The organism is Deltaproteobacteria bacterium (genome assembly GCA_016178705.1).
Taxonomy (GTDB): domain Bacteria; phylum Desulfobacterota; class Binatia; order HRBIN30; family JACQVA1; genus JACOST01.
Window position 1 is genome coordinate 575,668 of record JACOST010000028.1, and the last position, 57,279, is coordinate 632,946.

At 64.3% G+C, this 57,279-nt stretch carries 54 protein-coding genes and 1 tRNA gene (2 of these 55 cut by a window edge); 30 read left to right on the plus strand and 25 right to left on the minus strand.

Translation table 11 applies throughout. From position 1 onward, the window contains the following. Together HYR72_19615 and HYR72_19620 are read right to left on the minus strand one after the other, a co-directional pair. On the minus strand, positions 1–817 hold the 5' portion of the coding sequence (locus tag HYR72_19615; GenBank protein MBI1817185.1) for a glycosyltransferase family 2 protein. 77 nt of this gene lie to the left of the window's left edge; 817 of the gene's 894 nt are visible here — the first part of the coding sequence; the start codon lies at positions 815–817; the stop codon falls past the left edge of the window. 9 nt (positions 818–826) lie between these two features. Next, the gene (locus tag HYR72_19620) at positions 827–1,420 is read right to left on the minus strand and encodes a class I SAM-dependent methyltransferase (protein ID MBI1817186.1); all 594 of its coding nucleotides are present in this window, start codon (positions 1,418–1,420) and stop codon (positions 827–829) included. Between the two features lie 54 nt (positions 1,421–1,474). Here HYR72_19620 and HYR72_19625 point away from each other — a divergent pair, with 54 nt between their 5' ends. Beyond that, positions 1,475–2,509, plus strand: coding sequence for a glycosyltransferase family 9 protein (locus HYR72_19625; protein MBI1817187.1), 1,035 nt, complete (start codon positions 1,475–1,477; stop codon positions 2,507–2,509). Here the strand turns inward: HYR72_19625 and HYR72_19630 are convergent. Next, positions 2,488–3,372: a glycosyltransferase family 2 protein gene (locus HYR72_19630; protein ID MBI1817188.1), complete on the minus strand. Its 885-nt coding sequence runs from the start codon at positions 3,370–3,372 to the stop codon at positions 2,488–2,490. The genes HYR72_19625 and HYR72_19630 overlap by 22 nt on opposite strands. 39 nt (positions 3,373–3,411) lie before the next feature. Here HYR72_19630 and HYR72_19635 point away from each other — a divergent pair, with 39 nt between their 5' ends. From HYR72_19635 to HYR72_19645, 3 genes are read left to right on the plus strand one after another with little or no spacing between them, the layout of a single operon-like run. Further along, positions 3,412–4,593, plus strand: a complete 1,182-nt coding sequence (locus HYR72_19635) for a glycosyltransferase family 4 protein (GenBank protein ID MBI1817189.1) — start codon at positions 3,412–3,414, stop codon at positions 4,591–4,593. Further along, a complete protein-coding gene (gene rfaE1, locus HYR72_19640) occupies positions 4,590–5,576 on the plus strand; it encodes a D-glycero-beta-D-manno-heptose-7-phosphate kinase (protein MBI1817190.1) in 987 nt (328 codons plus the stop codon). The genes HYR72_19635 and rfaE1 overlap by 4 nt, the downstream gene beginning before the upstream one ends. Positions 5,577–5,578: 2 nt before the next feature. Next, entirely contained in the window at positions 5,579–6,454 is an 876-nt protein-coding gene (locus tag HYR72_19645) for a YicC family protein (protein ID MBI1817191.1), read from the plus strand. 16 nt (positions 6,455–6,470) lie between these two features. Here the strand turns inward: HYR72_19645 and HYR72_19650 are convergent, their stop codons facing one another. Beyond that, on the minus strand, positions 6,471–6,818 hold the full coding sequence (locus tag HYR72_19650; protein ID MBI1817192.1) for a zinc ribbon domain-containing protein: 348 nt from the start codon (positions 6,816–6,818) through the stop codon (positions 6,471–6,473). A 154-nt stretch (positions 6,819–6,972) separates the two neighbouring features. On the opposite strand from HYR72_19650, the gene HYR72_19655 reads away from it, so the two are divergent. The 4 genes from HYR72_19655 to HYR72_19670 are packed head-to-tail and all read left to right on the plus strand — an operon-like array spanning position 6,973 to position 11,925. Beyond that, the gene (locus HYR72_19655; GenBank protein MBI1817193.1) at positions 6,973–7,593 is read left to right on the plus strand and encodes a twin-arginine translocation signal domain-containing protein; all 621 of its coding nucleotides are present in this window, start codon (positions 6,973–6,975) and stop codon (positions 7,591–7,593) included. Further along, on the plus strand, positions 7,590–9,119 hold the full coding sequence (locus HYR72_19660) for a GMC family oxidoreductase (protein MBI1817194.1): 1,530 nt from the start codon (positions 7,590–7,592) through the stop codon (positions 9,117–9,119). Before HYR72_19655 ends, HYR72_19660 begins: the two co-directional genes overlap by 4 nt. 56 nt (positions 9,120–9,175) lie before the next feature. Next, positions 9,176–10,558, plus strand: coding sequence for an insulinase family protein (locus HYR72_19665; GenBank protein ID MBI1817195.1), 1,383 nt, complete (start codon positions 9,176–9,178; stop codon positions 10,556–10,558). After that, positions 10,558–11,925: an insulinase family protein gene (locus HYR72_19670; GenBank protein ID MBI1817196.1), complete on the plus strand. Its 1,368-nt coding sequence runs from the start codon at positions 10,558–10,560 to the stop codon at positions 11,923–11,925. Before HYR72_19665 ends, HYR72_19670 begins: the two co-directional genes overlap by 1 nt. Positions 11,926–11,935: 10 nt before the next feature. Here the strand turns inward: HYR72_19670 and HYR72_19675 are convergent, their stop codons facing one another. Beyond that, complete coding sequence (locus HYR72_19675) at positions 11,936–13,087, minus strand: acyl-CoA dehydrogenase family protein (protein ID MBI1817197.1); 1,152 nt, start codon at positions 13,085–13,087, stop codon at positions 11,936–11,938. A 66-nt stretch (positions 13,088–13,153) separates the two neighbouring features. On the opposite strand from HYR72_19675, the gene HYR72_19680 reads away from it, so the two are divergent. From HYR72_19680 to HYR72_19695, 4 genes are all read left to right on the plus strand, one after another. After that, positions 13,154–15,457, plus strand: a complete 2,304-nt coding sequence (locus tag HYR72_19680; protein MBI1817198.1) for a hypothetical protein — start codon at positions 13,154–13,156, stop codon at positions 15,455–15,457. A gap of 8 nt (positions 15,458–15,465) precedes the next feature. Beyond that, positions 15,466–16,428: an alpha-L-glutamate ligase-like protein gene (locus HYR72_19685; protein MBI1817199.1), complete on the plus strand. Its 963-nt coding sequence runs from the start codon at positions 15,466–15,468 to the stop codon at positions 16,426–16,428. Beyond that, positions 16,425–17,006 (plus strand): L,D-transpeptidase, encoded by a 582-nt coding sequence (locus HYR72_19690; GenBank protein ID MBI1817200.1) that lies wholly within the window; start codon positions 16,425–16,427, stop codon positions 17,004–17,006. Before HYR72_19685 ends, HYR72_19690 begins: the two co-directional genes overlap by 4 nt. 79 nt (positions 17,007–17,085) lie before the next feature. After that, positions 17,086–17,622, plus strand: a complete 537-nt coding sequence (locus tag HYR72_19695) for a pyridoxamine 5'-phosphate oxidase family protein (GenBank protein ID MBI1817201.1) — start codon at positions 17,086–17,088, stop codon at positions 17,620–17,622. Between the two features lie 98 nt (positions 17,623–17,720). On the opposite strand, the gene HYR72_19700 is transcribed toward HYR72_19695, so the two are convergent. The 3 genes from HYR72_19700 to HYR72_19710 are packed head-to-tail and all read right to left on the minus strand — an operon-like array spanning position 17,721 to position 21,110. Beyond that, on the minus strand, positions 17,721–18,485 hold the full coding sequence (locus HYR72_19700) for a HEAT repeat domain-containing protein (protein MBI1817202.1): 765 nt from the start codon (positions 18,483–18,485) through the stop codon (positions 17,721–17,723). Then, positions 18,482–19,552: a lipoate--protein ligase family protein gene (locus tag HYR72_19705; GenBank protein ID MBI1817203.1), complete on the minus strand. Its 1,071-nt coding sequence runs from the start codon at positions 19,550–19,552 to the stop codon at positions 18,482–18,484. Before HYR72_19705 ends, HYR72_19700 begins: the two co-directional genes overlap by 4 nt. Positions 19,553–19,610: 58 nt before the next feature. Next, on the minus strand, positions 19,611–21,110 hold the full coding sequence (locus HYR72_19710) for a carboxypeptidase M32 (GenBank protein ID MBI1817204.1): 1,500 nt from the start codon (positions 21,108–21,110) through the stop codon (positions 19,611–19,613). 108 nt (positions 21,111–21,218) lie between these two features. Between HYR72_19710 and HYR72_19715 the strand changes: the two genes are divergently transcribed. Then, entirely contained in the window at positions 21,219–21,941 is a 723-nt protein-coding gene (locus HYR72_19715; protein MBI1817205.1) for a glycosyltransferase family 2 protein, read from the plus strand. A gap of 54 nt (positions 21,942–21,995) precedes the next feature. Here HYR72_19715 and HYR72_19720 read toward each other — a convergent pair whose 3' ends face one another. Further along, entirely contained in the window at positions 21,996–23,660 is a 1,665-nt protein-coding gene (locus tag HYR72_19720) for a hypothetical protein (GenBank protein ID MBI1817206.1), read from the minus strand. 157 nt (positions 23,661–23,817) lie between these two features. Between HYR72_19720 and HYR72_19725 the strand changes: the two genes are divergently transcribed. Together HYR72_19725 and HYR72_19730 are read left to right on the plus strand one after the other, a co-directional pair. Next, positions 23,818–24,438 carry a phosphoribosylglycinamide formyltransferase gene (locus tag HYR72_19725; GenBank protein MBI1817207.1) on the plus strand — a complete coding sequence of 207 codons (621 nt, stop codon included), beginning with the start codon at positions 23,818–23,820 and terminating at the stop codon, positions 24,436–24,438. An 11-nt stretch (positions 24,439–24,449) separates the two neighbouring features. Continuing rightward, positions 24,450–25,238 carry a hypothetical protein gene (locus HYR72_19730; protein MBI1817208.1) on the plus strand — a complete coding sequence of 263 codons (789 nt, stop codon included), beginning with the start codon at positions 24,450–24,452 and terminating at the stop codon, positions 25,236–25,238. 21 nt (positions 25,239–25,259) lie between these two features. On the opposite strand, the gene HYR72_19735 is transcribed toward HYR72_19730, so the two are convergent. Next, positions 25,260–25,937 carry a translation initiation factor IF-3 gene (locus tag HYR72_19735; GenBank protein MBI1817209.1) on the minus strand — a complete coding sequence of 226 codons (678 nt, stop codon included), beginning with the start codon at positions 25,935–25,937 and terminating at the stop codon, positions 25,260–25,262. Between the two features lie 323 nt (positions 25,938–26,260). Here HYR72_19735 and HYR72_19740 point away from each other — a divergent pair, with 323 nt between their 5' ends. Next, positions 26,261–26,665, plus strand: coding sequence for a hypothetical protein (locus HYR72_19740; protein ID MBI1817210.1), 405 nt, complete (start codon positions 26,261–26,263; stop codon positions 26,663–26,665). Between the two features lie 44 nt (positions 26,666–26,709). Continuing rightward, positions 26,710–26,803 (plus strand) — tRNA-Pro (locus HYR72_19745). Between the two features lie 193 nt (positions 26,804–26,996). On the opposite strand, the gene HYR72_19750 is transcribed toward HYR72_19745, so the two are convergent. Then, positions 26,997–27,182, minus strand: coding sequence for a hypothetical protein (locus HYR72_19750; GenBank protein ID MBI1817211.1), 186 nt, complete (start codon positions 27,180–27,182; stop codon positions 26,997–26,999). Positions 27,183–27,406: 224 nt separating this feature from the next. Between HYR72_19750 and HYR72_19755 the strand changes: the two genes are divergently transcribed. After that, a complete protein-coding gene (locus HYR72_19755; GenBank protein MBI1817212.1) occupies positions 27,407–28,333 on the plus strand; it encodes a transposase in 927 nt (308 codons plus the stop codon). Here the strand turns inward: HYR72_19755 and HYR72_19760 are convergent. Next, a complete protein-coding gene (locus tag HYR72_19760) occupies positions 28,330–29,049 on the minus strand; it encodes a hypothetical protein (protein ID MBI1817213.1) in 720 nt (239 codons plus the stop codon). The genes HYR72_19755 and HYR72_19760 overlap by 4 nt on opposite strands. A 227-nt stretch (positions 29,050–29,276) precedes the next feature. Here HYR72_19760 and HYR72_19765 point away from each other — a divergent pair, with 227 nt between their 5' ends. Next, on the plus strand, positions 29,277–29,822 hold the full coding sequence (locus HYR72_19765; GenBank protein MBI1817214.1) for a hypothetical protein: 546 nt from the start codon (positions 29,277–29,279) through the stop codon (positions 29,820–29,822). A gap of 19 nt (positions 29,823–29,841) precedes the next feature. On the opposite strand, the gene HYR72_19770 is transcribed toward HYR72_19765, so the two are convergent. The 4 genes from HYR72_19770 to HYR72_19785 are packed head-to-tail and all read right to left on the minus strand — an operon-like array spanning position 29,842 to position 32,879. Then, on the minus strand, positions 29,842–30,306 hold the full coding sequence (locus tag HYR72_19770) for an SRPBCC family protein (protein MBI1817215.1): 465 nt from the start codon (positions 30,304–30,306) through the stop codon (positions 29,842–29,844). A 7-nt stretch (positions 30,307–30,313) separates the two neighbouring features. After that, positions 30,314–30,781, minus strand: a complete 468-nt coding sequence (locus HYR72_19775) for a VOC family protein (GenBank protein ID MBI1817216.1) — start codon at positions 30,779–30,781, stop codon at positions 30,314–30,316. Continuing rightward, entirely contained in the window at positions 30,778–32,019 is a 1,242-nt protein-coding gene (rnd, locus tag HYR72_19780; protein ID MBI1817217.1) for a ribonuclease D, read from the minus strand. The genes HYR72_19775 and rnd overlap by 4 nt, the downstream gene beginning before the upstream one ends. An 11-nt stretch (positions 32,020–32,030) precedes the next feature. Continuing rightward, positions 32,031–32,879, minus strand: a complete 849-nt coding sequence (locus tag HYR72_19785; protein ID MBI1817218.1) for a VOC family protein — start codon at positions 32,877–32,879, stop codon at positions 32,031–32,033. A 112-nt stretch (positions 32,880–32,991) separates the two neighbouring features. On the opposite strand from HYR72_19785, the gene HYR72_19790 reads away from it, so the two are divergent. Then, on the plus strand, positions 32,992–34,068 hold the full coding sequence (locus tag HYR72_19790; protein ID MBI1817219.1) for an SIS domain-containing protein: 1,077 nt from the start codon (positions 32,992–32,994) through the stop codon (positions 34,066–34,068). A gap of 41 nt (positions 34,069–34,109) precedes the next feature. On the opposite strand, the gene HYR72_19795 is transcribed toward HYR72_19790, so the two are convergent. Next, complete coding sequence (locus tag HYR72_19795; GenBank protein ID MBI1817220.1) at positions 34,110–35,147, minus strand: methyltransferase; 1,038 nt, start codon at positions 35,145–35,147, stop codon at positions 34,110–34,112. A 287-nt stretch (positions 35,148–35,434) separates the two neighbouring features. On the opposite strand from HYR72_19795, the gene HYR72_19800 reads away from it, so the two are divergent. Further along, positions 35,435–37,303 carry a HAMP domain-containing histidine kinase gene (locus tag HYR72_19800; GenBank protein ID MBI1817221.1) on the plus strand — a complete coding sequence of 623 codons (1,869 nt, stop codon included), beginning with the start codon at positions 35,435–35,437 and terminating at the stop codon, positions 37,301–37,303. 23 nt (positions 37,304–37,326) lie between these two features. Here HYR72_19800 and HYR72_19805 read toward each other — a convergent pair whose 3' ends face one another. From HYR72_19805 to HYR72_19835, 7 genes are all read right to left on the minus strand, one after another. Continuing rightward, positions 37,327–37,758 (minus strand): response regulator, encoded by a 432-nt coding sequence (locus HYR72_19805; protein ID MBI1817222.1) that lies wholly within the window; start codon positions 37,756–37,758, stop codon positions 37,327–37,329. A 277-nt stretch (positions 37,759–38,035) separates the two neighbouring features. Beyond that, the gene (locus tag HYR72_19810; GenBank protein ID MBI1817223.1) at positions 38,036–39,238 is read right to left on the minus strand and encodes a CoA transferase; all 1,203 of its coding nucleotides are present in this window, start codon (positions 39,236–39,238) and stop codon (positions 38,036–38,038) included. A 66-nt stretch (positions 39,239–39,304) separates the two neighbouring features. After that, positions 39,305–40,321 carry an LLM class F420-dependent oxidoreductase gene (locus HYR72_19815; protein MBI1817224.1) on the minus strand — a complete coding sequence of 339 codons (1,017 nt, stop codon included), beginning with the start codon at positions 40,319–40,321 and terminating at the stop codon, positions 39,305–39,307. A 97-nt stretch (positions 40,322–40,418) separates the two neighbouring features. Then, on the minus strand, positions 40,419–40,700 hold the full coding sequence (locus HYR72_19820) for a hypothetical protein (protein MBI1817225.1): 282 nt from the start codon (positions 40,698–40,700) through the stop codon (positions 40,419–40,421). Continuing rightward, positions 40,681–41,244, minus strand: a complete 564-nt coding sequence (locus HYR72_19825; GenBank protein MBI1817226.1) for a hypothetical protein — start codon at positions 41,242–41,244, stop codon at positions 40,681–40,683. The genes HYR72_19820 and HYR72_19825 overlap by 20 nt, the downstream gene beginning before the upstream one ends. Before the next feature lie 72 nt (positions 41,245–41,316). Next, positions 41,317–42,708 carry an MBL fold metallo-hydrolase gene (locus HYR72_19830; protein ID MBI1817227.1) on the minus strand — a complete coding sequence of 464 codons (1,392 nt, stop codon included), beginning with the start codon at positions 42,706–42,708 and terminating at the stop codon, positions 41,317–41,319. Between the two features lie 20 nt (positions 42,709–42,728). Beyond that, positions 42,729–44,984, minus strand: coding sequence for a GAF domain-containing protein (locus tag HYR72_19835; protein ID MBI1817228.1), 2,256 nt, complete (start codon positions 44,982–44,984; stop codon positions 42,729–42,731). 270 nt (positions 44,985–45,254) lie between these two features. Here HYR72_19835 and HYR72_19840 point away from each other — a divergent pair, with 270 nt between their 5' ends. After that, positions 45,255–46,430, plus strand: a complete 1,176-nt coding sequence (locus HYR72_19840) for an LLM class flavin-dependent oxidoreductase (protein ID MBI1817229.1) — start codon at positions 45,255–45,257, stop codon at positions 46,428–46,430. An 11-nt stretch (positions 46,431–46,441) separates the two neighbouring features. Here the strand turns inward: HYR72_19840 and HYR72_19845 are convergent, their stop codons facing one another. After that, entirely contained in the window at positions 46,442–48,676 is a 2,235-nt protein-coding gene (locus tag HYR72_19845; protein MBI1817230.1) for a beta-propeller fold lactonase family protein, read from the minus strand. 226 nt (positions 48,677–48,902) lie between these two features. Between HYR72_19845 and HYR72_19850 the strand changes: the two genes are divergently transcribed. The 8 genes from HYR72_19850 to secA form a co-directional block, all read left to right on the plus strand. Next, complete coding sequence (locus HYR72_19850) at positions 48,903–49,262, plus strand: FUN14 domain-containing protein (GenBank protein ID MBI1817231.1); 360 nt, start codon at positions 48,903–48,905, stop codon at positions 49,260–49,262. A gap of 32 nt (positions 49,263–49,294) precedes the next feature. Beyond that, the gene (gene tesB, locus HYR72_19855) at positions 49,295–50,143 is read left to right on the plus strand and encodes an acyl-CoA thioesterase II (GenBank protein ID MBI1817232.1); all 849 of its coding nucleotides are present in this window, start codon (positions 49,295–49,297) and stop codon (positions 50,141–50,143) included. Positions 50,144–50,234: 91 nt separating this feature from the next. Further along, positions 50,235–53,414: a DUF4038 domain-containing protein gene (locus HYR72_19860; GenBank protein MBI1817233.1), complete on the plus strand. Its 3,180-nt coding sequence runs from the start codon at positions 50,235–50,237 to the stop codon at positions 53,412–53,414. A gap of 136 nt (positions 53,415–53,550) precedes the next feature. After that, on the plus strand, positions 53,551–53,736 hold the full coding sequence (locus HYR72_19865; protein MBI1817234.1) for a hypothetical protein: 186 nt from the start codon (positions 53,551–53,553) through the stop codon (positions 53,734–53,736). Positions 53,737–53,894: 158 nt separating this feature from the next. After that, positions 53,895–54,170, plus strand: coding sequence for a helix-turn-helix transcriptional regulator (locus HYR72_19870; protein ID MBI1817235.1), 276 nt, complete (start codon positions 53,895–53,897; stop codon positions 54,168–54,170). A gap of 70 nt (positions 54,171–54,240) precedes the next feature. Then, on the plus strand, positions 54,241–54,447 hold the full coding sequence (locus HYR72_19875) for a hypothetical protein (GenBank protein ID MBI1817236.1): 207 nt from the start codon (positions 54,241–54,243) through the stop codon (positions 54,445–54,447). 176 nt (positions 54,448–54,623) lie between these two features. Further along, on the plus strand, positions 54,624–55,046 hold the full coding sequence (locus HYR72_19880; GenBank protein ID MBI1817237.1) for a ferredoxin:thioredoxin reductase: 423 nt from the start codon (positions 54,624–54,626) through the stop codon (positions 55,044–55,046). 103 nt (positions 55,047–55,149) lie between these two features. Continuing rightward, positions 55,150–57,279, plus strand: the 5' portion of a protein-coding gene (gene secA, locus HYR72_19885; GenBank protein MBI1817238.1) for a preprotein translocase subunit SecA. Its footprint extends 1,479 nt past the window's final position; the window shows 2,130 of its 3,609 coding nt (coding positions 1–2,130); it begins with the start codon at positions 55,150–55,152; its stop codon lies beyond the right edge, outside the window.

Genomic DNA, 57,279 nt, shown 5'->3' on the forward strand with positions numbered 1-57,279 from the left:
AGACCACCAGCACATCGTACGGATCGCGACCGCGGAAGGCGGGTGCACGCATCCTGTGCCACAGCTTCTCAAGTTCCTTCCGAACGCGGCGCAGACGCAGGCGCCACCCCCACTTCGACTCGAGCAGCGTCTTGTTCGGGTTCTTCACGCGCTTCCATGCTGTGCCGGCTAGTGCGCGTTGGGTCACTTGGCTGAAGTGATGGATCAACGCTGCGCCGGTGATTGCCGTGCGCAAACGCGCGCGGCGTAGCCGGATGTCAAAGTCGTCGTCCTCGAAACCACCGCCGACGAAGCGTTCGTCGAACAGCCCGACTTGGTCGTAGACCGCGCGCGGCACGAGGAAACATTCGCCGCGCCAACCCGGCCGCCAACGATCCCCGAATCGGTGACGGTATTGGGCTGCCATCGTGGCGAGTTCGTAGTCGGCCGAGCCGTTGATGACAGCCGGACTGACCACTGCGGCACCGGTGCGCTGTTGGAACTCCGCGAGCGCGCCCAGCCAACCCGCAGAGACAACGATATCGTTGTTCATGATGAGGATCAGCGGCGCCCGCGCAGCGCGGATGCCCTGGTTCCACGCGCGTGCACAGCCGAGGTTCTGTTCGTTGCGAATGACGCGGCAGCCGGCTGCGGCGCAGACCTCAGCGCTGCCATCGCGGCTACCGTTGTCGACAATGATGACTTCGTGCGGCAGGTCGGTGCACGCCCGGATGCTGGAGAGACACTCACGGGTGTAGTCGAGCTGATTGAGGACCGCGATCACGATGCTGACGCCGCCTGCGAGCGCCGGGTCGCGCTCGACATCCGTGGACTCCATGGCTCGTGGTCAGCGGTCCGTCGCGCCCGGAGGGTCCTTGACGACTTCGAGCACCGCGCGCATCTCTTTTGCCCGGATGATGAAAGCGAGATACTCTTCCCAGAACTTGCGGACGAAGCGGAACCCGCGGTGGCGATTCTCGAGGTTCAGCAGGATTTGCAAGCCGAGGCGGCGCCACACCCTTGGCATCGACACGGTCAGCGACACGCACCGATAGCGTGCATGGGTGTAATGAGCGGAGAAGTGTCCTTCGGTAAAGTACATGAACGTGCGCGTGCTCAAGTGCCAGCGGTGGGTCGGATCAGTCCATGAGGCAATCCAGGAGAAGTGTGGCGTTGCGATGCAGACCAAAGCGCCCGGGCGTGCCACGCGATGGATCTCACCCATGAAGTCCGGTAGCGACTGGACGTGCTCGATGATGTGGGAGGCGTTCACCTCGTCGAAGGTATCATCGCGAAATGGCAGCGGCGGCCGATCCGCGTCGGCGACGACGTCCACGCCGGCAACCGGGAAGAGGTCGACGCCGATTGCGCCAGCGCGCTTGCTCCGGCCACAGCCCACATCCAACGTATGCCGCCTGGGTCGCATGGTGTCATGGGTCACGGGCGTTCATAGCGTGGGGTTCGGCAGCGCCGCAAGCTTGATGCGAACAACAACATGAAGGTCTCCGCCGACCGCATCTTGTTTGTGCTCCACGGCGCCATCGGTGACGTGGTGCGCGCACTGCCGTTGCTGAATCGCGTGCGCGCCGCCTATCCGCAGGCATCCATCGCCTGGGCGGTCGAGCCGATCGCCGCGCCCTTGCTCGAAGGCCACCCGGCGATCGACCAGCGCATTGTCTTCGACCGGGCACGCGGGGCGCGCGCGTTTGCACCCTTTCTGCGTCAGGTGCGCGCATTCGGTGCCGATCTGACGCTCGATCTCCAGCGCCATCTCAAGAGCGGCGTGGTCAGCTTCGCGTCGCGTGCGCCGGTGCGGCTCGGCTTTGATCGCTCCAACAGCAACGAAGCGAACTGGTTGTTCAATACGCATCACCTGCCGCCGATGGAGCACTTCAGCTTGAAGTGGCGCCAGTATCTCGCGTTCGCCGATGTGTTGGAGTTGTCCGCGACCGCGATCACGTTCGGCCTTGCTCCGACGGACGAAGAGCGCGCCCATGTCGACGAGCTACTCGACGGCGCGTCGGGGCCGCTGGCGCCGATGTTCGTCGGCTCGACGTGGCCGAGCCGCTTCTGGTTTGCGGCCGCGAGTGCCGAAGTCGTGCGTCAGGTATCAGCGCGTGGGTTGCAGCCGGTGTTGGTGGGGGTGGCGAGTGAGGTGGCGTTCGCTGACGAGATCGCAGGTCTCGCGGGCGTGCCAGTAATCAACTTGGCCGGCCGCACGCGCTTGCGCGACCTCGTTGCGCTGTTCGCACGCAGCAGCGTCGCGATCGGGCCGGACTCCGGCCCGATGCACATTGCCGCCGCGATGGGGTGCCCGGTCGTTTCGCTGTGGGGAGCCACCAGCCCGAAGCGGTCGGCGCCGTACGGATCAGAGCACCTGATTGTTCAGGGTGAGGCGAAGTGCGTGCCGTGCTACCGGAAGACGTGTCCGATTGGCCGAGTGTGCATGCAGTCGATCACACCCGCGGCGGTGTTGGCGCAAATCGACGCCGGGCTGGCAGAGCGGACTCACGACGGAAGCAAGATATAGTTCCGGTGTTCACCGACCTTGAAGCCGAGGATGCGTTGCTCGACGAAGCTGAGCGCGCGCTCCGATAGCCGGTCGTGTCGTTGCGTCGACTCGGGGCTGGCGTGCACCGTCCAGTTCTTCTCTTCGATCCGCGCCTGCATCACCGCCGGATGCGTACCGCTGAAGCGTGTGCGCCCTTTGAGTAGGCCGAAGTCGAAACTGGCATTGGCGTCGGGGAACTTCTGCTGTGCGGTCTCGGCGCCCTCGTGAATCGTGACGAAGGCGATGCGCTTACGCGTCATGTTGCGCGGCGGGCGCACCCAACCGTAGTGGTAGATGGCGGCGTCGGCGTGCGCGACGTGCAACTTGCGCCCATCGGCGAAGCGGAAACCCTGCGCACTCTTCCATGAGCGCGCCCCGATTCGGTTGCGAACGATGCGCACCTCGCGCCGGTACCAGGTGTGCGAGGTGTGGTAGTGCTCGTAGTCGGCGAAGAAGTGGACGTAGTCGAACAGCAATCCCTCGATGCGATCATCGGCGAGATAGGTCTCCATGCGCGCGTGCAGAGCGGGCAGGTAGCGCTCGTGCACGACCTCATCGGCCTGGACATAGAAACACCAGTCGCCCGTGCAAGCGTCGAGCGCGATGTTGGTTTGCTGCGCGTTGATCGCGCCGCGCTTGAAGAGGTTGCGGTCCCATACGGTCTCGATGATTTTGACTTTGGGATCGTCGATCGAGCGCAAAAGTTCGGTGGTGCCGTCGGTCGAATCGCCCGCGGCAATGACGAACTCGTCGCAAATGGGCAGGATCGAGCGGATCGATTCCACCACCGGGTAGTACAACTCGATGGCGTTGCGTACGAACGAGAAGCCGCTGATCCGCATGGGTGACGGCGGCTGTACCGCAGGCGCTGGAACGGGTCAATGCGAACTGAATCGGCGTTCGGAATCTCGCGAGCACTTGCGCTGAGCCGTACCGGTGTGATTTCTGACCTCACGATGCTGTCGATCTTGCACGTTGACCCCGAGCGCCGCTGGGGCGGAGGCCAAGTTCATCTGGTGGAACTGTGCCGTCGCATTCAAGAGCTGGGCGCCAAGCAGATGGTGGCGTGCCATCCCGGTGGGCCGCTTGAGCGCGCGTTGGAGGCGGAGGGCTTCGCGACGGTTCCGGTGGCGGTTCGCAACGCGCTCGATGTGCGCGCGGTCGTGCGTCTGCGACAGGTGCTTCGCGTCGTGGCGCCCAACATAGTCCACTTCCACACCGCGCACGCGCACGCGATGAGCTTGTGGCTGCCGCGCGCACACCGGTCGTTTGTGGTCACCCGCCATATGGACTACCCGCCCCGCAACGCGTTCTTGTTCAACTCGGCCGTCGACGGGGTGATTGCGATCTGCGAAGCCGTCCGCGGGTCGTTGCTCGGCGTGGGCGTTGAGCCACTGCGGGTGAGGGTGATCTACCTTGGCATCGATGCGACGCCGTTTCCGGCATCCGCAGACGAGCGTCGGGAACAACGGCGAGTCTGGGGGGTTGCGGACGACGAGGTGGTGGCAGTTACCGCGGCGGTGCTCGAAACACGCAAAGGCCATCGGTTTCTAATCGACGCGATAGCGGAGTTGCACAAGCGCAGCGGACCGCGAGCGCGTTTTGTCTTTTGCGGCGACGGCTCGCAGCGGGCGGCGCTCGCCGCGCAAGTCCGCGCGGCGGGGCTGGAGGAGCACATCCTCATGCCTGGCTTTAGTGCGCAAATGGCGCAGGTGTTGGCCGCAGCTGACCTGTTCGTGCTGCCGTCGCTGGCGGAAGGGTTGCCAATGGCGATCATGGAAGCGATGGCCTCGCGGTTGCCGGTCGTTGCGACCCGCGTGTCGGGCACGCCGGAGATCGTTGCCCACGGCGTCACCGGGCTGCTGGTACCGCCGGCCGATCCCCGCGCGCTGGCGACCGCGTTAGCGAACCTGCTTGGTAACGCCGCGCGCCGCGCGCAACTGGGCCAGCGCGGGCGTGAGCGCGTCGAGCAGCAGTTCACCAGCGCTCGTATGGCGCGTGAGTTCGTTAGCTACTACGAAAGTCTGCGCCTTCATCCGTCAGTACAGCGGGCGGCCCCATGACGCGGGCGGCGGCCATGCGGCTACTGCGCCGCTTTCACAGCGTGCGGGTGTTGGTCATCGGAGACGTCATCCTCGACCAATTCATCCGTGGCCGTGTGGATCGCATCTCGCCCGAAGCGCCAGTACCCGTGGTGCGCGTGACGGAAGAGGACTTCCGCCTGGGTGGCGCCGCCAATGTCGTCCACAACCTGCGCGCGCTGGAGGGGCGCGCTACCACGTGTGGCGTCGTGGGTAGCGATGCGGCCGGGAGACGGTTGGTTGGACTGTTGCGTCGTATCGGAGCGAGCACGGCCGGCGTGGTTGCGAGTCGAACGGTTGAAACCACGCGCAAGACGCGCATCGTGGCGCACCAGCAACAGGTCGTGCGACTCGATCGTGATCCACCGCCGCAACGCACCGCCGCGCTCGGGGCACGCGTGCAGCACTACCTCGCGCGCCACCTGCGCGAATTCGATGTGGTGATCGTGTCGGACTATGGCAAAGGCGTCGTCTCGCCCGCGGTGCTTGAGATGCTGGCCGCCGCGCGCGCGACAGGGCGCGTGCGCGTGATCATCGATCCGAAAAAACAGAACTTCGCGCATTACCGCGGCGCGAGCCTGGTGACGCCCAATGCAGCCGAAGCGAGCGACGCCGCCGGTGTAGAGATTCACGACGAGGCGACCCTGCGTGAAGCCGGGGCGGTGCTGCTCAAGCGCTGGCAGGCGGAAGCGGTGTTGATTACACGCGGCGAGCACGGGATGTCGCTGTTCAAACACACCGGCGGAGTGCGCCACATCCCAACCGTGGCGCGCCATGTGTTCGATGTGACCGGTGCGGGCGACACGGTGGTGGCGACGTGTGCGCTCGCGCTCGGGGCCGGGGCGAGCTTCGAGGACGCGGCGGTGCTGGCGAATCACGCGGCCGGAATTGTGGTGGGTGAAGTGGGCACGGCGACCGTCTCGTTGCCGACATTGCGCGCGGAACTGCGGCACGTGAAGGTGTGAGCATGCGGAGCATGACTGGATTTGGCCAGGCCATCGTTGAAGCTGATGGCCGGCGCATTACGATCGAGGTCCGTTCGGTGAATCAGCGCTTCCTCGACGTGAAGCTGAACATGCCGCGCGAGTATATGCCGTGGGAGAAGGACCTGCGCGCCGCTGTGCAAGCCGTGGTTGGACGCGGCAAGGTGGATGTCTCGATCAACCGCAACAGCAGCGCGGCCGGTGAGATCAGCGTCGAGATCAATCAAACGTTGGCGCAAGCCTACATGCGCGGCCTACGTGATCTGCAAGCCGCGCTCGGACTCGGGGGACAGATCGAGTTGGCGATGGTGATGGCTCGGCCCGACGTGCTGCGCGTCGTGGAGCGGCGCGGCGATCCGCAGAGTGAGATCGCGGTGGTGCGGGGCGGTTTGAGCGATGCGCTCGCGAAATTCAATCACGATCGTGAGCGGGAAGGGCGCAGCCTCGCGCGCGATCTAGCCAAGCGCGTGAAACATCTACGCCAGATCGAACGTCGCATGCGGGCGCAAGCCGCGCGCGTGGCTCCCGCACTCACTCGTCGATTGCGCGACCGCATGCGGGAGCTGCTCGATGGCGTGCCCGTCAACGAGGAACGGTTGCTGCAGGAAGTGGCGATCCTGGCGGAGCGCGCCGACATCACCGAAGAACTCGTGCGCTTGGACAGCCATCTCGAAGCGATGGAGCAGGCGTTTGCGTCGAAGGAGCCAGCCGGGCGCCAGCTCGACTTCCTGTTGCAAGAGATTCACCGCGAGATCAACACCATTGCGTCCAAGAGCGCGGATATCGAGATGACCAACCTCAGCATCGCCGCCAAAGGGGAAGCCGAAAAACTGCGCGAGCAAGCGCAGAACGTGGAGTGACGGCGCGACGCTTGAGCTACAGCTCGTCTCCCCCGTCATTGCTGCCTTCGCCGGCTTCCATCTCGTCCATCATCTCGCCGAAGTCGTCACCGCCGCCGTCGTCGCCCATTTCTTTGCCCATTTTGCGCATCCAGCGCGCGACGCTCTTGGGATCGTTCTCGTCGACGCCGCTGAGTTTGCTCGGATCGGCGAGCGACTCGAGCCGGGCGTCTTCCGACTTCGGCATGGCGAAGCGTGACAGCAGTCGGTCTGCCGCCGTGCCGCCGCACTTGGTGCACTCGGGCTTCGGCGTTTCGCTGACACGCAACGTCAACACGCTGAAGCGCTTCCCACACTTGCGGCAGCGGTATTCGTAGATCGGCATCTTTCAACTCCACTGGCGCGCTTCACCTACCAGAGCCGTCGGTTGCGTGCGAGTGCGGAATGCGGAATTCCAGAAGTCTTCATTCCGCATTCCGCACTCCGCATTCCGCACTGTCTTGACTCTCCACCACCTCGCACCTAGTGTCCCGCCGCCGATGCATACTGATGGCTTCAAGGAACTCGCCGATCTGATCGGGACGCCGCTGGATCGGCGCCGGTTTCTCAAGGGCAGTGCGGCGGGCGTGGCGCTGCTGAGCGTCGGCGCGTTGCTGCCGGGTGGCTGCTCGCGCTATCCGAAGCTGCGCACTCCCCTGCGCTTCTTCACCGCGAAGGAGTATGCGATCGTCAACCAAACGGCTGAGCGGCTGCTTGGCGTGGTCGGCGGCATTGGCGCGGGCGCGGATCAGGTTGACGTCGCAGCGCGCCTCGATGGCTGGCTCGCCGCGTGGGACGCTGATGCGCAACAGCAGCTGCGCATCATGCTGCGCGTCTTCGAGCACGGCACCGCGCTGTTCGATCTGCAGCGCAAGCGCTTCACCATGCTCTCGGATGCCGACAAGGACCACTACCTCGACGGCTGGATGCGCAGCACGCTCGGAGCGCGCCGTGTGGTCTTTCGCGCACTCAAGGCCCTGGCGTCCGCCGGCCTCTATCCCGATCCGACGACGTGGACCGCGCTGGGCTACGACGGACCGTGGCTGGGTCGCAAAGACGTGCTCGCGCATGGTGAGAATGAACCGGTAACCCCATTGACGAACCTGCGAGTTCCGTCGTGATTCTCGACTCCACCACTGTCGATCGTGATGTCGATCTTGCCGTGGACGTGTGCGTCGCCGGCTCCGGTGCCGGCGGTGCCGTGGTGGCCTGGGAACTCGCCAACGCGGGCCGCTCCGTCGTTGTGGTTGAAGAAGGGGCGTATCACTCCAGTCGCGACTTCTCGCAGCGGGAAGACGAAATGTACTCGCGCCTCTATCAAGAGGCTGGCGTACGCGTTGCGACCGACTCGACGGTGTTGATCTCGCAGGGCCGTGCGCTCGGCGGCTCTACCGTGACCAGCTTTTGCGTGTGCGCGCGCCCGCCGCGCGCGATTCTCGACTCGTGGCGCGACACGCTCGCCATCCCCGGTGTCGGCGCGTTCGAGATGAGTCCGCACTTCGAGCGGATCGAACAAGAGCTGCAGGTTGTCGAGCTGACGGCGGAGCAAGTCAACCAGAACAACCGTATCGTCCAAGCGGGAGCCGAACGGCTGGGTTTCCATCACCTCCGTGTCGCTCACAATCGAGTCGACTGCGTTGGCTGCGGGTTCTGCGCGCTCGGGTGTGCGTACGATCGCAAGACCGATGCGCTCACTACGCATCTGCGTTGGGCCTCGCAACGGGGCGCGATCATTGTGCCCGACTGCCAAGTGGAGTCGATCACGATCGACAACGCGCGCGCGGTGGGCGTCAGCGGCACGTTCCTGCGCACCGCGGGTGGCGCCGCGAAGTTGACTGTGCGCGCGAAGGTGGTGGTTCTGGCTGCCGGTGCGTTGGGCTCACCGCAGGTGTGGCTGCGCAGCCGCTTGCCCAACGCGAATCAGCAAGTCGGGCGCAACCTCCATCTCCACCCCCAGGCTGTGGTTGCCGGCGTGTTTGCCGATGAGGTGGCGTCGTGGCGCGGAATTCCGCAGAGCGTCGTGGTTGACGAATTTCTCAATCCGCATGACCCAGCCGAAGGCGGCTTCCTGCTGGCGCCGATCACCGTACACCCGGTCGCCTTGGCCTCGATGCTGCCGGGGTTCGGTGCCGATCATCGGGGTTTGATGGAGAGCTATCCCCGCCTCAGCCTCGCGGCGGTGATGCTGCGCGACCGATCGAGCGGCAGTGTGGAACTGGATAGCAGCGGGCGGCCGGCGGTCAGTTATCAACTGAACGACGACGATCGCGCCGTGTTGATCGAGGGGCTGCGCCGCCTGGCCGATGTCTATTTCGCCGCCGGGGCCGAGCGCGTCGTGCTGCCGTTTACCGATTTGGTCGAGCTGACGCGGCGCGGTGACTATCGCGGGCTCGACGAACGCAGCGCGCGGGCCAACGATCCCATGCTGTGGTCGTTGCACCCGCAAGGATCGATGCGGATGGGCAGCAATCAGAAGCGCTCGGTCGTTAATCCGTTCGGAGAGGCCCACGATATTCGCGCCCTGTTCGTTGCCGACGCCAGCATCTTCCCAACCGCGATCGCGGTGCCGCCACAGCTCTCGGTGATGGCGTTCGCCCGACGCACGGCGCGCTACATCGCGAGCAACGCACGCCGATACTTCGGATAGCGGTGTCGCTGTCCTGTCTTGACCCACCCAGACCGCGTCGGTACTGTCCCGACCCTATGCGTAGAACGAGTCGAAGTCTTCTCCTCGCTGTGCTGCTGTGCGCGGCGCTCACCTCGCGGACGTTCGCGGCGACGTATGCCGAGCGGGTGCATGAGCAAGTGTTGCCCAACGGCCTCAAGATGTTGTTGCTCGAAGACCACAAGGCCCCGGTGGCTGTCTTCCAGATCTGGTATCGGGTCGGCTCGCGCAACGAGACGCTCGGCCGCACGGGCCTGTCGCACTTGCTCGAACACATGATGTTCAAGGGCACCGAGAAGGTCGCGCCCGAGGACTACTCGAAGATCATTCAGCGCAACGGCGGCAACACCAACGCGTTCACGACGCAGGACTACACGACCTACTTCGCGACGATGGCGAGCGATCGCCTTGGTGTGGTCAACGAGTTGGAAGCGGATCGCCTCGCCCACCTCAAGCTGGCAGAGGAGCAGTTCACCCCCGAGCGGCAAGTGGTGATGGAAGAGCGCCGCTTGCGAACCGAAGACAATCCGACATCGGCCCTGTTCGAGTCGATCAGTGCGGCGGCCTACACCGCGCACCCGTACGGCTGGCCTGTGATCGGCTGGATGGAAGACGTTCGCCAACTAACGCTCGACGATCTCACGCACTACTTCCACACTTACTACGTGCCCAACAACGCGCTCGTGGTGGCGGTTGGCGACTTTGACGCCACTCAGCTCGCGGCGCAGATTGCCACAGAATTCGGGCCGATCGCCGCGAGCGCTCCGCCGCCGCCCGCAGTGCGCGCGATAGAACCGGCGCAGCAGGGCGAACGGCGCGTGGTCTTGCAGCGCGAAGCGCAGTTGCCGTTTGTGGGCGTAGCGTATCATGTGCCCAACCTGCACGACGGCGACGCCCCGGCAATCGAGGTCCTCGCTGGCGTGCTAGCCGGCGGGAAGAGTTCGCGGCTGTACCATGAACTCGTCTATCGCCAGCGCCTGGCCCGCGAAGTCGGTGGCAACGCGGACTACGTCTCGGTCGATCCGGGCGTGTTCATGCTCTACGGCCAGCCGTTGCCGGGCAAGAAGGTCGGCGAGCTAGAGAAGGCCCTCCTCGCGGAAGTGACGAAGCTGCAGATCACTCCTCCCAGCGACCGCGAGGTGGAGAAGGCGAAGAATCAAATCGAGGCATCGTTCATCTTCGGCCAAGATTCGGACTTCTATCAAGGCCTCGTGCTCGGGCAGTACGAGATCGCTGGCGATTGGCGCTTGGTCGATCAATACATTCCGGCAATGCAAGCGGTGACGGCTGCTGATGTGCAGCGCGTAGCCACCAAGTATCTCACTGCGGCTAACCGCACCGTGGGCGTTCTCGATCCGTTACCGCCGCGGCCGGGGAAACGACTGCCACCGGCAGCGCCGCCGCCGGGGATGGTGCGCTAATGCGCCGCACGGCATTGATCGCGTTCGTCGCGCTGCTGGAGTGGGCTGCCGTTGGGCACGCCGGTGTGCCGCCCGCAACCTACGGGACGCTCGACAACGGCGCGATCTTGATCGTCTCGGAGCAGCGCAGTCTGCCGGTCGTGGTGATCCAGATTACGATCGACGCCGGGGCGCGGCTCGATCCGCCGGCCAAAGCGGGCCTCGCCAATTTGACCTCCGAGCTGTTGACCGAAGGAACGACCAAACGCAGCGCCAGCGAGATCAGCGATATGATCGATTTTCTCGGCGCCTCACTCGATTCCAACGCCGACGTGGATTTCGCCGGGGCGTCGCTGGCAGTGTTGAAAAAGGATCTGCCAGCCGGACTCGATTTGCTCGCCGATGTCTTGCTGCGCCCCGCGTTCGCGGATGCCGAGTTGGTCCGCCGGCGTGAAGCGGTGCTCGCCAGCATTCGCGCGTCGGAGGATCAGCCCGGCACGGTGGCGAGTCGCGCGTTTCAACGCGCGCTGTTCGGCAGCGAACCGTACGGGCATCCGGTGGAAGGGACCATCGACTCGGTGCCGAAACTGACGCGTGCCGACATCCAGAGTTTCTATCGCCAGTATTATCGTCCCGGGCGCTCCATTGTCACCGTCGTCGGTGACGTGTCGACGGACGAGATCAAGCCGCTACTCGACACGGCGTTGCAGAAATGGATTGGCGGCGCCGGCGAACCGTTCGTCTACCCGCTGGCGCATCCCCCGGAGCAGCGTGAGGTGACGATCGACAAGCCGCTGACGCAAGCCAACATCATCCTCGGTCAACGCGGCGTCGCCCGCGACAATCCGGACTACTACGCGATCACGGTGATGAACTACATCCTCGGCGGCGGCGGCTTTTCGTCGCGCTTGCTCGACAACATCCGCACCCGCGGCGGGTTGGCCTACTCGGTGTCGAGCGCGTTTTCGGTGAACAAGGCGCCCGGGAGTTTCGAGGTGGTGATGCAGACCAAGAGCGCGTCAGCCGGTGACGCGATTGCGCGTGCCCGTAGCGAGCTCGAACGCATCCGCCGCGAGCCGGTCGCCGACGACGAGCTGAGCGAGGCCAAGCGTTATCTGACCGGCAGCTTTCCACTGCGGCTCGACAGCACGCGCAAAATCTCCGCCTTCCTGTCGCAGGTGGAGTTCTACGGCCTCGGCCGTGACTACGCCGATACCTACGCCGCGCGCATCAATGCTGTGACCAAAGAGGACGTACTGCGCGTCGCGCAGCAGTATCTGCATCCGGAAGAAATGATTCTCGTCGTGGTCGCCAATCTCAAGGATACGCCGCTGACAACGGCGCCGCCCGCCGCGAACGTGCAGGGCAGCGAGGCGGGCGCACACTGACGAGTGAGCGCTAAATCTTGTACCGCTGCACGAGCTGCTTGGCGATCACGAGACGCTGGATCTCGTTGGTGCCTTCACCGATGATCATGAGTGGGGCGTCGCGGTAGTAGCGTTCGATCGGAAACTCTTCCGTGTAGCCGTAGCCGCCGAACACGCGCATCGCTTCGATGGCGACTTCGAGGCAGGTCTCCGACGCGAACAGTTTCGCCATGCCGGCCTCGACATCGCAGCGCTCGCCGCGGTCCTTCTTCTCGGCGGCGCTGTACACCAGTAGGCGCGCGGCCTGGATCTTAGTCGCCATGTCGGCGAGCTTGAGCTGAATCGCTTGATGCTCGCAGATCGGCTTTCCAAAAGTCTCGCGTTGCTGGGCGTAGCGAATGGCGTGTTCGAAGGCGGCCTGCGAGACGCCGACGGCGCGCGCGGCGATGTTGATGCGGCCGACTTCGAGGCCGCTCATGACGTGGATGAAGCCTTGCCCCTCGACGCCGCCGATCAGGTTTTTCGCCGGAACGGCGTAGTCTTCGAAGTGGACTTCGCAGGTTTCGATGCCTTTGTAACCGAGCTTGTGAATGTCGCGGCTGACGGTGAGACCGGGCCCCTTCTCGCCGATGAACATGCTGATGCCCTTGTAGGGCGGGTCGGCGCTGGGATCGGTCTTCGCGGCGATGGCGTACAACGTACCGTAGCGCGCGTTGGTGATGAACATCTTGCTGCCGTTGAGGATGTACGCGTCGCCGCTGCGTTTGGCGGTGGTGCGGATGCGTTGCACGTCGCTGCCGGCGTGCGGCTCGGTGAGACAGAGTGCGCCGTGATGGTCGCCGCGCGCCATCGCCGGGAGGTAACGCCGCTTCTGCTCGTCGGTGCCGTGCGTGCGCAATTGATACGCGAGCATGAGATGCGTGTTGAGCACGCCGCTGAGACTCATCCAGCCCTTGCACAACTCTTCGACCACCATCGCGTAGGTGGTCACGTCGAGTTCCAAGCCGCCGTACTCGGCCGGAATCGTCGCGCCGAACAAGCCGAGTTCCTTCAGCTTGGCGACCAGTGCGTGGGGATACTCGTTGCGATGTTCGAGTTCGCTGGCGACGGGCAGGACGTCGCGCTCGACGAAACGGCGGATGGTGGCGAGGAGTTCCTCGCGGAGCTCGACGGATGTACTCACGAATCCCTCCTTGGTGGAAGTGCGCCGCGTATGTTCCACGTTTGATCGGTGATGGCAAGTTGAGTGATGCTGCGCGTGAACGGGCGGCTTGCCGGTCGTGAATGGCTCTGTTACTCCCGCAGCGTGCGAATTCGCGCCGTTGTGCTCGTGCTCGGCGTTGTGGCTGCGTTGGCCTCACCGGCGACCGCTGCGGAGCTAACCCCAACAGTCGGCACGGAGGTCTTCACCGGTCGTGACGACGCGCGCCAAGCGCGCGAGCGGCCGGTCTCACCGGGGACCGCCTACTGGCGTGTGCAGGCGTTCTTGAAAATGGCGCGCGTCCCGGCCGGCGGGCGTGTGCAGATGCTGCTGCCGCTCTCGGATGCCCGGCAGCACGTTTTCAGCCGCCACATCACCAGCGACGGATTCAATTTTCGCGAAGAGCCGCAACACGAGAACTTGTGGGGTCAGTGGAGCGCAGTGCTCGGCGATGGCCGGGCGGCGGAAGTTGGCTACGACATCACGCTGGCGGCGAGCGACTACGAGCGGCCGGTTCCGCACACGCCGCTAAAGAGATTCATCGCAGCGCGTGACGCGCAGGCGGAACTCGTCGCTTCGTCATTGATTCAGAGCGATGACGCCGAGATTCGCGCGCGCGCGCGCGACCTGATCAAGGACGCGGAGACCGTGGACACCGCCGTCTGGACTCTGTTTCAGTATACCGCCGCGTTTGTGAAGGGGGGTAGCTCGGAGGCCCGCGCCGACGCGCGCACCGTGCTGCACGAGGAGCGCGGCAATACGACGGGCAAGGCGCGTTTGCTCACCGCCATGTTGCGCGCCATTGGGATTCCGGCGCGCGTGGTCGGCGGACTCAAGCTCGACGATGCGAGCAAGAAGCGCGCGACGATTTCGTGGGTCGAAGCCCGCCTCAGCGATGCGCCGGACGGCTGGGTGCCGTTCGATCCGGGCGGTGACTACTTCGGCTGGCTCCCACAGCAATACCTCGCGCTCTACCGCGGCGACCTGCCGCTCATCATTCACAGCAGCGAGTTGCAGGTGGAGTACGGATTCGTCGTCCACCAAGTGAGCCGCGAAGCGGCGGTGGGTGTCGGTCCCGAGCCGACACCGGGGCGGGCACCGGCGCGCGCTACCGCGGCCAAGGGAGCGGAGCACGTGCGCACTACCGCCAGCTATGTCGAGCGGCCGGTGGCGTCGGTGGTCGTCATCGTCGATCAGAGCGTGCCCGAGGCCGTGAGCGACCGCATCGTGCAAGAGGCGCAAAGCGACGAGGTCGATGTCGTGCTCCTGCAGGCGCGTTTCGAGTCCCGCTACTTTCGCGAGCTGTACCTACAGCGCTTGGTGAACAACAACTTGGCGTTGATTCGTAAAGCGCACTTGCTGCTGATCGCCACCAGTGATGACGCCGGGCTCTACGCGCTCCTCACGCTCGGCGAGAAGGGCATCGACCTCGGCGACGCGCGGATCGTGATCGCGGGCGACTTCCTGCGTCCGGTGGGCGCGGTGATCGGCGTCGTCCTGCATCAGCTGGTGCAGGCGGGTGAGGTCGTACTGGTGAATCGCCCGACCAGCTTGCTGGCCTTGTGGGAAACCGCGCGGGCGAACTTGATCAATGGCGTGCCGATGGTTGAGGAGGCGCGCAAGTGGGACGTCAAGCCGCTGGTGATCAATGCCGACGCGTATGCCGCGCTGGGCTGGTGGCGCCGCGCGGTGGTGGAAGCCTGGGTGCGTGCGGTACGCGCCCAGGTACCGCTGCAGGCGCTCAATCTGATTCTCATTCTGCCGATCATCGCGGCGATCATTGTGATTGCACGCACGCTGATCGGGCTCGAAACGTTCGGGACCTTCTCGCCGGTGATCGTCTCGCTCGCCTTTCTGACCACCGGCTTGCGTTGGGGCGCGGCGATCTTCGCCGTCATCGTCGGGCTTGGGGCGGTGATGCGCGCGTTGTTGCAGCGGGTGCGGTTGCAGCTGGTGTCGCGCTTGGCGATTCTCATCGCAGTGGTGGCGGGCATCATGGCCGGGCTGACGGTGCTGGGCGCGTCGTTTGGGATCGGCGCGCTAATGAACGTGAGCATCTTTCCGATGGTGATCATGTCGAGCGTGATCGAGAACTTCAGTTCCTCGCAAGCCGAGTTCGGTACGCGCGAAGCCATTCGCCTGACGGTGAATACGTTGCTGCTCGCGGTGGTGTGCTACCTCGCGGTCGAGACCACCGGGCTGCAGTCGGTGGTGTTGGTGTTCCCGGAGGTCTTGCTGATTGCCATCGTCGTGGATGTGGCGCTCGGCAAATGGCGTGGGCTGCGGTTGCTCGAGTACATCCGCTTCTTCGATCTCACGCGACGGTCGGAGAAACCGTGGGGGGACGGATGAGTCCTCGAGTGATCGCTCGGCTGCGGTGGCTGCATCGCAACGTGCTCGGGCTCAATCGTCGCACTCAGCAACTGATGCTGCGGCTCAACTCGCCGCAGTTGGTCGCGCTGGTAGATCACAAGGCGCGCACGAAGGCGGTGCTGGCGCAGCGCGGGCTTGCGGTGCCCGCGACGCACGCGCGTTGCGATCGCGTGCGCGAGTTGGGCAGTCTTCAGAGGGCGATCGAACAGCACGAGGAATTCGTTCTCAAGCCGGCGCGCGGCGCCGGCGGGGAAGGCGTGGTGGTCATCGCCGGTCGCAGCGGCGATCGGTTGATGCGAGTCGGCGGCGGCACGCTGACGCGGCGCGATCTGCTGGCGCATGCGGCCGATATCCTCGGTGGTGCGTTTTCGTTGAGTCAGACCCGCGACGAGGTGCTTGTGGAAGAGCGCCTGCGGACGGACGCGGCACTGGCGCCGTTCTGTCCGGCGGGGGTGGCAGATCTGCGCGTGCTGGTAGTGCAGGGCGTGCCGTTGATGGCGATGCTGCGGTTGCCGACGCGGGCGTCGGGTGGGCGTGCGAATCTGCACGTGGGCGGCATCGGAGTGGGTTTGCATCTGGCCTCCGGCGTGGCCCGGCACGCCATCTGGCGTGATCGCTCGGTGGCGCGCCATCCCGATACCGAGCAACCGCTGTCGGCCGTACGCGTTTCGGACTGGCGAGACGTGCTCCGATTGGCCGCGCGCTGCTACGATGCCGTGCCGCTGGGATACCTGGGCGTCGACATCGTCATCGACGGCCGCAGGGGGCCGGTCATTTTAGAGTTGAACGCGCGGCCCGGTTTGAGTATCCAATTGGCGAATCGTTGCGGGCTGCGTCCGTTGTTGGACGGTCTGGGGCGCGCCTTGCACGCCGAGCGAGGGACAACTGATGTGGAACAGCGTGTGCTTCTCGGTATTGCCGTGAGCGAGGAAGGAAACCGAGTGCGATGATAGGACGACCGGGGCGGAACGCACTGTGGCTGATGATCGGCGCGGCCGCGGTGCTGGCATTCGCGGCGATGGGCCGGGCCGACGATAGGCGGCACTTCAAGCCTGCGGTGCCGGCGCTTGAAGTGTGGAAGGCCAAACGCGAGATGTGGCTGCAGCAGGATGGACACACGACGCGCAAGTTTCGCATCAAACTCGGAGGTGAGCCGACGGCGGCCAAGCTTCACCAAGGCGACGGACGCACGCCGGTCGGTCACTACTACGTTTCGGAGAAACGGCCGAACAGCCCGTTTCGACACTTTCTGGGCATCAGCTATCCCAACGTCGATGACGCGGAGCGGGGCTTCGCGGCTAAGTTGATCACCGCCGACCAATGGGCGGATATTCTGTTTGCGAACCTGCGCGGCGAGCCGCCGCCGTGGCGCACGCCCCTCGGCGGCCGCGTCGGCATTCACGGTCACGGCGGGCGCCATGCTCGCGATAGTGATTGGACCGAAGGCTGCATCGCAGTCAGCGACGACGACATCGACTATCTGTTCCCCATCGTCCCGCTCGGCACGCCGGTCAACATCCACGATTGAGGCGCTGAGTTCCCACAACGTTGGAAGTTGCTCGCGCTTCGCGCGGACTTCATGTACCGCTGGGTGCGGGAGGAAACCCATGGCCGCGTTCTTCGAGCGACTCGAACCCGAGCACATTGCGTTCATCGAGAAGCAGCACATGTTCTTCGTAGCTTCCGCGACAGACGGGGCGCACCCGAATCTGTCGCCGAAAGGCTACGAAGCGTTGACGGTGCTGGGACCGGATCGGCTCGTCTACGTCGACTGGCCGGGCAGCGGTAACCAGACCGCCACGCACGTCGCGGAACACGGCCGCATCACGTTGATGTTCTGCAGCTTCGAGGGCGGCACGACGATCCTGCGTGTTTATGGCAAAGGGCAGGTGATCGCTCGCCACAGCGACGAGTTCGCGGAACTCGCCGGCGTGTTGGGGGACACGGTCGGCTCGCATACCCGCCAACTCATTGCGATCACCGTGCAGCGAGTGCAAACCTCGTGTGGCTACGCGGTGCCGCTGTTCGAGTATCGCGGCCAGCGAGAGACGTTGAGCAAGTACTACGACAAGAAGCACGCCGAAGTGGATTGGGAAGCGTACCTGACCGAGCACACCGCGCCGCAGGCACCGATCGTGCGCTAGTATCGCGTCCCGCACGATCTCAGTACCGTCGGATCGCGCAAGTCGATCCATTGTGGCCGCGCTTCGTTCTCGCGTGTGGTGGGAACGGTCTCGAGACACTAGCGGATAGGATTGGGAGGCCGTAGCTGGAGCATCCGCATGGTGCGCTCGGCGGCGCGACGCAACCCGGGGTCATTCGAAGTCTGTGCCGCCTCTATCACGATCCGTTTAACCTCAACCGTGCAATGACCGAGCGAGCCGAGGGCACTCATCGCGGCGCGCCGCACGCCCGCGTCGGCATCGCGGGCTAGACGCACGACCCAGGCGACGGCGGCCGGCGCGTCGCGGGTGACGCGGACCAGCGCGCTCAAGCCGGCGAGACGTACCCCGACATCAACGTCGGTGAGCGCCGTCGTGATCACCGAGTCGACCTCCACCGAACTGATGGCAAGATCGCGCAGACAGTAGAGCGCCATCTTCCGCTGCGGGGGATTACCGCTGCTGGCGATGCCGATCACCGGCGGGAGGATTTGCGGGCCGAGCCGCTTGAGAATGTCAGCGGCAGCCCAGCGCAGGTCGCCGTCGTTGGAGCCCATGACCTCGATGAGCGTGGCGATTGCGGCTGGCGGCGGGGGGCCGATGCGTGCGAGCGCGTACGCGGCGCCCCAGCGCCGCGGCAGTTGCGCGTCGTCGAGTGCCTGCAACAGGGCGGGCCGCACCAAGACTCCGGCTTGAGCGAGCACCGCGAGCGCTTCGGCGGCGCGGCGCTGGACGAGCTTACGAGGATCACCGAGGTGCGCGATCAAGAACGCAACATCATCGACGCTCGCGCTGGTGGCAGTGCCCAGCCGGGCGATCGCGTTCAACGCATCCGGCGCGGTCACGCAGAGAGGCCTCGCATGATGGTGTCGGCGATCGCTCGCGCTTTACCGATGCCGAGGATGAAATGCTCGGGTTGCGAGAAAATCTCCGACGCGACCGCATCGATGGCGCGCCATTCGGCCGGGCACAGACGCAGCTCGTGCTCGAGTCGAGTTACCGCCGGCGAGTTGGCGATGAAGTCGCCGCTGAACTGAATCTCCTTCAGGAAGCGATCTTGTTCCAACGAGAAGTGGGTCTCGAAGATGCCCAGCTGCACCCAGGTCGACGCTGCGTGATCCAGATCCAGACGTGGCTGACGCTGGCGCAGCCAGCTGTCGGGTTGAAACTCGCGGCCGGCGAGCGCGTCGATGGCTTGCACTTCCAGCGGGCTGAGCGTGTGGGGTTCCAACAGCAAGCCGTACTGCTTGGCGAACCCCCGTTGCAACATCTCGGCAACCTCACCGAGTGCGAGTTCGGTGCCCAACTCGCGTGCTAGGGAGGTCGTGCTATCGGGCGTGAGCATCTCCGCCTTGATCACGCCGGTGGGATCGACGGCTTCGAGCTGCCGGGGCAGCGCGCTGAAATCACGCGTATTGGCGAGGATGGCTTCGAACAACAAGGCCCCGGCCTCATCGGTTTCGAAGGACACCATCCCGATGATGCGTCCGTCGACCGTCACAAAGTCGCGCCCGGGATAGAACGCAGGCATGTTGACGAGCTTGCAGCTCTCAAGCACGCCGCGCACGTACCGATTGAGCACCTGATACGGCGCGAGGGCGAAGGGGTCCTGGGAAAAGAGGGCCGAGCGATGCGGCAGCACCAGCGACAGGCCGACGAAGCCGTCGCCGAAGGGCAGGGCCCGTCCGCCCGAGTGCCGCCGAATGGGCGTGATGCCTCCGGCCGGCGACGAGTTGGGTGGAGCCAGATGATAGCGCCCTAGCGCCAGGAGATTGCCCGGGAAAGTGTAGACGCGGAGCACGGCGTTGCGGGTGCGCGACGCGCGCGGTACCGCGTGCATGAAATGCCGGTCAGCCGCCAGACTGTGCGCGGGGGTGACGCCCTCCTCGACGATGAAATCAACCGTCTGCATCGGCTGCGCGGCTCATAGCATCGCGGACCAGAAAGCGGAAAGGTCGCTCAACGGTCGCTCAACGGGCTTCGATCCACTCGAGTTTGCGAGCGAGATGCGCCAGCAGCGGCGTGGCGCTCGGCGGCGCCCCGCTGGCGTGCGCGATCAGCTCGGGGGCGCGATGCGTTTGTCCGTGGCGATGGATGTGGTGGCGCAACCACGCCAGGAGCGGATGAAAATCGCCCTGCGCGAAGGCGGCGTCGATGGACCCCAACTCACGTTCCGCGGCGGCGTACAATTGCGCAGCGTACAGATTGCCCAGGCTGTAGGTCGGGAAGTAGCCAAACAGACCTTCCGACCAATGTACGTCTTGCAACACCCCGTCGCGATCAGTGCGCGGCGCAATGCCGAGGTAGTGGCGCATCTTCTCGCCCCAGGCGCCGGGCAGATCGGCGACGGTCAGGTCGCCGCTGACGAGCGCGTGCTCGAGCTCGAAGCGCACGATGATGTGCAGGTTATAGGTCAGCTCGTCGGCTTCCGTGCGGATGAGTGATGGTCGTGCTTCGTTGACGGCCAGCAGCACCGAGGCGAGTGAGCGGGTCGCCAACTGGGGAAAGGTTTTGGCCGCTAGCGGCAGCAACCATCGCCAAAAGCCAGCCGAGCGGCCGACGAGGTTCTCCCACAGACGCGACTGCGACTCGTGGACGCCCATGGAACAGGCAGTCCCGCGGGGCGTACCGAGCGCGCTGTGATCGAGCCCCTGCTCGTACAGAGCGTGACCGGTCTCGTGAATAGTCGAGGACAGCCCGTAGCGCAGATCGGTTTTACTGAAGCGGGTGGTGATGCGTACGTCGTCGCCGACCTCGGTGGTGAACGGATGCGCGGATTCGTCGAGGCGACTGCGTTGGAAGTCGAGCCCGAGCTGTTGCGCAACCATCCGGTTGAAACGCTGCTGTGCCGCCAGCGGGAAGGTGCCGCGCAACGCGGAGCTGTCAAGCGGACGGCGCGCGATGTCCGCCTTCAGCCGCGCGACCAACGGGACCAGCCCGGTGCGAAGTTCGCGAAACATCCGTTCGAGTAGCGCGGTGGTGGCGCCCGGCTCGAACCCTTCGAGCAGCACATCGTAGGGCGGCTTGGTGTCATCGATGGCGGTCGCGACGCGTTGCTCGATCGTCACCAGTTGCCGCAGGTACGGCGCGAGGGCGGTAAAGTCGTCGTCGCGCCGCGCCACGATCCACACCGAGTGTGACTCGCTGCGCAGTGCCGCACGCTCGCGCACCAGTGCCGTGTCGAGACACCGCTTGCGGTCGAGCCGCCACTTGGTTTCGCGCACGTCGGTTTGTTGGCCGGCGTCCAGGCGAGTGAGATCGGCAGCGAGATCGTCGACCACCGCGAGGAATGCGGGCGCCGTCTCGCGTTCATGAATGATCGCCGCCAGTGCGCCGATCTGTCGCGCCCGGCCGGCGCCCGCGCCCGCGGGCAGCTGCGTTTCCTGATCCCAATCGAGCAGGGCGAGCATGCACTTGAGATCGTATTGCTCGCGCAGCGCCACAACCAGCGCCTCGTACTCGTGCTGCATAGGTCTCGTGAAACACGAGTTCGGCGGGAAAAGTCAAACCGAGAGGCGAATCGCGCCGGGTTCGCGGAGCTGGCCTCCAGCCGCGTCCTATGCTTGGCTCGGCGCGCGATGGGTGAGGTTTCTGAGGCGCAGGTCGCGGCGGTGCGCAGGTTGTCGGTGATTATTCCGGTCTACAACGAGATCAATTCGATCGGGCAGGTGATCGACCAGGTGGTGGCCATCGACGTGGGAGTCCCGAAGGAGATCATCGTCGTCGACGATGGCTCGACCGACGGCACCGGGCAGCGCTTGGCGGAGTATCAGGCGCGGGGCGTGATCGCGGTGCACACCTCGCGGCAGAATTTTGGAAAGGGTACGGCGATTCGAGTCGGGCTCCGCTACGCCACCGGCGATGTGGTGCTGATTCAGGACGCCGATCTCGAGTACGACGTTGGCGACTATCCGGCATTGCTGGCGCCGTTTTTCGCGGGCCGCGCCGACGTTGTGTACGGGTCGCGTTTCCTCGGCAGCATCCGTGGCATGCGGCCGGCGAATCGGCTGGCGAACTACTTGTTGGCACGGGCGGTCGGGTTGTTGTTCGGGCAGCACCTGAGCGACGAGGCCACCGCCTACAAGCTGTTCCGCGCCGAGGTACTGCGGCGCGTGCAATTGAATTGCATCGGATTCGAGTTTTGTCCGGAGGTGACTGCCAAAGTCCTGCGGGCCGGCTACCGCATCCACGAAGTGCCGGTCCGCTACCAAGCGCGCAGCGCGGCCGAAGGTAAGAAGGTGAATTGGCGGGATGGCTTCACGGCGGTGTTCACGTTGCTCCGCTACCGGTTCCGTGACTGACCCGCGCGGCACGTGGTTTCTGTGGGCGCGCCAGCGAGGATGATGCGCCTTCCATCACTGCCGATGGACGACGCGGAAGACCTCGACCGATTTCGCGCCCCGCTCGGCGCGGAAGACGCGTTGGAGTTGGATGTCGGGACGAGCGCGTCGCAGGGTCGCGGCGAGATCGGGGTCGCGCGACTGCGGTGAGACGTACACGAAGTCGACGTCGAGCAGTGCGTCCTCGGCTACGAAGACTGGTTGCGTGACGTACCCCTCGAACGGGTAGCCTAGTTCCATCGTCTCCGGCCAACTCGCGAGCACGCGTGCCCGGGGATGACCTTCGAGGTAGGCGGCCGCCGCGCGCCGCACCGCGATCATGTCGCGAAACTCGAGCGTGGTCTCGACGATGTTACCCGGCCCGGTTCGGACGCCGTAGTAGTGCGACACGAACAGAGCGACGACAGCAAGGGTGACCGCGGTCACGCGCAGGCGTCGCGCACCGGCCCGGCTGACCAGCGCCGCTGCGGCCACCAAGAAGACAAACGGGTAGACCGGCAGCAGATAGCGGACCATGCGAAACTTGAGCAGGGTGAAAAATCCGGTGTACCCGGCCAGAATGCCGAGCACGAGCCACGCGCGCGCGTTGTTCCAGCGGGCGCGGCGAATCCCGGGCAGCGCGAGGACGAGCACTCCCACGGTCACGCCCATCACCAGGCGCAGCTGAGAGAGTTGCTCCGAGACGTCCGCGAACAGCGCCCCCGTGGTGACGACTCCGGTCGCGTGAGCCACCTGATCGCCAACCGCCGCCAACGTACACGGGTAGACGAGATAGGCGAGCACGGCGAGCACCGTGGCGAGCGCGGCGCACATCGCTCCCGAACGGTTGCGCGGCAGAGCAATGAACGACGCCAGTACGATCAGCGTCATCGTCCAGTTGCCGTCCCAGAAACCAATCTGAAGTACGAGCGTGGCGAAATGGATCACGCTCAGCAGCAGGCCCCGCGTTACCGCGCCAGCTTCATCGACGCGCACGTAGCTCGACATGTAGGGATCGAGGAACCATCCGTAACGAAGCTTGCAGATAGCTATCCACACGAGAAAGGCGAGGAAGGGCGCGGCGGCCAACGCGCTGTCGCGCCAGCGACGTGCGGGCGGGGCGGCCCACCACGCGTAGAGCACGAAGCCCGGCAGTGCCAGTTGCGCCGCTTCCTTGGAGAGCACAAGCATCGTTGCGGTCAGCAGATAGAGGCGCCAGCGTCGCTCGACGAGACAGACGGCGGCCGCGAGTGTGAACGCGGTGACCGGCACCTCCATCACGATGATCTCGCTCTGGGCGACGAACAGTGGATTTGCCACCAACCACAGCGCGGCGAGCGCGCCAATCCATGAATTCTCTGAGGGGCTCCAGGCGGCACGGCCGAGGCGATCGGTCAGATAAATCGCCAGCGCGGCGAAGGCGAGCCAGAGCACGTGCGCTGCAATCAGGTCGTACGGTTGCAGGAGTACGGTGACGGCGAGGAGCAGCAGCACGAACGGCGGCCGGCCTTGGGCGTCGAGAAAACTCATCCCCTGCGGAAGCAACGGACTGAAGCCGTGCGCCGCGATGGTGTGGGCGTTGTGAACGCGGTTGAGGGCATCCCAATGGTGCGGCAGCGTCAGTGCCGACCAGTGCAGCGCGATCAGTGCTGCGAAGATCGCAGCGAAGCGCACAAGTTCTTTGGTAACCGGCCGGGGCATGCGTGGCGCGCGACGCTAACCCTCGTGGTGCAGTGGGTCAACTCGTGCGATGCGCGCCCACGGTGGGCGCACGGTGGGATTGATTCCGATCTGCGAACTGCCTAGGCTGCCTCGCGTGCAACATCATGACCATCCTTGGCCTGGAGTAGCGAAGTAGATGGCGCACGTTCGGCTCGCGGTGTTGCTGTCGGGAAGCGGCACCACCTTGCAGAACCTGCTCGATCGCATCGCGGCTGGTTCGCTCGACGCGGAAGTCGTGATGGTGATGGCTTCGCGTGCCGACGCCTTTGGGCTCGAGCGTGCGCGGCAGGCCGGAATTCCAGCCATCGCCGTGCCACGTCGTGACTTCGCCGATCTCGACGCGTTCAATGACGCGCTGCACGCGGCGCTGGCCTCGTATCGATTCGAACTAATTGTGTGCGCCGGTTTTTTGTCCCAGTTTCAGTTGCGCGGTCACTACGAGGGACGCGTACTCAACATTCATCCAGCCCTCATTCCGGCGTTCTGTGGCAAGGGCTTCTACGGCGAGAAGGTCCATCGCGCGGCGATCGAGTCGGGCGTCAAGGTCAGTGGTTGCACCGTGCACTTCGCGGACGACCAGTACGATCACGGCCCGATCATTCTGCAAGCCGCCGTGCCGGTGCTCGACGATGATACACCACAAACCCTGGCCACACGGGTGCAAGCGGTTGAAAATGAACTCTACCCTGAGGCGATCCGCCTATGGTCGAACGGCCGGTTGCGCATCGAAGGCCGACGCGTCCGTATTGCGCCGTAGTGTGGTCAACCGTGCGTGCGGCCGCGGCGTGGATGCTGTGGTGCGGCGTGAGTTGGGCGGCGCCGGTGGTGAGCCCGGACTTCGCGCACCTGCCGCCCATCGCGGCGCGCACGACATCGCAGCAGACGGGCGAGGTGCTGTTCACCACGCGCACATGGATCGAACCGGTCGAGCGCAACGGCGAGCAACTCATCGCGGTGCGGTCGCTGATCTTCGAACCGGCCGGAGTGACGGTGGAGGAACACACGCTCGTCCGGGCAGAGGCGACGGTGCGTGCACTCGAACAGGAAACGCGCGTGCACGCCGCCAACGGCGAGACGTTGGCCGTCAACATGAAGCAGTTTCGGGCCGACGCGCTGCCGTTTGCAGCCGTGAGTGTCCCCGACGACACGTATCCGCCACGCGCGACGTTGTTGTACTTGCTCGGTTCGCTGCCGCTCGATGGCCAGGGCCACGGCTCGTTTCACGTGCTCGGCGAAGCCGAGGTGTGGCGAATGGAGGTGAGCGACGACGGCCGCGATGAGATCACGGTGCCGGCCGGGCGCTTCGCCTGTCGCCGCATGCGTCTGCGACCGGACCCCGAGAGTTTGCACTTCCCGGGATTCCTGCGGCCGTTCGCGCGCTACTTCATTCCGGAATTTCGCGTCTGGATCGCCCTCGAGGCACCGCATCTCGCCGTGCGAATCGTGGGACCGATGGGTCCGCCGCGCGAGCGGGACGTGGTGGTCGAACTCATTGCAATCGGGGCCGACGCTACCGGTACGGTGACTCCGGACGCCGCCGCGAGCAGCGCGCGTTGATGCGGCGCACGGCAGACGAGACTACGACGAACTCGATGCCGGTGGCGCTTCCGGAGCCGCCGTAACCGCGGGGGTGGACTCCTTGACCGGGGCGGCTTCCTTGTCTTTGGCGGATTCTTTCGCGGCCGGCCGGACCGGAGGTTTCGGCTTCTTCACGCCCGGTGCGAGCAAGACGCCCATCATGCGGCCTTCCATCTTTGGTGTTCCCTCGATGGAGGCAATATCCTTGAGCGCTTCGCAGATGGCCATCAGTTTCTGGCGGCCAAGATCCTGATAGGTCATCTCGCGGCCGCGAAAGCGGAGCGAGAATTTTACCCGGTCGCCTGCGCCGAGGAACTCGCGCGCGCGTTCGATCTGACGCTTGGTGTCGCCGCTGTCGGTGCGGTAGCCCAGGCGCAGCTCCTTGATGGTCGTCACCGCCTGCTTGCGGCGCGCCTCAGCCTCTTTCTTGTGCTCCTGATACTTGAATTTTCCGTAGTTCAAGATGCGGCACACCGGCGGCTGGGCGGTCGGCGCGATCTCAACCAGATCGAGCTCGGCTTCCTGCGCGCGTCGTAACGCGTCCTCCAAGGGCACAATGCCGATCTGCGAACCGTCGGGGCCGATTAACCGGACTTGTGGCGCCCGAATGAAACGATTGATCTTATGAGTATCGGGGGGTGGGGCAATGAACCGTGGTCCTCTTCCGCGAAACGCCAATTGACCTCCTTTCGAAATGCTCCCAATCAGAGCGAGCTGTACCTTACAACGCCGCCGAGCAAGTGACAATCGGTTTGCGGTACTGTCCTAGTTAGGAGCGTAGTGTCCTGATTTGAAAGCGCGGGTGTCCTAGTTTCGATCCGCCGCCGCGCTGGTCACCAGGTTGTGATCGGCGAAACAAAGGCGAACATCCATGCTTTGTTTCGCCGAACCAATGCCTAGTGCCCCGCATGCACTCAACCCCCTACCTGTTGGGGTATGCGCAGAACTGCGCCCTTGACAACTGAGCATGGTCGAGGCACATTGCCCGTGGAGTTCATGCCATGAAAGACATCGACAGTGAGATTCGCTCTAAACGTGCGCTCATCACGCGACTAGAGGAAGAGGTCGCGGTTTTAGAGCGCGCACGTTTACTGCTGGTGGACGCCCATGCCGCCGATCCCATCAACGCACCAGGACCGCGCCGGCAGCGGAAAAAATGGACGCATCCGCGTGCTGGCAAGGTTGGTCCAAAATCACTCATGGGCCGGGCAATCGGCGTATTGCGTGAAGCTGGAACGCCGATGCACGCAAAGAAAATCGCAGAGCAAATTGAATCGCAGGGGATGAGCGTAAACCTCGCCTCCCTTGTTGGCGGACTTGCGCGCATGGCGAAAGATGGTCGTTTCGTTTGCCGGGATGCAAAACCCAACACCTTCGCGCTTTTGAAAGGAAAACCAATGAGCTAGAAACAGTACAGCCGCCTTGGCCAGGCGGCTGTCTGCATACCCGTGGAGGGGTGGTTGAGCGGCCTAAAACACCCGACTTGGAATCGGGCGCTCCCTGATTAACCCAGGGGGCCACGCGTTCGAATCGCGTCCCCTCCGTTACCCTAGAGGATGCCTGCTAGGCTCTCCCCAATCCACGGTCGAGAGTCTACCGAATCACGGGCCATCCTGCAACCGCAATGCGGTTGGAACTTGGGTTCGCCATGCGCAGGGTTAGAACCAACAGGACGGGTGCGTGTATGCGGCAGAAGAGAAGAGCCTAACCCGATCCCGCCGGCCGCGCTTGGAGTTTTCACGACTCCGAGCCGGTCGGCCGGTCGGGCGCGCTCATTCCCAGATTCAGCAGCCACGTTGAAAGGCCAAGCCCGCGATGCTTGGCTTTTTCAGTAAGCATGCGCTTTTGCTCGGCACTCGCGCGCACCGGGATTACCTCTTCCTTGCGTTCTTTCTGTGGCTTGCGCCGTTTCACGGTTGCCATGGGGCTATTGTATGCACAAAAGAAATACAATGCAAGCTCAAATAAACCGCTTGACTTGTGCGCTTAATGTGTATACATTAGCCGTATGGTTGATCGGTATTCGGAACAGAGCCCCGCCCAAGGTTGGAGCCTTGAGCGAGGCCACAACCCCACGCGACGTGAGTCACGCAAGGATGCTGGGAGCGCCAAGCGTAGCACGTCGGTGGGCAACGTAGGAGCCCGCAATGAACGTGCTGTCGCTTGAGCAGCAAGCCCTAGTCATCGGCGCACTCACCGAAGGGTGCGGCATCCGCACCGTCGAACGTCTCACCGAAATTCACAGGGACACTGTGATGCGGCTCGGCGTCCGTATCGGCGAAGCGTGCCGCAACCTGCACGACGCGATGATGCGCGACCTACAGGTGAACACCATCGAACTGGACGAGCAGTGGGCGTTTATTGGGAAGAAGCAGAAACAGGTGAAGAACGGCGACGCGCCCGAACTCGGCGACGTGTGGCTGTTCGTGGCGCTGGCCGCAAATCAGAAAGCCGTCATCAGCTATCGCGTCGGCAAGCGCACCAGCGAGAACACCCGGCACTTGGTCAACGATCTACGTTTCCGCATTCTGAACCGGCCACAGATCACGGCGGACGGGTACGCGCCATACATCGGCGCGATTGATCGCGCGTTCGGCGTTGATGTCGACTTTGCGATTCTCGAAAAGCAGTACCAAGCGCCGATCGCGGCCGATGCCGCTCATCGCTACAGCCCCAGCTCGATAAGAGCCGTCGAAAAGACGGTCATTCGCGGCAACCCTGACGAGGACAAGATCAGCACCAGCTATGTCGAGCGGTTCAACCTGACGACGCGGATGCAGATGCGGCGATTCACGCGGTTGACCAACGGTTTCTCAAAGACGCTGCGCAATCACTCGGCGGCAATCAGCTTGCAGGTGGCCTTCTACAACCTGTGCCGCGTTCACGAGACGTTGCGTTGCACACCGGCGATGGCGCTCGGCGTGACGAATCACATTTGGACGATCGGCGAGTTGATCGAAGCGGCGACCAGCGCGCCCGTGGCACCGGAGAATCCACCGCCACCGCCGACCACGATGCGGCCGGGCTACCGTCCGGTGCAGCTTAGAGTTATTCCCGGCGGTCGGATGAGCTAGCGTTCCGAGTTGCCGTTGTGTGGCTCGTCCTTGTACGCATCTCGTGGTCCGATCCAGATGGACCATTCGTGCTCCTGGGTTGGCGCGTCAGAGCTAGCGGCATAAACTGGCTGAAATGACGCCTGCAATTCTCGCAAGAACTTCTCTGCGGTGGCGCTGTCGCTGGTGTTTCGCGTATAGGCGAACCAGGTCCCCTTGATCATCGGGTTGTTTTGACGCTGCTGCACCACGTCCCAACCCGATTTGGTGAAGACCTCAACGAAGTCTCTCGCGAAACCCTCCGCCTCGCGCGTGCCATACCAGACCACTCTCACTTTGGGCGGTGCACAACTCTTTTGGGGGGTGCATTCCATGGTGAGCTTGATAGTAAGCGCCTCGCGCAGGTCCGGATCAAGGCGACGATCAAAGGGCGGATGGATCGCGCGGCTTGCCGACCAACACGATACAGTGAACCAAAGCACGCCCAAAAACAGAGATGCGGCCGCCATAGGATGCCTGCGACCAGCAATCCAGACAGCTATGAGTCCGCCAACGCCGACGAGAAACACCGCTAGCAATAGATATTGAGGGTCGACAATCGCCGTCATTTCGCGCACCCATGCGAACGCTTTCGTCCATTGGTATACGTCCAGATACTCCAAAATTTTGAGGAACGGGGGTATGGCTGCTGCGAACCCAGACGCGGCGAGAAGCGAGACCTTCCAGTGCGGTGACATTCACTACCCCATGACGGACAATGGCCGCTCGTGTCAACCGATAGTGCGGAGAGTCCGGAGACAATAGGCGACAGGCCAAGCGAGGAAATGAAGGCTTGCATCGGAGTGTCCTAGTTCCCCGCCCTCAGTGTCCTACTTCGGACAGTACCCGGTTTGCACAAGTTCGGCAGCGTCAGATTTGACCCCCTGGGGGGAACCCCCTAGGATCGCCCGCAGCGGAGGCTCACATGAAGCAGTGGTTCGCATTGTCGGCGATCGGCGGGGATCGCCCCGGAATCGTCGCCGATCTGGCTGAATTGATCTACGAGTGCGACTGCAACCTCGAAGATTCCAGCATGACGATTCTCGGCAGTGAGTTCGCGGTGCTGTTGCTGCTCACGGGTGAAGCGGCCGGCGTCGCCGAGCACTTGTCGGCCGCCTGCAAACGCCTGGAGTGGGAGAAGCGGTTGACGGTGTTCTTCCGTCCGCTGGACGGAGCGCCGGTCCCGTTCGGTGCGCGTCACCATGCGCAACGCTTCGCGTTGCAGGCCGTGGGCGTCGACAAGGCCGGTATCGTTGCCAAAGTCGCGCGCTCCCTAGCCGCGCGTGAGATCAACATTTTCGAGATGCGCACGCAGTCGCGTCCGGAGCCGGGTTCCGGCTCGCCGATTTACACCATGCAGATCCAGATGGATGTGCCAGGTGATACCGACATCGCGACCCTTCGCCGCGAACTCGATCGCATCGCCAGCGAGTTGAATATCGATATCACGCTGGTGAGTGGTGAATCGTGAGTCAGGAGTCAGGAGCACCTCAGTCGTTCAGTTCCGGATGAAACTCCGGATGCGCGGCGAGCCAGGCGGCGGCGCCCCGCATCGACTCTTCGTTCTTCTTGTTTATGAAGCGATAGATCGGTCCCTCGACAAATCGCAGCGGGCCTTTGAGGTCGAACGATTCGCGAAAGCGTAGCCGCGTGCGATTCGCCCCGAGCGGTTCCAAAATCATCGAACCGCTCAATCCCGTGCGCAACATCTGATAGTCGTAGCCGCGATCCGGTTGCACGTTGGTGACGAGTTCGAACGACTCGCCGCGACGGCCGAAGGGCAGGGGATAGATCACTTTGCGCAGCAGGCCGTTGCCGCTCGCATCGCCGGGGTAGACGATCTCGACGTCGAGCACCGCTGGGGCGTACTGCTTCCACAGGTCGTAGCGTTGAAACAGCGCCCAGATGCGCGGCGCGGCAAAGGGCATCTCCAACGTGAACTCGTGATGCCGCACCGCGTGCTCACCCCGCGCCCGGTGGCACGGCAGGATCGCCGGGGGCCTGCACCAACTCGATCAACGTGCCGTCGGGATCGGTGACGAAGATGGCGGCGGCCGCGAATGCCGGGATGTCGATGCGCGAGGGTTCGATCACGCGCGCCCCGACGGCGCGCAGACTGGCGATCACTTCGGTGAGGTTCGTTACCCGCAGCGACAGGTGAGTCAGTCCGAGTTGATTCATCGGCCGCGGTTGACCGGCCCCGACCGTTCCGGGTGACGCATAGTGCAGCAGCTCGATGCGCGTGCCGTCGCGTTCGAGGTAGCGCGCTTCGAGGTCAACGTTCTTGAGCTGGAGCAATGTATTAGTCGGTTCACCGGCGACGCGGAGATCCGAGAGGTAGGTGAATCCGAGTCCGTCGCGATAGAACCGCAATGCACGTGCTAGATCGGAAACGCAGATGCCGATGTGCGTGAGTCGCAGGATGCTCATTGTGCGGGCGGTTCTATGTCGCCCGTGCGGTCGGCGTCAACGCGGAGGCGCTGCTTAGCCGGATCGAAGCGAATACTGGCGCGACCGTCAAGGAACTGCAGCAACGCATCGCCCGCGATCGTGCGGCGCCAGCCTTGCAAGATTGGCAAGATCGGCAACTCGGCGGCATCGCCGCTACCGTGCCGCGTGGCCAACAGTTCGAGGTCCGCGGTGGTGGCCAGCAGTCCGGGCGCGATGTGCGCCTGTTCGGCGCGCGTGCGCAACACCGCTTGCAGCAACTCAATCACACCGGTTGGTGTCGAGGCGCTGGTGTGCTTCGGCGACTCCGGCCAGTCCGACTTGGGTCGTGCGAGCGCTCGTTCGACCGCGCCCACCAGTTGGTCGGCGCTGCGCTCTAACTCCTTCGAGTGCAAGGCGCGAATGCCGCGCAGCGCGGCGGGCGTGGTGGGAGCGCGGCGCGCGAGTTCCACCATCAGCTCATCCTTCATGATGCTGCTGCGCGGCTTGTTGCGTTCGCGCGCCAGTTCTTCGCGCCAGGCCGCGAGCTCGCGCAAGACAGCCAAACCCTTGGCACGCAAGCTGCCGCGGCCGCGCACGCGCAGATAGACATCCTGCGGTTCGAGTCGGCCCGTCGCCGCCAGGCGTTCGAGGCGCTGGAATTCTTCGCGCGCCCAATCGCTGCGGTCGAGTTCCCGCAGGCGTTGGCGCAAATGGTCGTGCAGCGGGAGCAGGTGGCGCACGTCATCGGCCGCATACGCCAGTTGTGCGGCAGTCAGCGGGCGTCGCGTCCAGTCGGTCAGCGTTTCGGTCTTCTCGACAGTGACGCCGAGCACGCGTTCGACCAACGGCGCGTAGCCAGGCTGGGCGCCGTAGCCGACCATCGCGGCGGCCACCTGCGTATCGAATGTCGGCTCGGTGATCGCCTGCGTGAGCAGGAAGAACAGGTCGAGGTCTTGTTGGCCCGCGTGCAGGATCTTCTCGACGCGCGCGTCGGCCAGCAGAGGAAAGAAGGCGTCGAGCTGTCCGATGGCGCGACAGTCGATCACGGCGCAGATATGCTCGTTGGCCACTTGGATCAATTCGAGTTGCGGCAAATACGTGCGTTCGCCGACGAACTCCGTGTCGAGGCCGAAGCGATCGGAGTCGGCGAGCCGCGCGACGACATTGCGCAAGCCGGCGACGTCGTCGACGTAGACAAACGACTCGTGACGCGAGTGAGCAGGCCGCTGAGTATCCATGTCGCAGGCGGTTAGGCGCGCACGGCGGCGAGATCAGGCCGGCCCGACCACGTCCACGCGAGATTGGTGCGGCTGATGCCCATGAGCAGCCCGTGCAGTCCGCTTGGATGAATGAAGACATTTTCTCCCGCGCCCGTATCGTGGCCACTGGCCCAGCGCATGCCGCGCCGATCGAGGCGCGCGGTGATCGTGCCGACATCGTCACTCTCGGCGTAGCACATGTAGAGCGACGGGCCGCGCTTGGCGAAGAAGCGGCCCATTGATTTGTCCGATTCGGTGGGCTGCGACAGTTCGATACGATCGAGTTGCGCGGGTGGATTGAATAGCGTCAACGCACCAGTGTAGCCGAATTCGTGGCTGCTGAGTGGGTGGAACTTCTGCGCGTCGAGCCCGAAGATGTCGGCGTAGCGCGTCGCCGCCTGCTGCCAATCGCTGACGAGATTGGTGACTTCATAGATGTAGCGGATGCCGCCGAGCGAAGTCGTCGTGGTGCTGGGAGAGATCACCGCGCGCAACCCGCAGGTCTGATCCGGCGCGATGTGCAGGCGGCCGGCTTCCTCGCGCCATTGGATGCGGCGATCGGAGAGGTGCGTCGCCAAGGCACGCAGGTCGGGCGTAGCGAACCCGACGCCGAAGAGCCCTTCGCCCCACCGTTGTATGAAGGCTCGCACCGAGCCGTCGCCGGCAGGTTCGAGCAGCTCAATCTCGCTCGTGCCGGCGTGCAAGACGGTGCGATGCGCGGCCAGGAGATCGCTGTGATCCGCGCGCACCTGTTCGGCGCCGAGCACGGCGGCGAAGGTGTCGGCCGCGGCGGCGCGGTCGCGCACGGCGAGGAGAATTCGATCGAGTCGTTGCAGCATACGTGTCTCCGCGATGAGCGAGCCATAGCTTGAGCGTGGAGATGAATCCAGTGCCACACACGTTTGATTGGCGCGATTGTCGCGCGCCGGTGCAGGCGATAAGGAAGCGCCCATGACTGACCCTCGCTCGCAGCACCCATTTTGGATGCGCGAAGAGATTCACGAGCAACCCGATGCGGTCGCTGCCGCGCTGACCGATCAAGCTGAAGGGATCGCCCGTATGGCGGCGGCGCTGCGCGCGGCGCGGCCGCGACGGCTCTTCCTGGTGGGTACCGGCACCTCGTTTCATGCCGCGCAGTGTGCGGCGTGGTTTGCTCGCCTCGAACACGTGCCGCTGACGACGATGGCTGTGCCCGCGCACGACTTCGTAACCTATCCGATCGCACTCACCAGTGATGACGCAGTGGTGGTGATCAGTCACCGCGGCACCAAGCACTACACCGGCAAAGCGCTGGAGTTGGCGCGTGCGGCGAAGGTGGTCACAGGGCTGGTGACCGGGCAGGGGCCCCACGAAGCGCCGGCCGGCGTGGTCGTGCTGCGCACGTGTCATCAGGACCGCAGTTCGGCGCACACCGTGAGCTACACCAGCGCCCTCGCGGTACTGATGTTGCTGCTCGCCGACTACGCCGATTGCTCCGATGACGAGCGGCTGCGCCGCGTGATCCTCGATCTGCCGACGCAGCTCGCCGCGGCGCTGCAAACCGAAGCCGTCGTGCGCGAGTTGGCGGAGCGCTACGCCGGTCGGCAACGCGTTTACTTTGTCGGTGGCGGACCGCACGCGGTCACCGCGTCTGAGGCGGCGCTGAAGGTGAAGGAGACCAGCTACATTGTCAGCGAAGGCTTTGCGGTCGAACAGATGCTGCACGGGCCGATGCAAGCGGTCGAGGCGAGCGATCTGGTCGTTGCCGTCGCGCCGAGCGGTCCGTCGACGCAACGGATCGGCGATCTGCTCAATGCTGCAAACGAGATTGGTGCGGCGCGGATCGCCGTGATGTCGGGCGGCGAGTCACTCAATGCCGACGCGTCGATCCAGATTCCCCCCACGCGCGAATCGCTCAGCCCGTTGACGAGCGTGGTAGCGCTGCAACTGTTCGCATACTGGGCCGCGGTCACGCGCGGTAAGAACCCCGACTGCTTTCGGCTCGACGAGCCACGGTACAAGAGAGCCAGCGGTCGATTTGCGTTGTGAAGCGTTGGCAGCGTGCTGGCCGGGTCACGGACTAACCCGCCTCACAGTTTGTAGCCGATCACGGCGCCGTCGGCGCCGGGGGATTCGAAGCGGACCGTGCGGATCTTCTTGAAGCCGATGTCCTTGAGCCACGCACTGTACTCGGCGGCGGTGTAATTGCGGCCGCCGGCGGTCTCGATCAGCATGTTCAAGCTCATGAGCGCGCCCGGCGCCGGGCCGCTCTTGTCGTTGTTCACCAGCAACTCGCAGATGATCACTGCGCCGCCGCGCGGCAGGGCCTCGTAGCACTTGCGCAGGATCGCGCGGTCGTCGGCTTCGCTCCAGTCGTGCATGATCATCGAAAGCACGATCAGGTCGTGACCGCTCGGATAGACAGCGTCGCGGAAGAAATCGCCGCCGATGGTTTGAATGCGGTTGCTCAGCCGCGCCTGCGCGATCTTGGCCGCGGCGATCTCGGCGACTTGGGGCAAGTCGTACACGCTGGCGCGCAGGTGGCGGTAGCGCTGACAGAGTTGGATGTCGTACGCCCCGGAGCCGCCGCCGACATCGAGCAACCGCGTGAACGGCTTCAAGTCGATCGCCTTGGCGAGTACGGCGCCGGTCGACATGGAGATCGAGTGCATCGCCTCCCAAAAACGGGCGAGCAGCTCCCCTTCGATGCCGTCGAACAGTGACTGCTGCGTCGCCGGATCCCAGGTGGTCGGACGATTGGTGCGGATGGCGTCGGTGAGCTTGGCCCAGCCGGCGTACAGCCGGCGATCGAGCATCTCGACAAAGCCGCCGAAGTAGTAGGGCTTGCCGCGCACGAGAAACTCCTCGGCGAGGGGTGTGTTGTGGTAGCGGCTGCCCTTCTTCTTGAGCAGACCGAGCGCGGCGCAACCGGTGAGCAGCATCTCTGCCGGTCGCACAGCGATGGCGAGTGCACTCGCGAGTTTCTCGGCGGTGGTGCCTTTGTTGCGTGCGAGGCGGGTGAACAAATCGAAATCCAGCGCCGTCGCGAAGGTCTTGAAGACCCAGAAGCTGGTGGCGAGTTGCATCAACGGTAGTGCGGATAGTGGCTGACGGCGCGTCTTTGGCATTGCTGACTCTCCCTAGTTCTGTATTGCGCAAATCTCACTACCGTCGGACCGCAGTCAATCGATCGCAACGGTGTTGACTCGTGCAGCTGACGGGATACTTGGTCATAGAGAGCCCTGCAAGGGCGAAGCGATCTCGCTGCGCTGAGCGGCCGACCTGACTGCGACGCGATTGCTTCGTCGCTCCGCTCATCGCAATGACGACCTTCCGAGGCGCTTCAAGCTTCGCTTCACAGTCAGACACTCCCCACTTCTCGTCCCCGGGCCACGGTGTGGTAAGAGGGGCGGCCATGACGGAAGTGGTATCAGCTGGCGTGCGCGCGGAATTTGAGGAGCAAGGTCGAGGCCTCTTAGTCGCCCAATCACGCATTGGGTTCTGGATTCTCTTGACCTTCGTGGTGCTGTTCACGGTGGTGGATCTCGTTCTCAACCCGGGCAACTTCAGTGCCTCGCAGATGGAGCAGGTGAGCTTGCTGCGCGGCGTTCAGGTCGTGGGCATCGCGATCGCGTTTCGCGCTCTCGGGCGCCAGCGCACCCGGCGCGGCGTCGCGTGTGTGAGTGTGTTCCTCGCTTCTGGCTTCAATGCCACGGTGGTGTTGGCGTGCGTGATGATTCACGACACCATTCTCGCCCCGACGGTTCTGATGAGTACGACCATGTTCGGCGCCGCGTTTCTGGCGTGGGGGGTGTGGGCGCAAGTGCTCGTCGGCCTCGCATCGGCACTCGGAATCATCGTCAACGTCGTCGCGGTTACGCATCAGGCGGCGGGGATCTTCGGGTACAATCAGTTCGAAGCGTTCGCTGCCTTGGTGGCGTCGGTGTGGGTGGCGCAGAGCCTCGAACGGCAACGCTGGAGTCTATTCGTGTCGCAGAAGGCACGCGACGCGGCGGTTGCCGGACAGTTGGAGGAGGCGCGCATCTCCGACGCGCTGGCCCGCGTGGGCGGCGAGATGATCGAAGCGGTGGACACGCCGCAGTTGGTCGAGCGCCTCTGTCGGGTATCCGCGGCGGTGCTCGATTGCGACGTGACACACGCGTATCTGCGCGACGATGCGGGGCAGGCGTTTGTGCCGGTGGCGGCCTACGGCACCACGCGCGAGCAGTGGGAGATGATTCGCGTGCTGCGGATTGCCAAGGGCGACGCCGCCCGCCTCGAAGCGCGCTTCGAGCGCGAGGCGGTGGTCGAGCTGTCGACCAGCGACGCACGCGCGAGCGTGGGTGATGCGCTGGCGGTGGTGATGGAGCAGGCCGAGGTGACACGCTCGCTGTTCATGGCGCTGTGGCGCGGCAGCGAACTAACCGGCACGTTGCACGCCGGTGATCGCAGCGGCGCGGCCGGGTTTACGTTAGCGCAGCGGCGGATTGCGCACGGCATCGCCCACCTTGCCTCGATGACGATGGAACATGCGCGGGTACGCGCCGAGCTGGAGCGCGCCGATCAAGTGAAGGCGCACTTTGTCGCTACCTTGTCGCACGAGCTGCGCAATCCGATCACGGCAATCCAGGGATACAACTACATGCTCTTGCGCGGCGCGTCGGATCCCCTCAGTGGCGATCAGGCGGATCTCGTTCGACGTTCCGAGAAATGTGCGCAGGAACTATCCGATCTGATCACTGCCACGCTCGATCTGAGTCGATTCGAAGCCAAGCGCGTGCCGCTCGACCTGCAAGCGTTGCAAGTCTCCGATCTCTTCGACGAGCTGCGGCGCGAACTGCGTGCGCCGGCGGAGAAACCGGATGTGCAGCTCCGATGGCTTGTGCACGCCGATCCGCACGCGCTGCAAACCGACCCATTGAAGCTCAAGATGGTTCTGCGCAATTTGGTCACCAATGCCCTCAAGTTTACCGAACGCGGCGCCATCACGGTGAGCGCGACGGAGCGGGACGGTGGCGTCGAGTTCCGCGTCGAGGATACCGGTATCGGCATCGCGGCCGATCAGGTGCCGACGATTTTCGAGCCGTTCACACAGGCCCACGGCATCGAATCGCGGCGCAAAGGCGGCGTCGGGCTGGGGCTGCATCTGGTGCGGCGCTTGGTGGACGTTTTGGGCGGGACGATTGCGGTCAGCAGCGAAGTTGGCCGCGGCTCGACCTTCCGCATTTGGGTGCCCAGCGGCGCGGCGACCGCTTCGACCGCCTCGCCCGATCGTCGCCCTTGATACCCGGCCGCTGCCGCGAGCGGCTATAGCGATTGCTCGAGCTTGGCGCGTTGTTCGGCGGTGAGGTCGCCGATCAGGTAAGCCACGATGTTCAGCAGGCGGTCCAACTTGGGGGGTTTGGTGAGATAGTAGTCGGCACCGACACCGTAGCCCGCCAGCAGGTCTTCGTCCGATTTCTGGCCGGTCAGCATGATCACCGGCAGCTCGGTGAGCGCGAGGTCGTTGCGAATCTGCACGAGGGTCTGAAATCCATCGAGCTCGGGCATCCGGACGTCGAGGATCACGAGATCCAGCCGGGTGCCAGCGCGCAAGAGGTCGATAGCTTGTTGGCCGGTTTCCGCGGTGAGGGTGCGATGACCGGCGGTTTGCATCAATCGCGACACGATCAGCCGGATATTTTCCTCGTCGTCGACAATCAGGACCGTCTTCTTGGCGTTCGGAGTTGGTTTACTCATACCCGTGTCTACCAGTGCGACGGATGCTCCCTACCAGACCGGCGGTCAGCGGTCACGCCCAATCTGCGAGGCTGCTCTACCAGCCCGTTGAAAGACCCCGCATGCTTCGAGACGTGGGTTTCCCGTGCATTCTCAACGTCATTGAGAATGAGGTCTTGGGAGGGCGAGGCTCCCGCCGAGCCGCCGCACCATCGCCGCGCCGGCGGCTCGCCGGAAGGCTCGCCCTCCCAAATTCGGCCACCGATCCATTGTCACATCAGGGCCAACACCCTTCCAATCACGGCACCGCGCCGCCGTCCTTCAGCTTGGCGATCGCTTCCCAATCGTAACCGAGTTCGAGCAGCACCTCTTCGGTGTGTTGACCACACTCGGGCGACATCGTCGTCGGTGCCCACGGCGTGCCGTGGAAGTCCGCCGGGCTCGCCAGCATCTCGGCCTCGCCTTCGGCGACGGGAACCTTCACGATTCCGCCGTTCGCGCGCAGTTGCGGATCGTTGACGGCTTCGTCGAGCGACTGCACGGCGGCCCACCACATGTTCTCGCGATCGAATCGGGCGCACCATTCCGCGAACGGTTTGGTGGCGAACACGCTGTCGAGGACGCGCACGCAGTCGGCGTTGTGTTCGCGCCGCACGCGGATGTTGCTGAAGCGCGGATCGTCGAGCAGGTCGGGACGATCGATGGCGCGGATGAGATCGGGCCAGTGACGATCGGCTTGCAAGCCCAGCAACCAGAACCAGCGGCCGTCGCCCGCACAGTACGAGTTCACCAGCGGATTGGGGCAACCAAAACGATCGTACGGCGACTCGACGTAACCGAAGCGGAGGCGGATGTTCGCGTCCCACCCCATCATGTACAAGCCGTTACGCAGCAGCGAGGTGGTGACGAGCTGACCCTCGCCGGTGCGAGCGCGTGCGACCAGCGCGCCGCAGACCGCGCTCACCGCCGAGACCGCCGTGAAGTGATCGCCCATCGCGCCGCGTTGCTGCGGTGGCTCGCCGCCTTTGGGTACCAGCGACAGTCCCACGCCGGCGCGCGACCAAAACGCCCCAACATCGTAGGCCGCGCGATCGCTATCGTCGCCGGCGGGGCCGTAGCCGCTCACGCTGCAGTAGATGAGGCGCGGATTGTCTTTGCGCAGCGTGTCGTAGTCGAGCCCCATCCGTTCGAGCCCAGCGAGGCGCACGTTGGAGACGAACACGTCGGCGCGCGCGATCAGTTGCCGCGCAATCGTCCGGCCCTCGGGTTTGGTGAGGTCGATGGCGATGCTGCGCTTGCCGCGGTTGTCGAGTTCGAACGGCGGATTCATAGGCACGTCGATGCCGGCTGCTTGAGTAAACAGGCCGCGAAACGGATCGCCGTCGGGCGGCTCGATTTTGACTACGTCGGCGCCCCAATCGGCCATGATCCCAGCGGCGGCGGGGCCGGCGACCCAGAATCCCAGCTCGACGACGCGGATACCTTCCAACGGACCAGGCATTCCTTCCTCCTCCTCGGAGAAGTCAAAAGTCAAAAGGCAAAACGCAAAAGTTCAACCCCGAAGATGTCAGCGAAAGTTGGGCATGACTTCCTTCGCAAAGCGCCGCAGCAACTCGGGATCGTACGGCGGCTCGATGTGGACGATGACGTGCGTGACACCGGCGTCGACGTAGCTGCGAATCTTGTCGGTGATCTCTTGCGCCGACCCCGCCAACATCGCGGTCTGCGCGCCTTTGCCGGCCGCGGCGCGTGCCCCGATTCCTATGGCGGCACCGGCGAATGGAATGTCGGTGATCTTGTACAGGATGAGGAAGGCTGAAACCTCGGGTTCGCACGGGGCGCGGCCGATGCGCTGACACTCATCGTGGACGATCTGCATGCGCTTCTTGATGCCGGCAGGCGTGACGCCGATGGGCACGTTCCAGCCGTCGGCGTACTTTGCGACCAGCGGCATGATCCACTTCTTCCCTTTGCCGCCGATGACGATCGGCGGATGCGGTTGCTGGACAGACTTGGGATTGAACGGTGCGTGATCGAGCGTGTAGTACTTGCCCGCGAACGACGGGTGGTCGGCAGTCCACAACTTGGTGATGACTTCGAGCGCTTCGCCCAAGCGGTCGGCGCGCTCCTTGGCGCTGTAGAACGGAAAGCCATAGGCTGTGTGATCGCGTTCGAACCAGGCGGCGCCGATGCCGAGGTAGACGCGACCGTTGCTGATCTGATCCACCGTCGTCACCATCTTCGCCAGCAGCGCCGGGTTGCGGTAGGTGTTGCCTGTCACCAACGTGCCGATGCGCAACTTGGTGGTTTGCGTTGCTAGCGCGCTCAGGAGCGTCCAGCCTTCAAGGCACGGACCATCTTGATTGCCACGGATCGGGATGAAGTGATCGAAGTCCCATGCGCTGTCGAAGCCGAGTGCCTCGGCTTCCTTCCAGATCGCAACCAGATCTTGGTACGTGGTGTCCTGCTGGCCGGTCTGGATGCCGAAGAGGATTTTCTTCTTGGCCGCGGCAGGCGGCTCGCTCTGAGCGATTGCCGTGCTGAGCAGTCCGAGAACGAGTATTGCCGAAAGCGTCACTCGCATGTGCGACCTCCCGTGGGTTGGCGTGCCAGGCCGGGATCATTGCGCCAAGCGGGGGTGGGAATCAATCGTGAAGTTCGGGTCGGTGCGTGGTGACGCGTCAGTCGATGCGCTGTCCCTTCTTGACGGTGGGGTGTTCGAGCCAGGCGCGGCGTTGCTCGAACGGCAAATCAATGTACGTCTTCATTGCTCGCACGGCATCGTCAGTGAGCATAGTCTCGAGGAAGGCCGCACCCTCAATTGCGAGCCCCGCGGTCAGGTCGGTATCGCTGCCTTCATAGATCGCGCGCTTCGCTTGTGCGATCGCGACTGGCGCCATTGCGGCCATTTCGTGCGCGATCGCACGCGCGCGGCCGAGCGCGTCATCGACGACTTCGTGCACCAGTCCGAGACCAAGCGCCTCGTCGGGTGTGACAATGCGACCGCGTAGGACGAATTCGATTGCGCGGCCGGCGCCGATGAGGCGCGCCAAGCGTTGCGTCCCGCTCCCGCCGGGGAGAATAGCCAACTTCGTCTCGGGCAGACCGAAGCGGTGATCGCCGCGCTGCGCGATGCGAATGTCGCAGGCGAGAGAGAGTTCGAAGCCTCCACCCTTTGGTATCGCCGTTCATCGCCACGATCACCGGTTTGGGCAGATCGCGCAGCCGTTGGAGCATCGCGTGATAGCCGCCGGTCAGGGCGGTGCCGATACCGCGCAGCGCCTCGCGATTGCTCGCCAGCGCGTGCAATTCCTCGACGCTGTAGTGGGTGATGAACTTGCCAGGCATTCCTCCGGTGAGGACGACGGCCCGCACGATCGGGTCGGACCATGCCTCGATCAGCTCGCTGAGTTCGCGCGTGCCGTCGGCGCAGAAATAGTTCATCGGCGGGTTGTGATAGGTGGCGACCACGACGGCATCGGTGGTGTCGATGCTCCAGAGACTCATGCGGCCCCTCCATTGCGGGTTGTGGATTTGAGATTGCGGATTGCCGGATGTGGGATGCGATCGTTCATCGCATTAGATCGCTACTGTGTCGCTCAGTGCCGGGCAAGTGGCCTTGACGCCCATATCTTGTTCGATGCGGGCGTGGAGCGCATTCCGCGCAGTGGGTTCGCCGTGGGTGAGGAAGATGCGCGGTGATGCAGCGCGGAAGTTGGAGGCCCAGGCGACCAGTTGCGATTGACCGGCATGCGCTGAGAAGCCTCCAAGCGTGTGCACGCGCGCGCGGACTGCGAAGCGCTCGCGCATCAATGAGATCGTGCGTGCGCCATCGACGAGGGCGCGGCCAGGTGTGCCCTGCGCCTGAAAGCCGACAAACACGATGTGAACGTCCGGTCGCCAGACGTTGTGTTTCAGATGGTGCAGGATACGCCCGCCGGTACACATGCCCGAGGCGGAGAGAATCACCGCGCCGTGGTCGACGGCATTGAGCGCCTGCGATTCCTGCGCGCTGCGGGTGAAGTGAAGAGTCGGGAAGTCGAGCGGCGTATCGCCGCGTTCGATCATTGCCCACGTGTCGGCGTCGAACAGCTCACGATGGCGTCGGTATAGCTCGGTGGCCGCGATCGCCATCGGACTGTCGACATAAACCGGTACGTCAGCGAGTCGACCTTGGCGATGTAAGCGACCGAGATGGTAGATGAGATCCTGGCTGCGTCCGACGGCGAACGACGGGATCAACACCTTGCCGCCAGAGGTGCGCGCGTCGGCGAGGATGGTCGCAAGCTCTTCGATGGTGTCGGTCAGCGGCCGATGGTCGCGATCGCCGTAGGTGGATTCCAGCACCAGCACATCCGCCTGCGTCAACACGGCGGGATCGCGGAGCAATGGCGTGCCGGAGTTGCCGAGGTCGCCGGAGAAGACCAGCCGGCGGCGCTGCCGATCATCCTCGACCGTGAGTTCGATGATCGACGACCCCAAGATATGGCCGGCATCACACAGCCGTAGCGTGACGCCGGGCGCAATGGTGCGCGGCGTGTCGTACGCGATTGGTTTGAATTGGTTGAGCGCCTGCGCCACGTCGGCTTGTGTATAGAGCGGCTGGACCGGGGCTTTGCCGTGCCGTTGGCGCTTGCGGCTGTAGCGCTGGGCATCGTGTTCTTGCAGGTGGGCGGCGTCGGGCAGCAAGATCGCGCACAGATCGATCGTCGCCGGTGTTGCGAAGATGGGGCCGGCGTATCGGCTGCGTGGCAGCAGCGGCAGGCGTCCCGAGTGATCGATGTGGCCGTGCGACAGCACCACGGCATCCACGGTGCCAGGATCGAATGGCGGTGGTCGACGGTTGCGCGCTTCAGCGGCAGGGCCACCTTGATACAACCCGAAGTCGACGACGATCCGTGCGCGCTCGGTTTGGAGGAGATAGCACGAGCCGGTGACCTCCCCAGCTGCGCCATGGAAGGTGAGGTTCATCCGGGTTCGCCGAGTCGCGTTTACTGCTGGCCGTGAATGGCCGCGGGCTCCGTGGGCACCCAGACGCAGAAGGTCGTGCCCTGTCCAACCTGGCTGTCGACGGCGAGCGTGCCACCGAGCAGATCGAGCAGTCGCCGCACGATGTAGAGGCCAAGGCCGGCGCCGCCGTGGCGGCGGTGGATCGACGTGTCGGCTTGGCGAAAGGGCTCGAAGATGATCGACAGCGCCTCGCGCGGGATACCGAGCCCCGTGTCGCTGACGCAGAACTGAATGCCGGGTTGCTCGTCGTGTGCGCACGCTTGTACCTGCACAGTCACGTGCCCCGCATCGGTGAACTTCAGCGCGTTGGCGATGAGGTTTTTGAGCACGACCTTGAGCTTGACGCGATCCGTGCGCAGCAGCGGCAGATCGATCGGGAGCAGCCAGGCGAAGTTCACGCCCGGTTTCTGGCGGAGTTCGCGAGTTTCGATGTCCAGCTCGCTGGCGATGTCGCTCACCGCGACGTCGCTGAGGTCAACCGGCACTTGCCCCGCTTCGAGACGGCCGACATCGAGTGTGGCGTTGATGAGTTCCAGCAGGTTGTGTGCGTTTTGGCCGATGCGCCGCGCGGTGTCCGCCTGCTCGGGTGTCAGGGCGCCGAAGGCGAGATCGAGGAGGAGTTGATTGTAGCCCAAGATGACGTTGAGCGGCGTGCGCAGTTCGTGCGACATCGTCGCCAGAAAATCAGACTTGAGGTGATTGGCGCGTTCCAGTTCTTCGAGCGTGCGTGCGTGTTCGAGGGCGAGCGAGGCCAAGTGCGTGATGCCGCGTACGAGCCGCTCCTGTTGTGTCGTGAATGGTTCCTCCCGCCCGCGATAACCGGCGACCAGCATACCGACGATGCGCGCGCCGCGCAGCAGCGGGACATACATCGCCCGGGTGACGGCGGCGTCGCCAGCGAAGACGGGGAGTGGGAACGAGGGCAATTGCGCGCGCGAGAATTGAATCAAACCCGGACCGTTGACGAGGCGGGTAAGCAAATTGGTGGTGGTGCTGTGCGGTAGTTTGACCACTCGCAGCGCCTCGATTTGCTCGCGGGTGTGCCCGTGCGACGACATCAGCTCAAACCCATCGTCCTGCGTGCGCGGGAGCCAGGTGTGGCTCCAGTCGCATCCCAGCAGTTCGGTAGTGAACTGACACAGCCGATCGAGAATCACCGGCGTGTCCAACGACGAGATGATCTCTTGCCCAACATTCACCAACGCCGCCGAAAGTTCCGCTTCCTCCCGTTGCGTGCGAAACAGCTCGGTCGCATCGACCGCGACGGCGAGCTGTCCCGTAATGGCTTCCAGCAACTGGACCTGGCTGGTGTCGAAGCGGTGGCCGGCTTGTGTCCGCATTGCCACTAGCGCCCCGAGCAATGGCCCGCGGACGATCAGCGGGGCGATCGCCAGCGAGGAGAGCCCGAAGTGCGCGAGGATGGCTGCCGGGAAGATGTTCTGCTCCACACCGTCGTTGATCACCACGGTTTCGCCGTTCCAGATCGACTCGATCAGCGGCTCACCGCGCCGGAACTCCAGCCCGGCAGCGTCGCCGAGGAGCGAGGCTGGCATGCCGTAGTGGCTGAAGATGCGGAAAACTTCACGTTCAGGATCCCAACAGAAGCTGCAGATGCGCTCGCACAGCAGCAGCTCCGCGGCGCGCCGTTGCACGCGATCGAACAGTTTGTCCAACTCGACCGTGCCGGTGATGTCGCGCGCGACCTGCAGTAAGGCGGCGGCCTTCTGCTCGGCGCGCTTGCGCTCCATCGCGGTCGCAATCACGTTGGCCACGGCTTGCAGGAAATGAACGTCGCTTTCGCCAAAGTGACGGCGCGCGGTGGCGTGCGCGGCCACAACGCCCAACGACCGCTCTTGCCCTTGCAGACGGACGCTGAGGCTGCTGACGATGCGGCGAGTCTCGCGCAGCGCCACGTCGCGGAAGCGTTTCTCGCTGGCGAAATCTTCGACGATTACCGGCGTGTCGCTGCTGAGCGTGTAGCCCGCCAACGATTCCGTATCTCCACCGATGGCGACCCGCAGCACGAGGCCATCATCGGTACCGACTACAGCCCGTTGCGTGAAGGCGTCGCCGCTCGGGAGCAACTCGAGGACCTGACAGTAGGCGACGCCAAGCACTTGCGCGACTAGCGCCACCGCGTCCCGCATCAACACGGAGAGATCGGTGACGATCAGGGCGCGTTGCCCGAGCGCGGCAACCGCCCGCAGTCGATCGCCATCGTAGCTATCCGCGTCCACGGGGGAGTTAACTCGGGTGCTTGCGGGTAATGTGTGGGGACGTAAGTCGCGGGTCATCAGCGGATCGTGCCTGCGGCGATAGTAGCTAACTGGTTGCGGGCTGGAAAGCGATTTAGCGGTCCGTCCGGGGAAACTCCCTCGGTTATAGGGTCACAAACGGGGCACTCTGCTGCGATCGCTCGGGTGCGACACGGACAGCCGCCGCGGCTTGCCTGAACCCCGCCTCAGCTATACAACGGCGCATCCTTGAACCTTGCGGAGCATACTCTCATGTCCATGAACCGCCTCGATTTCGGAATCTTTCTCGCCCCCTTCCATCCGGTCAGTGAGAACCCGACGCTGTCGTTGCAGCGCGACTTCGAGTTGATCGAGTGGCTCGATCGCCTCGGTTACGACGAAGCGTGGATTGGCGAACACCACTCCGCGGGCTACGAGATCATCGCCTCACCCGAGGTGTTCATTGCCGCCGCTGCCGAGCGCACGCGCCACATCCGTCTGGGTACGGGGGTGTCGTCGGTGCCGTATCACCATCCGTTGATGTTGGCCGACCGCATCATGCAACTCGATCATCAGACGCGCGGTCGCGTGATGTTCGGCGTCGGGCCGGGCGCGCTGCCGTCGGACGCGTTCATGATGGGTATCGACGTGATGCGCCAGCGCGAGATGATGGACGAGGCGATCGCTGCGCTGGTGCCATTGCTGCGCGGCGAAACCGTCACGATGGAAACCGACTGGTTCAAGCTGCGTGACGCGCAGCTACAACTGCGGCCGTATACACAGCCACACATCGAGATCGCGGTTGCCTCGCAAGTCTCGCCCTCCGGCGCGCGTGCGGCCGGCAAGTACGGACTCAGCTTGCTGTCGATCGGCGCCACCACGACCGGTGGCTTCAACGCACTTGCCGCTAATTGGGAGATCTGTGAGGGCAAGGCTGCCGAGTACCGGCAAGCCGTCGATCGCAATCGCTGGCGCTTGGTCGGCCCCATGCACATTGCCGAGACGCGCGAGCAGGCGCGCGAGGATGTTCGGTTCGGATTGGAACAGTGGCTCGACTATTTCCGCCGGGTTGCCGCATTGCCACTCGCACCCGAAGGCTCGATCGACGACGCGGTCGATGCAATGAACGACAGCGGCCTGGCGGTCATCGGCGACGTGAATGATGCGATCGCGCAGATCGAGCGGCTCAAGACGCAGTCGGGTGGCTTCGGCTGCTTCCTGCAGATGGCGCACGAGTGGGCCGACCGCGAGGCCACGCGCAAGAGCTACGAACTGATCGCCCGCTACGTGATGCCGCACTTCCAGAATGCAACCGTGGCGACGGTGAAGTCGCGTGACTGGGCAGCCGAGAATCGCCCGCAGTTCATCGGCACCGCCGTACAAGCGATCATGACCGAGATCTCCAAACACGCCGCCGAGCAAGAAGAGAAAATCAAGAAGGCGAGCTGATCGGCAGCCCCTCAACCTTTCTCGCCTCGCCGCCAAACAATCGCGAGCGGCAGCAGTAGCGCCCAGAGGTCGCCGATGGATCGGCCGTCATGGCGATTGATCATCGCGCAGCCCCTGCTCATCGATGTCGACGCGAAGACCTCGACTGGCGCGACAAGCGGCGTTGGACTTGCTAACGGATCAACGCACGCCCCGCGTGGACAGTCCCCGGCGTCGACGCACGCGTAGCGGTCGAAGTCGCCACCCGCGCACACGCGCCCAACCGATTGGCAACGTGACTGCGGACACTGCGTATCACGCAGGCACGACTGGCCTTTGCCGGGTCCACTCGCGCACAATTTCTGCGTGCCCGCGCATGGCCGATGCCCATGACAGTTCGTCGCCTGATCGCAGCATGTTCCGTCCATTGCACCGCCGGTGCACGTCCCGCTGCGCGCATCGCTGCTGCACGACGGCTGGTTGGAGCAGGTGCCACCGGCGCAATCGCACAACAGCCCGTCGTCATCTCCGCCGTCGCACACGCCTTGCGCCACGACGCACGCGCCGCGGAGGCAATCGGCGTTGCGCGCGCACGGCGCGCCGTCGTCGACTCCGTCGGAGCACAACAATGCCGCGCTCAGGACGCTGCGCGCTGGTCGCGGCAGCGCGACCACGATCTCACCGCTGATGCCGGTCGCCTCGACTATGGCGGCGGCAGGCGAGGCTGCTCTGAGTTCCGTCGGCGTGAGCGGATAGTGCGCGGCTGGCGCGTCCGACGCGATCGCGGCCACGCAAGTGTACAGCACCGCACCGTTCGGAATCGGACGGACAGGCTCGTCGAGGCGGAGGTCCACTACGATCGCTCGCACCGCGGTGCAATCCGTACCGTGGCAGTCGGACGGGCGGAATGCGAAGCCGACTTGCTGCGGGAGGTTCGGGTCGACGGTGCAATCGGGTTTGCCATTGGGTTTTGTCGCGATAGGCGCATGTGGATCGAATACGAGGTCGAGCTGGACGCCGGCGATGTCCACGGTCGACGCAAGGCGAACGTCGAAACGCACACGTGCCCCTGGTGCCCCGGTCGCAGAGCCAACGCGAATGACCACCGGCGCGATGATCGGTGGCACGGTCGACGTGCGCGTGGCTGTCGGCGTTGGCGACGGCGGCGCGGTGCGTCTCGGGGTGAGTGTCGCCGTCGGCGAGCGAGTTGGGGTTTCCGTGCGCGTCCCGGTCTCTGTCCGGGTTGCGGTCGCGGTCGGTCGCCGCGTGTGCGGCGGCTTGTTGCACTCAGCTCCGATGCAGTTGATCGCCACGGCGAAGGGCTGCGTGCCAACGCCAACACTGCCGCGCCCGATTCCGTTCACCAAATCGAGCACGTCAACCGTGCCGGAGTCGAAGTTGGCAACGTAGGCGGTGTCGCCGTCACGCGTCACTGCGATGCCGAACGGCCGTGCGCCAACGACGAATTGATCGGTGACCTGGTTGGTGGCGGTCTCGATCACCTCTACGTCGCCGGCCTCGGTGGCCACGTATGCGAAGGCGCCGTTGGGATTCACCGCGATGCCGCCTGGTCGCCCGGCGATGCGAATGGTCGTGGTGACCGCATTGGCGGCGGTATCGATCACCGACACGTTCCACGAGCGGTAGTTGGTGACGTAGACGGTGCGGCCGTCGGGCGCGATCGCCAGGCGGTTCGGATTGCGCAGCACCAAGACGTTGGCCGTGATGGCGTTGGTCGCGGTGTCGATCACCGACACCGTGCCGGGCTCCGATGTGAACGAGTTGGTGACGTAGGCGAAGGCGCTGTCGGGCGTGATCGCCACAGCGTTGGGGCCATCACCGACCGGGATCGCATCAGTGACCTCGTTGCTGGCGAGGCGCATGCGGGAAACCGACGCGGCACCGCGATTGGAAATGTACGCAAACACTCCATTGGGCGCGATGGCGAGGCCGACCGGGCCGGTGGCGACCGCGATCGTTGCCGTAACCGTATTGGTTCGGGTGTCGACGACGGACACCGAGTCGGACCGAAAGTTGGCGACGTAGGCGGTGGTGCCGTCGGGACTGATCGCGATGCCGTCGGGATTGCTGCCGACGGGGATCGTGGCGACGATGGTCTGGTCGCTGGTGTCGATCACCGACAGCGAGTCGGAGCCGAGGTTGGCGACGTACGCGAACGGCGCGGCGAGCGCTCCATTACGAAGCATCGCGACGAGTACGGCGACGAGAACCGCGGTGCGCCGCGGTCTGATGTTGAATGCAGCCATGGCCTTCCCTCCTCGCACGACAAGTACCGCTCTGTCGTGCGCCCCTGATGGCCTGCGCGATTCTCTCGGCTGTATTGGCAAGTCGCATACCAGCAGCAGGAGTGTGTGGCGGGGAAGTGAAGACACGTGAGTCGACCGACGAACTGCGGCGCTGGTGCGGGAGTCTGGCGATCGTGCCTCGCGCTCACGCGGCTGGCTGACCTCGACGGCGGATGGCGGCGTAGGTATGCTGGCACGCGATGACGAGGCGGGGGAGGCGACGATGAACCTCGGGGAACTCTTCGGCGCCTGGGCGCCATCGCTCGGGTTCGGCGGCGTGGCGGGCGTGATCGTCGGGTACACGGCGAAGAAGGTCACCAAGCTGGTGGCGATCGCGCTGGGCGCGGTGTTCATCCTGATCCAGGTGCTGGCCTACAAGCGACTGATCACAGTCAACTGGGAAGCAGTGCAAAGCACGGCCGAGGGCGTGTGGGTGGATCCCAAGGGACTGACGCTCGCCGATCACGCGTGGGCAATTCTGTCCGCCAATCTGCCGTTCGGTGCCGCGTTCGTGGCGGGCTTCGCGATTGGGTTCAAGCTCGGATAGCGAAGCTGAAAGTCGGAGGGTAAGGACAGCTGGTGTCGACTGCGTTGAGGAATTTGACTGATCTGCTCGATCTCGAAGAACTCGAGGTCAACATCTTTCGCGGCGTGAGTCCGAAGGAGGATCGGCAACGCGTCTTCGGCGGGCAAGTCGCTGGCCAAGCGCTGGTGGCCGCGGGTCGGACGGTGAGCGAAGGCTGGATCCATTCGCTGCACGCATACTTTCTGCGGCCAGGCGATCCAAAGATTCCGATCCTCTACGAGGTCGATCGTATTCGCGACGGAAAATCGTTCACCAGCCGTCGCGTCGTTGCGATCCAGCACGGGCACGCGATCCTGCACTTGTCGGCGTCGTTCCATAAGCTCGAAGAAGGATTGGATCATCAGACGCCGATGCCCGAAGTGCCACCGCCCGAGAGTCTGCCGACGTTTCAAGAGCGCATGAAGCCGTTTCGCGAGCAGCTCGGAACGTGGGTCGATCGCGAGCGGCCGATCGACATGCGCATGTGCGATCCGATCGGCAGCCGGCCGGATACCTGGCGCAGTCCTGAGGCCTACATCTGGCTGCGCGCCGATGGCCGCTTGCCCGACGATCCGATGCTGCACGCCTGCGTGGTCACCTATGCATCGGACATGACGCTGCTCGACAGCACCCTGCGGCCGCACGGCCTGACTTGGGCGCCCGATCGCAAGATCATGAGCGCCAGCATCGATCACGCGATGTGGTTCCACCGCCCGTTCCGCGCCGACGAGTGGATGCTCTACGCGCAAGTGAGCCCATCGGCGTCGTACGCGCGCGGACTGGCCACCGGCAGCATCTTCTCGCAAGACGGTCGCTTGCTGGTCTCGGTGGCGCAGGAAGGGTTGATCAGGAAGTTGGAGTAGGGCGACACTCGGCGGCAGAAAACAGCTTGGCACGTGGTCCCCCCAGGGGTTACACTCGCGCGAAACTGCTTGGGCGAGATGATGGTCCACGATGCGTAACCCACCACGGAGACGATTCGGCTTGGGCAGCGTTCTGCTCGCAGCAAGTCTGATGGTGATGGGCTCGCTGCCGCTTCCGAACCCGGCGCAGGCGACGACGAAGCCGAGACTTGTTCAGCGAAGATATCTCCGCGTCACGTCGGGCAGCAGCGCCAGCGTGAAGTTGTTGCGGCCGACCACGGCCGGCAATCTGATCGTCGCCTACGTCGTGTGGGACAACAACGGTTCGGTGTCGCTGACTGATTCCAAAGGCTACGCCTACGCCAGTGCCGTCGGTCCGACGCAATCCAGCGGCGACAGTACCAACGCTGAGATTTTCTACGCGCAGCTCGTCGTCGGTGGAACCGACACGGTCACGGCGAGTTTCGCGACCGCGATCACCACTCGCGGTGTTCTCTACGTCTACGAGTACTCGGGTATTGACTGGCTCACGCCGTTCGAGGCAGCGGTTGCGGCTTCGGGGTCATCTTCGTCAATGGATAGCGGTGTCCTGACTACTGCGGCTGTCAATTCGCTGTTGTTCACCGGTGGCGCGTCCAACAAACTGGTGACGCGAGCGGGTCAAGGCTATCGGACTCTCTCTCGTACGTACGGCAACCTGATCGCCGACAGGGTCACTGCGCCGGCGGGCTCGTACAACGCCACCGGTACGCAGATCGGCACGTCCTGGATCATGCAACTAGCCGCGTTCCAGGCGATCGGCAATGACACGGCTGTGCCGAGCGTGCCGACGAATCTGCAAGCTTCGAACGTTGTCTCCAATGCGGCGACGATCGCTTGGACGGCGAGCGCCGACGATACCGGGGTCGCTGGCTACAAGGTGTTCAGAAACCGCATCCAGATCGCGACAACCACGCAGACCTCGTACACCGATCTCGGTCTCGCCCCCCTCAAGACCTATTCGTATGCTGTTGCCGCGTACGACGGTGCTGGTCACGTCTCGGCCAGAAGTACTCCGGCCCTGAGCGTCACGACGCCCAGCAACCCACCGCCGAACACGAACACCGCCTATCCGTTGAAGGTGAGCGCGAACGGGCGCTACCTGGTGGATCAGAATAACGTGCCGGTGTTGCTCACCGGGGATTCGCCGCAGGCGTTGACGGTCAATCTCTCCGAGGCCGAGGCCGACGCGTTTTTCGCCGACCGCCAAGCCGCGGGGTTCAATGTGGTCTGGGTCAACTTGCTCTGCGCCACCTACACCGGCGGACGCGCCGACGGCTCCACCTACGACGGCATCGTGCCGTTTACCACGCCCAACGATCTCGCCATGCCCAACGAGGCGTTCTTCGCGCGCGTTGACCATATGCTCACGCTGGCGGCGCAGCATGGCCTTACCGTGCTGCTCGATCCCGCCGAGACCGGCAGCTACTTGAGTGTGCTCAGCGCCAACGGTGTCACCAAGGCGCGCACCTATGGGCGCTACCTCGGCACGCGCTACCGCAGTGTCGACAACATCATCTGGATGAGCGGCAACGATTTCCAAAGCTGGCAGTCGCCCGGCGACGACGCGGTGGTGCAGGCAGTGGCGCGCGGTATCCACGACACCGACGACCGCCACATCCACACCGTGGAGTTGGACTACTTGGTCAGCGGCTCGCTCGATGACGCGAGTTGGGCGCCGCTGATCCAACTCAACGCGTCGTACACCTACTACCCGACCTACGCGCAGGTGCTGGCGGACTACAACCGCGCCAACGCGCTGCCGACGTTCCTGGTGGAGGCGAACTACGAGTTCGAACACAACGCCGCCGACGAGGGCACGCCCGAGATCCTACGCCGGCAGGCGTACTGGAGTTTGCTCAGCGGTGCGGCCGGCCAGCTCTACGGCAACCGCTACACCTGGCCGTTCAGCAGCGGCTGGCAGAGCAATCTCGATACGCCGGGCTCGTTGCAAGTGAGTTACGTGAAATTCCTGTTCGAAGCGCGGCAGTGGTTCAACCTGATTCCCGATCAGGCCCACACCGTGGTGACCGCGGGCTACGGGACGTTTGCCGACAGTGGCGCGCTCGGCACCAATGACTACCTGACGGCGGCGCGCACGCCCGATGGCGCGTTGGTGCTGGCGTACTTGCCGACGAGTCGCACCATCACGGTGAACATGGCGACGCTCGGCGCCCCGGCCTACGCGTCGTGGTACGACCCGAGCAACGGGACGTTCACTCCGATTGCCGGCTCGCCGCTGGCCAACAGCGGCGCGCGGCCCTTCACGCCGCCGGGCGCCAACAGCGATGGCGATGGGGACTGGGTGCTGGTGCTCGAAGCCACAGCGGTGCCGCCCGACACCGAGGCGCCGTCGGTGCCCAGCGGATTGTCGGCCCCAGGTGCGACCGACACGCAGATCACGATCACATGGACGCCGTCCACTGACAACGTGGCGGTGGCGGGCTATCAGCTCTATCGCGACGGCGCGTTGATCCGCACCACGGCGGCGACCACGGCGACCGACACGGGGCTCACGGCGTTGACGGCGTACGCCTACACGGTGGTCGCCTTCGACTACGCCAACAACGCCTCGGCGCCGTCGGCGGCGCTCAACGTCACGACGGCGGGCCCCGGTCCGACCTTCGTGCAGCAGAGCTACGCCGCACCGCAATCGCCGCAGAGTGTGGTGAGCACGACCTACGCGAGCGCGCAGACGGCGGGCGACACCAACATTGTGGCGATCGGCTGGAACGACGTGACCGCGAGCATCACGTCGGTGAGCGACAGCGCCGGCAACGTGTACCAGCCAGCGCTGGCGACGTTCCGTGGCAACGGCATGAGCCAAGCGATCTACTACGCGGCCAACATCGCGGCCGCGGCAGCGGGCAGCAATCAGGTGACAGTGCACTTCGACCAAGCCGCGGTGTTCGTCGATCTACGCATCACCGAGTACGCGGGCTTGCGTCAGAGCGCGCCGTTCATCGCCGGCGTCTCAGCCACCGGAGTCGGCAGCAGCGCCAGCACCAGCCCGCTCGCCGCTGCATCCAATAACTTGCTGTTCGCCGCCGGCATGACCGGCGCCACGTTCAGCGCGCCGGGGACTGGCTACACCAGCCGCGTCATCACCGCCCCCGACGGCGACCTCGTGGAAGACACCATCGCGGCATCGGCCGGCAACTACACCGCCACCGCGTCACTCAACAGCGGCACGTGGGTGCTGCAACTCGCGACCTTTGCACCGCCGCCGTAGGGCGCGCTCCTCTGTCGGGAGCCCGGCGGTTTCTGAACTTGGGGATGGCGCTCTACAATTGTGTGAAGAACCGGCTTGCAATGACCGAAACACTATGGCAAATCTGGCAACATCATTGATCGGAAAGGTTAACCCAGTGAAGCGAACCCAACATCACACGAACCTGCACACGCGCGACTCGCTGCGTGACGCGACGTGCCAATGGCACGCGCGCGCGGCGGCCTCGCGAGCGGGCATCGTGGCGATGCTGGGTACGACGGTAACCGCCAAGATTCGCCCGAATGGGGCACCCGGTGGCAATCCCAACAAGGGGGAACCGTAAGCAAGCTTCACAACCCTTTGCGGATAAAAAGGCCACCGGGACTCGAACCCGGTGGCCTTTTTATTTGCCCTCTGCGCGCCACGGAGGGCACGGACCGCGCGCTCGACCGGCCGGCGAGCGCGAGCCGAACTAGCGGCGACGTTTAGGAGGAGGAGACCATGTCCCAGATTGATGCACAATTGGTCGCGCGGCGGCTGCGGGAGGTTGTGGCCGATGAGCCGAAGGCATTCGCCTACGATATCGGCGTCAGCCTGTCGGCGCTGTACAACTACCTCAACGGTCGCGTGCCTTCGACGGAAGTGCTGTACCGCATCGCTCAGTATACCGGCCGCCCCATGGAATGGTTCCTGGCCGGTATGGATGCCGGTGCGATGCAGATGGCCGCGCAGAATGGGAGCAATGTCACTCCGCTGCGCGCTGCCGTTGGGTACTGACGAAACGAGTTGAAACCTTCCCGCCAGCTCGGGCTGGCGGGAAGCTGGAAATTGATTGGGGGTGATCCCGATGTTGTGGTGTGTTGTGCAGACGCCGTTGGCGCCGGCACTGACATGGGCGGTGAGTGCGTGGGTGCTCCCCGCAGTGGCCCTCGCGGTCGCGTTGGTGCCGGTTGGATTGCTCGTCTACAAGACGCTCACTCGCGCCGAGGCCTATCGGCCGAAGCTCCGGGTGGTGGAGGACAGACGGGCGGAATTGACACTCAAGCCGGCGTGATCTTGCGCCGTTGAAACTCCCTGGGGGGCTGGTGCGCCATCCCCCCAGGGCCCGGCGAGTACGCCTGCGCCGCGTCCTCCCTCTCTTCGTACCCCGATTCATTTAGTGTGAGCCGCCACCTTGCGCAGGCCAGCAGCCGCGCTGTAGGGTTCCTCGCGACCCGAAGGAGACCGGCTGTGGTGGAACCGAGCGAGAAGAGTTTGCAACGCATCAAAAGGTTCGTCGCCAACTACTGCGATAAGTCGGGGACCACTACGCATCCCGATCTCGAAGTGACCGAAGCCGTGGTGAAGGGTTTGGCGGCGAACTCCGACACGCTCGGCCGGCCGCTGTGTCCGTGCCGCTTCTATCCCGACAAACAAGCTGAGGTGAAGCACCGTACGTGGATTTGCGCGTGTGACGACATGCAGATTTACAAGTACTGCCATTGCTTGTTGTTCGTGAACGCAGAAGGCCTGCCGATCACGGAGCACCTGCCCGCCGATCACGAAGGCCGCCAGATCTACGGCTTGGTGAACGATCCGACGCCCGACAAGGGCCGTCCACTGCGCGCGCAGGCCGAGCAACGCGAGATTGAACGCCGCACCAGACCGTCGTAGCTTGGGACCGTCCGACCCTTCCGCTCCGACCTTGATCTTTCCCTGTCCCACGGGCAGCATAGGGCGTTCGAAATTCCCTGAGCCCCCAGCGGATCGCATCGGCATGATTGGACTCGTTAAGAAGATCATCGGCACCAAGAACGACCGCGAGCTCAAACGTATGCGGCCGTCCGTTGAGCAGATCAATGCGCTCGAGCCGACCATCCAGGCGCTCAGCGACCGAGAGCTGCAAGACAAGACCACCGCCTTCAAAGCGCGAGTGCAGGACGTGACCAACGAGTTGCGTGCCCGCCTCAACGATCTGCGTGCGCAATTGCGCGGCGAGTCCGGCGCTGAAGGCAACGACGGCGACCCGGAAACGCTGCGCCAACTGATCGACGAGCAAGAGAAGGCGATCTACGCCCGCGAGCGCGAAGAACTCGACGCGATCCTCCCCGAAGCCTTTGCCTGCGTCCGCGAGGCCTCGAAGCGCGCGATTGGCTTGCGCCACTTCGACAGCCAACTGATCGGCGGCATCGTCTTGCACGAAGGCAAGATCGCCGAGATGAAGACCGGCGAGGGGAAGACCCTGGTCGCCACCTTGCCGCTCTACCTCAACGCCCTCAGCGGCCGCGGCACGCACCTGGTCACCGTCAACGACTACCTGGCCCGCCGCGACGTGCAGTGGATGGGACCGATCTACCACAGGCTCGGTCTGACCCTGGCGTCGAGCGTTCACGACACCAGCTTTCTGTTCGATCCGACCTACGTCGTGAAGGACTATCGGCTGCTCAACTTGCGCCCGATCGAACGCAAGGATGCGTACCTCGCCGACATCACCTACGGGACCAATCACGAGTTCGGCTTCGACTACCTGCGCGACAATATGAAGTTCAGCCTCGACGAGTACGTCCAGCGCGAGCTGAACTTCGCCATCGTCGACGAGGTCGACAACATCCTGATCGACGAGGCGCGCACGCCGCTGATCATTTCGGGGCCCGCCGAAGAGTCCACCGACAAGTACTACAACATCGATCGCATCATCCCGCGGTTGAAGCGCGGCGCGGTGGTGCGCGGCGATGTCCGCCAAGAGGATCGTGCAGAGATCGAGTCGCAAGGCGACTTCACCGTCGACGAGAAGAGCCGCAACGTCGTGCTGACCGAGAGCGGCGTCGCCAAGATCGAGCGCATGCTCAGCATCACCAACCTTTACGATCCAGGACAGATCGGCACGCTGCACCACGTCAACCAGGCACTCAAGGCGCACACCATCTTCAAGCGCGACGTCGACTACATCGTCAAGGACGGCCAGGTCATCATCGTCGACGAGTTCACCGGCCGCTTGATGCCGGGGCGGCGCTGGTCCGACGGGCTTCATCAGGCCGTCGAGGCGAAGGAGGGCGTGCGCATCGAGCGCGAGAACCAGACCCTCGCCACCATCACCATCCAGAACTACTTCCGCATGTACAAGAAGCTGGCCGGCATGACCGGAACCGCCGACACGGAATCGGTCGAGTTCAAGAACATCTACAAGCTCGATGTCGTCGTGGTGCCGCCCAACCGATCGATGATCCGCATCGACAAGCCCGACGTGGTCTACAAGACCGAACGCGAGAAGTTCAACGCGGTGATCGAGGATATTGTCGACTCGCATGAGCGTGGTCAGCCGGTGCTCGTCGGCACGGTGTCGGTCGAGAAGTCCGAGCACCTCGCCAAGCTGTTGAAAAAGGAAGGCGTGAAGCACGCCGTGCTCAACGCGGTGAACCATGAGGCGGAAGCCAACATCATTGCGCAAGCGGGCCGCCACCAAGCCGTGACGATCGCGACCAACATGGCCGGTCGTGGCACCGACATTTTGCTCGGCGGCAATCCGGAGTTCCTCGCCCGCGCCGAGTTGGAGAACGAGTGGGTGCGGCGCACCGCGTCGTTGCCGGAAGGGCATCACCGCTACGAAGATGCCCTGCAGCAGTTGCGCGAGCGTCACGAAGAGGCGGTGCAAGGCGCGTTGAAGAAGTATCAGCCGCTGTGGGAGCCCGATGAACAGGCCCAAGCGAAAGCGCTCGACGATCTGACTGCGGCGCATCGCGTGTATCTCGAGGCGGCGTTCTGGCGCGCTCGCCGCGATTACGAGGCGGCTCTTGCCCGCGTAGTGGAGGCCGACCACATCGATGCACCCACCGCCCACGCCTGCGAGCAAGCCGTCGCCAACTATGGGCAGGCGCTGCACGAGTTCGATCGCGTCACCGGCCCCCAC

Excerpts from the sequence above, each read along its gene's own strand:
- HYR72_19625 (MBI1817187.1), top strand. The coding sequence starts at position 1,475 with ATGAAGGTCTCCGCCGACCGCATCTTGTTTGTGCTCCACGGCGCCATC.
- HYR72_19630 (MBI1817188.1), bottom strand. The coding sequence starts at position 3,372 with ATGCGGATCAGCGGCTTCTCGTTCGTACGCAACGCCATCGAGTTGTAC.
- HYR72_19635 (MBI1817189.1), top strand. The coding sequence starts at position 3,412 with ATGCGAACTGAATCGGCGTTCGGAATCTCGCGAGCACTTGCGCTGAGC.
- rfaE1 (MBI1817190.1), top strand. The coding sequence starts at position 4,590 with ATGACGCGGGCGGCGGCCATGCGGCTACTGCGCCGCTTTCACAGCGTG.
- HYR72_19645 (MBI1817191.1), top strand. The coding sequence starts at position 5,579 with ATGCGGAGCATGACTGGATTTGGCCAGGCCATCGTTGAAGCTGATGGC.
- HYR72_19650 (MBI1817192.1), bottom strand. The coding sequence starts at position 6,818 with ATGCCGATCTACGAATACCGCTGCCGCAAGTGTGGGAAGCGCTTCAGC.
- HYR72_19655 (MBI1817193.1), top strand. The coding sequence starts at position 6,973 with ATGCATACTGATGGCTTCAAGGAACTCGCCGATCTGATCGGGACGCCG.
- HYR72_19665 (MBI1817195.1), top strand. The coding sequence starts at position 9,176 with ATGCGTAGAACGAGTCGAAGTCTTCTCCTCGCTGTGCTGCTGTGCGCG.
- HYR72_19670 (MBI1817196.1), top strand. The coding sequence starts at position 10,558 with ATGCGCCGCACGGCATTGATCGCGTTCGTCGCGCTGCTGGAGTGGGCT.
- HYR72_19680 (MBI1817198.1), top strand. The coding sequence starts at position 13,154 with ATGCTGCGCGTGAACGGGCGGCTTGCCGGTCGTGAATGGCTCTGTTAC.
- HYR72_19690 (MBI1817200.1), top strand. The coding sequence starts at position 16,425 with ATGATAGGACGACCGGGGCGGAACGCACTGTGGCTGATGATCGGCGCG.
- HYR72_19695 (MBI1817201.1), top strand. The coding sequence starts at position 17,086 with ATGGCCGCGTTCTTCGAGCGACTCGAACCCGAGCACATTGCGTTCATC.
- HYR72_19705 (MBI1817203.1), bottom strand. The coding sequence starts at position 19,552 with ATGCAGACGGTTGATTTCATCGTCGAGGAGGGCGTCACCCCCGCGCAC.
- HYR72_19710 (MBI1817204.1), bottom strand. The coding sequence starts at position 21,110 with ATGCAGCACGAGTACGAGGCGCTGGTTGTGGCGCTGCGCGAGCAATAC.
- HYR72_19715 (MBI1817205.1), top strand. The coding sequence starts at position 21,219 with ATGGGTGAGGTTTCTGAGGCGCAGGTCGCGGCGGTGCGCAGGTTGTCG.
- HYR72_19720 (MBI1817206.1), bottom strand. The coding sequence starts at position 23,660 with ATGCCCCGGCCGGTTACCAAAGAACTTGTGCGCTTCGCTGCGATCTTC.
- HYR72_19725 (MBI1817207.1), top strand. The coding sequence starts at position 23,818 with ATGGCGCACGTTCGGCTCGCGGTGTTGCTGTCGGGAAGCGGCACCACC.
- HYR72_19740 (MBI1817210.1), top strand. The coding sequence starts at position 26,261 with ATGAAAGACATCGACAGTGAGATTCGCTCTAAACGTGCGCTCATCACG.
- HYR72_19750 (MBI1817211.1), bottom strand. The coding sequence starts at position 27,182 with ATGGCAACCGTGAAACGGCGCAAGCCACAGAAAGAACGCAAGGAAGAG.
- HYR72_19755 (MBI1817212.1), top strand. The coding sequence starts at position 27,407 with ATGAACGTGCTGTCGCTTGAGCAGCAAGCCCTAGTCATCGGCGCACTC.
- HYR72_19760 (MBI1817213.1), bottom strand. The coding sequence starts at position 29,049 with ATGTCACCGCACTGGAAGGTCTCGCTTCTCGCCGCGTCTGGGTTCGCA.
- HYR72_19765 (MBI1817214.1), top strand. The coding sequence starts at position 29,277 with ATGAAGCAGTGGTTCGCATTGTCGGCGATCGGCGGGGATCGCCCCGGA.
- HYR72_19775 (MBI1817216.1), bottom strand. The coding sequence starts at position 30,781 with ATGAGCATCCTGCGACTCACGCACATCGGCATCTGCGTTTCCGATCTA.
- rnd (MBI1817217.1), bottom strand. The coding sequence starts at position 32,019 with ATGGATACTCAGCGGCCTGCTCACTCGCGTCACGAGTCGTTTGTCTAC.
- HYR72_19785 (MBI1817218.1), bottom strand. The coding sequence starts at position 32,879 with ATGCTGCAACGACTCGATCGAATTCTCCTCGCCGTGCGCGACCGCGCC.
- HYR72_19790 (MBI1817219.1), top strand. The coding sequence starts at position 32,992 with ATGACTGACCCTCGCTCGCAGCACCCATTTTGGATGCGCGAAGAGATT.
- HYR72_19795 (MBI1817220.1), bottom strand. The coding sequence starts at position 35,147 with ATGCCAAAGACGCGCCGTCAGCCACTATCCGCACTACCGTTGATGCAA.
- HYR72_19800 (MBI1817221.1), top strand. The coding sequence starts at position 35,435 with ATGACGGAAGTGGTATCAGCTGGCGTGCGCGCGGAATTTGAGGAGCAA.
- HYR72_19805 (MBI1817222.1), bottom strand. The coding sequence starts at position 37,758 with ATGAGTAAACCAACTCCGAACGCCAAGAAGACGGTCCTGATTGTCGAC.
- HYR72_19810 (MBI1817223.1), bottom strand. The coding sequence starts at position 39,238 with ATGCCTGGTCCGTTGGAAGGTATCCGCGTCGTCGAGCTGGGATTCTGG.
- HYR72_19815 (MBI1817224.1), bottom strand. The coding sequence starts at position 40,321 with ATGCGAGTGACGCTTTCGGCAATACTCGTTCTCGGACTGCTCAGCACG.
- HYR72_19825 (MBI1817226.1), bottom strand. The coding sequence starts at position 41,244 with ATGAGTCTCTGGAGCATCGACACCACCGATGCCGTCGTGGTCGCCACC.
- HYR72_19830 (MBI1817227.1), bottom strand. The coding sequence starts at position 42,708 with ATGAACCTCACCTTCCATGGCGCAGCTGGGGAGGTCACCGGCTCGTGC.
- HYR72_19840 (MBI1817229.1), top strand. The coding sequence starts at position 45,255 with ATGTCCATGAACCGCCTCGATTTCGGAATCTTTCTCGCCCCCTTCCAT.
- HYR72_19845 (MBI1817230.1), bottom strand. The coding sequence starts at position 48,676 with ATGGCTGCATTCAACATCAGACCGCGGCGCACCGCGGTTCTCGTCGCC.
- HYR72_19850 (MBI1817231.1), top strand. The coding sequence starts at position 48,903 with ATGCTGGCACGCGATGACGAGGCGGGGGAGGCGACGATGAACCTCGGG.
- HYR72_19860 (MBI1817233.1), top strand. The coding sequence starts at position 50,235 with ATGCGTAACCCACCACGGAGACGATTCGGCTTGGGCAGCGTTCTGCTC.
- HYR72_19870 (MBI1817235.1), top strand. The coding sequence starts at position 53,895 with ATGTCCCAGATTGATGCACAATTGGTCGCGCGGCGGCTGCGGGAGGTT.
- HYR72_19875 (MBI1817236.1), top strand. The coding sequence starts at position 54,241 with ATGTTGTGGTGTGTTGTGCAGACGCCGTTGGCGCCGGCACTGACATGG.